Genomic DNA, 56,080 nt, shown 5'->3' on the forward strand with positions numbered 1-56,080 from the left:
TCCATTCGCGATGTTGACCCGGACATCTTTGCCGGGAATTGCCACAAATGGATGATGGCGGCAAATGGCGCGGGTTTCTTGTATGTTCGGCGGGATTTGCAGGATGCTATTGAACCCACAGTTCTCAGCAATGGCTGGCTGGATGTGACCACGGACCGCTCCAATCAGGGACCGTTCGGAAACAGCCGATATGTGGACCGGATGGGTTTTCCCGGAACACCCGACGTCATCCCGCTGCTGACAGTCCGCGCGGCGTGCGACTTTGTGGAACGCACCGGCTGGTTGTCATTGTGTCGAACCTCTGCGGAAGTTCTGGAGGACTGGGCACAAGAGCTTGTGGCGGAACTGGATCTGCCGCGTTTGGCCCCCAGAAAGATGCGCGCACCGCAGCTGGTTTCCCTGGATCTTAGGGTTGAACGCAAGGACTTGCAGGCCCGGTTGTTCAACACTTATGGGATTGAAATTCCAGTTATCCCCTTCAAAGCCCGCAGTTTTATTCGCGCATCCTTTCAACCGTACAACGATCAGAGCGATCTGGATCGTCTAACCAAAGCTCTGCGCGCCGAGCTTTAGCCCCGGACCGGCAAGTTCAAGCGAGGCGCCCGTTTTGGTGTTTCACACGTCGGATGGGGATCGAGCTTTCGATAGATGCAACGCCGGGTATCCGAGTGAGTTTCCCTGTCAGAAAGCTCTCGAACTCGCGCAGATCGGCGACAACGACTCGTAAAAGATAATCGAAACTCCCGGTCATCAACCAACAATCGACGATCTCGGAACAGGTGCTGACATGGCGTTCAAAATCGTCGAGCAAGCTGTCGATCTGCCTGTCCAGACGGACTGAGACAAACACCGTAAATCCAAACCCCAGCTTTTCGTCATCCAACTGAATTGAATAGCCTTGGATGATCCCTTCTGCCTCAAGCTTGCGGATTCTTCGCGCACACGGGGAAGGGGACAAACCGACCCGATCACCCAAGTCGTTCAATGAGATTCGGGCATCTTCCTGAAGCTCTCGTAGTATCCTGATGTCCAAGTCATCCATTGGGTATCTGCTTTGGCTGTTTCTGCTAAGTAATGGCTGTTTCTTAGTCGAATACCGCCAAATTCCTTCGATTACACGAAAAATTGGCACATTTTTCGAGTCAGGCTTTGATAATTTGCGCGTGAGGAGACGGGCATGCCAACAAAGATCGAACATCTCAAAACTATCGAACAAAGACTTTTATGGTTGTCGCATTGGATGATCCATCACGCCAACAATGTGCGGCCCAAAGTCGACACGATCAAAACCGGCGGGCATCAGGCATCGTCGGCGTCGATGGTCTCGATCATGACAGCGCTGTATTTTTCAGCGCTACGGCCCGAGGATCGGGTTGCGGTCAAACCTCACGCGTCCCCAATCTTTCATGCGATGCAGTACCTTATGGGCAACCAGACCCGCGACCGTATGGAGAATTTTCGCGGATATGGCGGGGTGCAATCTTATCCCAGCAGAACAAAAGATGTGGATGACGTGGATTTTTCAACCGGCTCTGTCGGTCTGGGCGTGGCCATCACTTCGTTTGCCTCGCTGGTTCAGGATTACATCGCGGCCAAAAGCTGGGGCAAAGATGTGCCAATGGGTCGAATGGTGGCTTTGGTCGGCGATGCCGAACTTGATGAGGGCAACATCTATGAAGCCCTGCAAGAGGGGTGGAAGAACAATCTTCGCAATACCTGGTGGATCATTGATTACAACCGTCAGTCTCTGGACGGAATCGTGCGCGAGGGATTGTTCGAACGTGTCGAAAAAATCTTTGATGCATTTGGGTGGGACGTAGTGCGCATTAAGCATGGCGTGCTTCAACGCGCGGCCTTCGAAGAGCCGGGTGGCCAAAAGCTACGTGAATGGATCGATTCCTGCCCCAATCAGGACTATTCGGCCCTGACCTTTATGGGGGGCGCAGTCTGGCGCAAGCGTTTGCTGGACGATCTGGGGGATCAAGGGGACGTATCCGCCCTGATCGAACGGCTCAGCGACGACGAGCTTTCTGCTTTGATGGAGAACCTCGGCGGCAATTGCGTTGAGACCATGGCCGCCGCGTTTGATGCGATAGATCATGACCGCCCGACCTGTTTTCTAGCCTATACAATCAAAGGGTGGGGCACCCCGATCGCAGGCCATAAGGACAATCACGGCGGTCTGATGAATATCGCCCAGTTTGCGAAATGGCAGCGCTATATGGGCGTCGCAGAAGGTGAAGAATGGGAACCGCATGCGACCGTCAAGAACCCCTCGGCACTGCGTGCTTTCCTATCTGATGTCCCGTTCTTTTCGAAAGGAGCGCGTAGGCATTCCGATGCCCACATAGATGTCCCGAACATAAAGGCGGACACTGGCCGCGAAACCTCGACACAGATCGCGTTTGGCAAAATACTGGACGACCTCAGCAAACGTGACAACCCGCTTGCGGAACGCATTTTGACGACGTCACCTGATGTGACTGGCACCACCAGCCTGGGCCCCTGGGTCAATCGGCGCAAGTTGTTTGCCCGATCCGAGCAGGCGGATGCTTTCATTGAACATCGCATCCCATCTACGGCGAAATGGGAATTTACCCCAGACGGTCAGCATATCGAACTTGGTATCGCCGAGATGAACCTAATGCTGCTATTGGCTGCTGCAGGTCTGTCGCATTCCCTGTTCGGCAAGCGCCTGATCCCGATTGGAACGGTCTACGATCCTTTTGTTCATCGTGGTTTGGACGCTTTGAATTACGCTTGCTATCAGGATGCCCGCTTTCTTCTTGTCGGGACACCGTCGGGCGCGACGCTTGCCCCCGAAGGTGGCGCGCATCAGTCGATCGGAACACCGCTGACTGGAATGGCTCAGGACGGTTTGGCAAGTTTTGAGCCTGCCTTTGTCGACGAGCTTGCAGTGATCATGGAATGGGCCTTTGACTATATCCAACGCGATGGTGATGCGATTTTTGATGAACGCACGTGGCTGCGTGACGCAACAGGCGGATCAGTTTATCTGCGCCTCACGACGAAGCAGTTGGAACAGCCGGGCAAACGCGTGGACCAAGCGTTCCGACAAGGTGCGATTGACGGGGCCTATTGGCTGCGAAAACCGGGTCCGAATTGTGAGGTTGTAGTTGCCTATCAAGGTGCTGTGGCGGACGAGGCGATCGCGGCGGCGGGACTTATCGCAGAAAGCCGTCGCGACATTGGGGTGCTTGCGGTCACCTCTGCCGACCGGTTGAACGCTGGCTGGACAGCCGCGCAGCGGGAACGCGCGCTTGGCAATTCAGCGGCGCAGAGCCATATCGAGCAGCTTCTGGCACCACTGCCACCTTACTGTAAATTGGTAACAGTTTTGGATGGACATCCTGCAACACTGAACTGGCTGGGCTCTGTGATGGGGCATCAGACGATTTCACACGGGGTCGAACATTTCGGTCAGACAGGATCAATCGCGGAATTGTATCGACATTTCCGAATTGACCGCACCGCACTCGTGCAGTCAGTAAATGCGCTGACATCGGGTCGTCCTCTACTACAGTCGGATATGTCGAGAGCTTTGAGGGTGAGTTGACTGGCGTGCTTAAGTTTGCGTCCAGAGCCCTGGAATAGCCTTTCGTAAAGGCTTTGGCATGACCCTATCAATGGGTTGGGCCCGGCCTAGAACATGGCGTTCAGACAGAATAAGTTGTTAGCTACCGTTTTGGCCTGCTTCCTCCATGACCCAATCCCGAAAGGCCTTTAGATGTGCGTGCTCCATGGTGTCAGATGGGTAGACCAGGTGATAGGATCGCGAGGGTTTGAATTCTTCGATAAAGGGTTGGATCAATTGCCCTGAGTTCAACTCGTCTCGGATTAGGCTTAGAAGTCCGAGAGATACTCCCTGCCCAGACAACACTGCCCTCAGTAGAACGCTGGAATCATCAATAACGACGCCGGGTAAAGAGCCACCTGTCTCGACACCCATAGCATCAAACCATTCCAGCCAGTCGTGTTGATCCTTCCAATGCAACAGTGGCAACTTCAACAAGTCTCGGGGATGGCTTGGAAGAGTTTCGCCAGCCAAAAGCGTCTGACTGAGAACCGGAGAGGTCTTAAATTGTAGCAGCGCTTCAGAGGTCAAACCCGGCCAGCGTCCGTTGCCCCAAGCGAGCATCAGATCCGTTTCGCCGTCAGAAAACTCGACCCCGCCCGGCGAATACTGCAGATGCAGGCCAGTTTCAGGAAAGCGTTGCCAAAAGCTGAACAAGCGTCTGGACAACCATTGCGACCCGATCAGGGCGCCGACGCCGACTGTGATGGAAGATCGGCTGGCGGTCTGACGAGTCTCTTGTACCGCGCGCTCCAGCCGCGCAAAGATTGCCTCGCAAGCTTCGGCAAAACCCTGTCCGGCCTCGTTCAGCACAACGGATTGAGCGTAGCGATCAAACAAGGAGCAGCCCAAGTAGGTTTCAAGGGACTTGATCTGGGCGCTGACGGCTGTCGGCGTCACACCAAGCTCGACCGCAGCGCGTTTAAAGTTTCCGTAATGGGCCGCGACGGCAAACACGCGTATCGCTGCGAGTGGAGGAAAGTCAGATGATGTCAGCATTATTAGGGCAATTTCAAGTTACTCTAGGTGCAGAAATTATTAATCTTTGAATTGCAGATAGAGCAAGGCAATCTGATGCTCGACATTGTGCCCGCCAAACAGCGGGACATGAGTGTGCTTGTCAGGAGCGAACCCCAAATGCCACGAGATACCCCCTTACAGGCCCAATATTATACGCAGCCAGAATGGTTTGAGATCGACAAGGAGAAGATCTTTTTTCGAACATGGCAATGTGTCTGCCACGTCTCCGAGATAGCTGAGCCGGGTGATTTCAAGACTTTCACCATCGTCGATGAGGATGTCTTTGTCATCCGAGCACAGGACGGCGCGGTTAACGCCTACTATAACATCTGCCGTCACCGCGGTCATCCGCTGGTCGAAAGTTCTGGCAAGGGTAAACGGGTTCTGGTTTGCCCCTATCACGCTTGGACCTATGAGGTGAACGGCAAGCTGCGCCGCGCGCCGGGATCAGTGGCCAGCGATGGGCTTAGCTGTGACCAGATCAATCTGCGCAAGATCCAGGTTGAGGAGTTTTGCGGTTTCATCTTCGTTAATCTGGACGAGGACGCAGCACCCATGGGACCAGAGCTGGAAGAGTACAGGCAGAACCTGCTTAGCTTTCACCCCGACCCCTCGCAGCTCAAGTTCGTCTGTGAGACCGAGATTGCCCATGACAGCAATTGGAAGCTCTCGGTCGAGAACTACAATGAATGCTATCATTGCCCTACCGTTCACGCGAGCTCGCTGACGCATGGTGTACTTGAAATGGAAGGGTACACGACCATACCCAAAGGCAAGACCATCTGGCATGATGGCAAGGCGCAGACCAAGAATGAAAAGCAGTATGACTACGATCTGACAGCCAGCCCGCGTGCGGATGATTACGGGGCGTACTGGATTTTCCCTAACGTTTCGATGTGCTGCTATCCCGGCGGGTACTTTACGATCCGGCAATTTTTGCCAGTAGCCTGGAACAGGACAATCTATCGCTATCGCTGGTTTTCCAGTGGCGACATCGCGGATGAAGATGTGATCACGTTGATGAACAAGCACAAGGCCACCACCGGTGCCGAAGACGAAGTGGTCGTATCCAAGATCCAGAAGGGCATGCAAAGTCGCGCGTTCGAACCGGGGCCCTACGTTATCGGCGATGGCTGTGGCGCGATGAGCGAGGTGGGATTGCGCCATTTCCACAACCTCTATCGCGACGCGTTGGGAGAGCTGTTATGAGCGACGCAATTCGCCAGGACCTGGCCGCCCTCTATCGTCTTGCGCATCACTATGGATGGACCGATCTGACCTCAACCCATATCTCGGCTCGGCTGCCCAATGATCCCGGTCACTACTTACTGAATTCGCACGATTTGATGTTTGACGAGATCACAGCGTCGAACCTGACGCGCATGTCTTTTGACGGGCATGCGGTAGATGACGCGCCGCGCTCTGGTCGGATCGTCAATTTGGCCGGACATATCATCCATTCCGGTGTTTTGGAGGCGCGACCAGATGTGAACTACGTTATCCACAGCCACACCCGAGCCGGAGTTGCCGTATCAGCCATGCCCGAGGGTTTGATGCCACTGTCGCAGCATGCCGGTTTCGTCTTGGGCACATTATCCAGCCACCCGTATCAGGATTCGACCGTCGTAGAGGATGAGGGCGCATTGCTGGCGCAGGATCTGGGCGACAACTTTGCTATGCTACTGCAAAATCACGGGCTGTTGGTGGTTGGACGTACGGCTGCAGAGGCGTTCATTTATCACTACTACCTCGAGATGGCCTGCAAGATTCAGGTTGATATTCTGGCAGCGACGGATAAGCCGATCGAAATACTTGAGGATGCGATGGCGGCGCTGCATGACTGGGGTTCGCCGAAAAACGGCCCCCATGGCGACGTGCAATGGCCCGCCTTGATCCGTATGCTGGACCGCACCGTGCCGGAGTATCGGGCATGAGTGACGCTCTGATCCTCTGCCAGCAACAGGGTGCTTGTCTGAAGGTGACTCTCAACCGACCTTCAAAGGCGAATGCCCTGACAGGAGCGATGCTGATCAATTTACGCGACATCTTTCGGGCAGCGGCCAGCGACGATGCGCTGCGCTCTGTCATCCTGACTGGCGCAGGAGACCGCGTGTTTTGTGCGGGCGCAGATCTGAATGAGCTTTCAGATGAACAGGGCGGGCCGGATCCTTGGCATGAGATGGCTGAAGCGCTGCACGCGATCCCGGTGCTGACCATCGCTGCGATCAACGGTCCCTGCATGGGGGGTGGTCTGACGCTGGCCCTGGGTTGTGACATTCGAATTTGCGTCCCTGAAGCACGGTTCGCTTATCCGGTGCTCAGAAACACAGTGCTGCCGGGGCAATATGATGTGGATCGATTGAAAGCGCTGGTCGGGCTGGGTCGGGCCTCCGCAATTCTGCTGGGCGATTCCACTGTCAGCGCGACCCAGGCTGACGCATGGGGCCTTGTCGACCGTGTGACCGCGCGCGAGGCGCTGGGGGAATCCTGTCACGAAGTCTGCTCAACAGCCTCGGCAGCCGACGGTACGCATCTGAAAACACTTAAATCCATGCTCGGGAGGGCGAGGCCATGAAAGGTATCCGCGTTGTTGACATGACCTCGGTACTCTCTGGGCCATTTTGTACTTGGCTGCTGGCCAGCATGGGCGCGGATGTAATCAAAGTTGAGAACCCTGCCGGTGACCTGGCCCGCAGCACCCCGCCATTCGAGGACGACATCAGCCTCTACTTCGCCTCGCTCAACCGTAACAAACGATCTGTGGTGCTGGACCTCAAGACCAAAGGTGGCAAGGCGGCGCTGCACAAGCTGCTGACGACCGCCGATGTTTTTGTCGAGAATATGCGACCCGGGGTACGTGACCGGCTGGGCTGCAGCGATGCTGATTTGAAACAGATCAACTCGCGCCTGATATCGGCTTCGATCAGTGGATTTGGCCAAACCGGCAGCCTATCACATCGCCCAGCCTACGATATCGTGGTTCAGGCGATGAGCGGCATGATGAGCATCAACGGTGAGCTGGACGGAGACCCGACCCGTGTGGGCTTTTCGGTTGGTGATATCTCGGCCGCGCTATTCACCACCATCGGAATTCTACAGAGGCTTTACGAACGTGACGCTCAAGGCGCGGCCGAGACCGGGCATCTCGACGTCTCAATGCTGGCGTGCCAATGGGTCTGCCTTGAAAACGCGTTTGCCCGTTATCTGAATGCCGGAATCGTCGCCGGTCCGATTGGTTCGCGCCATCCATCCATGACGCCGTTCGAACCCTATCCAACAGCCGATCGCGATATTGTCATTGGTTTAGGCGGCGATAAAGACTGGCCAAGGTTTTGCGAGGCGATCGACTATGTCGCACTGCTGGATGATCCCCGCTTTCAGGGTGACGAAGCACGGCTTGCAAACCGTGATGCATTGGATGAGGTTCTGGGCGCGCACCTGAAACAGCATCCCGCTGCCCATTGGTTGCAGATCCTGATCGACAACGGCATCCCCTGTTCGATGGTAGAGAATGTGCAGACCATCGCTGACAGCCCCCTTGCAGAAGAATATGCAGCCTTTTCAACAGTGAACGCAAACGGACGGGACATGCGCTTTGCCCGAAACCCGCTTGCCGACCGCGCCTTGCGGGAAACCCCCGCACCCGATCTGGGTCAGCACACTGGCGAGGTTTTGGCCGAGCTTGGGTATGATGCCAACGCTATCGCCGCACTGTCCCGTTGACTCCACCTATTCGACACATACAGGAACTAGCGCATGCCCCAGTTTCGGACTGTTGACGACGTCACTTTGTACTATGAAGACAGTGGTGCGGGTGCTCCGATTGTCTTTGTCCACGAGTTTGGCGGCGATTACCGCAGCTGGCATCGTCAGGTCTCGGTTCTGTCCCACAGCTATCGCTGCATCACCTACAGTGCGCGAGGATTTCTGCCATCGTCGATCCCCGCTGAACGCAGCCAATATGGTCAGCAACAGTCAACCGGCGATCTTCTGGCGCTGCTGGATCACCTGAATCTGGAAGCGGCGCATCTTGTGGGCACCTCCATGGGCAGCTTCACCAGCCTGGACTTTGCGCTCAACCACTCGGACCGGGTTATCACCGTTACGCTCGTGGGCAACAGCTCAGGCCCGCGTAACGCGGAGGAGCGTGAGACCTATCGCCAAACATGGATTGGGCATGAGGCGCAGCTACGAGAGGAACATGGCGGAGATGGTGCGGTGGCGGTGCTGGGGGATGACCCGGCCTATCAGAGCTTTTGCTTGAACGATTCCGAGGGTTGGGCGATCTACAGCGACAACTTGCGCAGCCAGTCATCCGAAGGTGCCGTCCATGTTCTATCTACGGTACACTGGAACAGACGATCGCTATTTGACGCTCAGACACAGCTTGCAGCGTTCGAAAAGCCCGTTTTGTTGGTGACAGGCGACGATGACTACTACCTCGTAGCAGAGACGAATGCGTTTCTCGAGGAAGAGTTACCTGACGCCAGGTGGCGTCGCTTTCCAGCGACAGGCCATCTGGTCAACATCGAAAGGGCCGAAGCATTCAACCAACTGCTTGCTGAGTTTGTGAGTGAGCAGCGATAGCGAAAGCTAATCGCTGTCGCAAGACCACTTCAAACACGGGCCGCCGGCCGATCCAAAAGTTTACTCAACGGGCTTGCGGTAGGCCCCTAAGTGCAAACGTCACGCCGGTCGCCCGATATCGTCGCCCGGCTGTTGTATTTCATCGACGCTCAGTTCCGCTGTTGGGCGTCAATTTGGTTCATCACCCCTGAACAGCCCCGCGATCAGCATTCAATTTCTGTCCGGTGATGTTTGCAGCCAAGGGTGAGGCCAGATAAAGATAACTCAGGGCAACGTCATCGGCTTTCTGGAAGCCAGGCAGAGATTGGCCGGCGCTGATTTCATCCTCAATCTTCTCTTCTGAAACACCCCGATCCTGGGCCATTTCGCGCAGCGTGTTCAGGGCTGGCCCAGTCAGAACCCAGCCGGGGCAAACCGCATTGACGCGGATACCGCGGGGGCCCAGCTCTTTTGCAATAACACGCATAAAGCCGATATTCGCGTGTTTTGAAGATATATACGCGCTAAGATCTGGTTCTGCCGTCGTGCCCCAGATCGAAGCGGTGATGATAATCCGACCGCCGGGACCCATCAACGGCACTGCAGCGCGGGTGGTAAGGTAAGTCCCGCTGACGTTGATATCGATGACGCGACGAAAGCGGGTCTCGGCCTCATCGCTCTGGTCGCTGATCGGAGTGACGTCCTCTAGCCCCGCATTGGCGACGAAGACATCCAAGCTGGGGATTTGTGCAAACACCCTTTTTACCCGGGCACTGTTGGTGATGTCGCAGGTCCATCCGGTCACGCTATGACCGGTTTCTTGTGCCAGATCATGTGCGACCCGATGGATCTCATCTCCTTGAGAAAGGATATGCACATCAGCACCATGTTGAGAAAAGGCGCGCGCAACTCCATAGCCTATGCCACGGCTTGCGCCGGTTACCATTATCGTCTGGCCGGTGAAATCGAGGCCGGAGATCAAAGCCATATCAGCTCTCCTATAGCAGAGGGCCAAGCAGGGCCCAGAGTGGATAGACGCACACAATCAAAGGTCAGGTACGCAGCACCTGACCGACTTTTTCAGAAGTATGACGGGTTCACTTTTCAGTGCCGTCGACACCCGCGATGGCCAGGTGCGGAAGCGGCATAACGCCAATCTGGAAGAACAGGCCCAACGTGTCTTCGTGATACAAATAATCGGTGACCTTGCCGTTTTCGTCGAACTTGAACCATTCCGCGCCATAGATGTCGATCTTACGGCCGGTGCCAGGCACGCCGTAAAAATCGCCCTCATGCGTACCACGCAGGCGAAAGCGCGACATTACGGTGTTTCCGTCGGCGACCAGATCAATTGCGTCTTCGTGGATATCCGGAAACGCGTCGCGCCAGAAATTCACTAGCGTTTTGAACCCATCGCGACCACTAGGCCAACCTTCCAGAAACTGAGCATGGCTGACATCTTCATTGAAGATTTCATCAATTCGGTTCATGTCGCCTTTGTTCCAGCAGGTGTTGTAGATATCTGCCACGGTCGCCTTGTTGCGCTCTTGTTCGGTCATGTTTTTCTCCGGTCGATAAGTGTTCTGCCGGGAAAGTGACAATTTGACCTTACTAATGTCACCCGATGAAACCTCAGGTCTTGGCTGAAGAGAATTCAGGCGCGGAACCCACATTGTTGCGCCTATGAAAAACGCCAACGCCACTCAACCTGACTGATTCCAGTGCGCTGAGAGGTGACTGTCCAGTCGCACGATGTGGCTGAACGTTCATTCGGCGGAGGTGCCGTGGAAAGCTTGAACAATACTTGCTTCCACTCCTCCTGCCGCCGCAACCAGTTCCAATTGGGAGGGACAAAATGGCAAAGACTTTTCTACAATCGACCCTTGGTGCGATTGCCCTTGGGATAAGCGCGACCATAACCTTGGCCGACACCATTTCCCTGGGCGCGCCGATCCCGCTGACCGGATATTTCGCGGCTGACGGTGAGACGATGGAGCAGGCGATCAACCTCGCCGTCAATGAGATTAACGCCGAAGGCGGCTTGTTGGGCAGCTCGATCGAAGTTGTGACATTCGATATCGGTGACCTGACACCCGACAAACTGGCTGCAGCGGCTGCAAACCTGATCGAACGCGAAGGCGTTAGCGCGCTGATTAACGGTTACGGCGGTATGGGGCCGGATATTCCGGCCTTCTGCCCTTACGGTATCCCTTACATCCACAACGACGCGGTCGCCGGAGTGATTGATCTGGCCGAGCGGATGCGCTGCAACGCGATCTTCAACGCGTCCGATATCGATCTGAACTATGGCAAAGCCCAGTTCGACATGATGATGGTCACCGGGCATGACTTCGACACCAAGCGTCTGGCGATTGTGCATGGTGATTTCGAATGGGACATCAACAATGCAATATCAATGGCGGACGCTGCCGAGGCCGCAGGTTGGGAGGTCGTCTATGTGCAGGAGGTGCCCTATGACACGGTGGAATGGACTGGAATCCAAAGTCAAATCCGCGAAGCGCAGCCTTCGCTGATCCATCTCGAGGCGCTGGAACCAGCGGTCGCGACGACGTTCCTGTCGCAATACAAGGAAAACCCTGCGGGCGATGCGCTGCTGAATGTAGGTTATATCGGGGCTACCACCGGCCTGGATGACGTGATTGCGCAAGGCCAGGCAGAGGGTTTGTTGTCATTCACTCTGAACGCACATCAGGACAACGATGCTGGCAATGCTTTTGTCGAGCGGTGGGAAGCAGCTTATGGGTTTGAACCTTCTGTCAGCCTTGCCGCCGCCGTATACGACATGGTCTATATGTGGGCCGCGGCGGTCGAACAGGTTGGTGACGCATCGGATTACAACGCCGTCGCAGATGCGATCCGCTCGATGAAGTATCAAGGCCTGGTTGGCACTTTTGCCTTCAACGAACGTAACTTCATCAACAACGGTTCGAACACTCAGCCAGCACAACTGTTTCAGGTGCAAAACGGCGAACGCGTGCGTCTGGTTGTAGGTGATCAGAAGGTTGGCGAGATCGCTCAGCCTGCTTGGATCAACTGATATTCCTCAACTGACCGCGCTTCGCATAGTGCCGGGGCGCGGTACTTTCTTTCAAAATTCGGATCAGTACAGGAAATCGCTCCATGACGCAAATGTCGTTGGAAAATGTCACGATGCAGTTCGGGCCCTTCCGAGCACTTACCGACATGTCATTTCAGATCGAACGGGGCGAGATTCTGGGTGTGGCCGGGCCCAATGGAGCTGGTAAATCGACGCTGATGAATGTCTGCACTGGCGGGCTGAGGGCGAGCGCCGGGCAAGTGCTTTTTAATGGGCAGGACATTACTCGGTTCAAACGGCACCAGCGCTGTGGGCTGGGCATTGCTCAGACCTTTCAGATCCCTACGCTGCTGGCCTCGGTCTCGGTCGGAGAGAACCTTTTAGCTGGGCACATATTTGGTCGCGAGGCACGCGGCGATGAGACGGGCATCGCGATTGACGAAATCTTGTACCTGACCCAGCTGGAAGATCACTTAAACCTGCCTGCGGCACAGGCAGACCTTCTGACGCGCAAACGGATCATGCTGGGCGCGGCACTGGCCACGGGCCCCGAGATCATCTTTATGGACGAGCCTTTGGGCGGGTTGAACGCAGAAGAAATTATCGAGTTTCTGCAAGTCATCCGTCATGTGCGCGAAGAGCTGGGCATCACCATCGTCATGGTCGAACACAAGACCCGTGCGCTGGCCGAAATTGCCGACCGTGTGCTGATCATCAACTTCGGCGAGTTCGTCATGCTCGATACTCCGCAGGTGGTGTTGAACGACGACCACGTAGTCGAGATCTATCTTGGAAAGAAACACGATGCTTGACGTCATTGGTATCAATGCCTTTTACGGCGATTTCCACGTGCTACACGACGCCTCATTGCGCGTAGGCAAGGGTGAAATGGTCGCCGTTGTGGGGGCCAACGGACATGGCAAAAGCACGCTTCTCAAGGCGATTTGCGGTCTGACCCCTATCAAATCGGGCATGATCCGGTTCGAAGATAGCGACGTTGCAGGTCGTAAGGCCCCGCTTTTGGTTGGGCAGGGGCTGGTCTACGTGGCCGAGGATCGACGCCTGTTCCCAGACATGACCGTTCTGGAGAACCTGCAACTCGGTGCCTATCTGGCCGGCGCGCGCGCGCATGAGAAACACAATCTGGATCGTGTGTTCACGCTCTATCCCCGTCTGGCCGAGCGCCGCAAACAGCTGTGCCGTTCGTTGTCGGGGGGCGAGGCGCAAATGGTCGCTTTGGGCCGGGGGCTGATGTCGAACCCAACGCTGCTGGCGATTGATGAACCTTCGCTGGGTTTAGCCCCGAACCTGACGGAAATGATGTTGAACACGGTGTCGCAGCTCAATCAGGACGGTTTGACCGTGCTGATCGTGGAGCAAAGCCTCGCTTTGCTTAAGGGCATGATCGATCGGGTCTATTCGATCGAAGAGGGCATCGTGCGCGAAACCAATGCCGAAAACATGCAGGAAGTGCTATGACGCAGATACTTGAAATCCTGATCAGCGGCATCACTCAAGGGGCCGTCTATTGTGTAGTCGCGGTGGGTCTTTCGCTGGTTTATGGCGCTTCGCGCATTCTGAACTTTGCTCATGGTTCTCTCTATTCACTCGGTGGTTTTTTAGCCTGGTATCTGGTTGCCGGTGGACCCGGCCTTTCGTTGTGGCTGGCCTTTCTCCTGATCCTACCGATGCTGGCTTTGACCGGTGTGGCCATTGAACGGGCCATCATCCGGCCTTTGCGCGGCTCGGACAATTGGAAGATCAATACCATAATGGTGACGCTGGGCCTGGCCTTCATAATTGAAAACGGCCTGCAACTGGTTTTTGGCCCCGGCACGCGCACCATCCCGCCCTTCATCGAAGGATCGCTGAGCATCGGCGGCATCACCATCACCTGGTACAAATTGTCGATCTTCGTGATCTCGCTCGCATTGGTCGGCGCGTTAGAGCTGTTCCTGTCCGCAACCCGGTACGGTCAAGCCGTGCGCGCCGTCAGTCAGGACATGCAAGGGGCCAATCAGGTTGGCATCAATGTCAATCAGGTGTTTTCCACCACTTTTGCCCTGTCCGTGGTGTTGACCGGCGTGGCCGGTATCCTGCTGGCCCCGGTTTTCCTAGTCTCGCCCTTGGGCGGATGGGCACCGTTCCTGAAGGCCTTTGTAATCGTCGTGCTGGGTGGTCTAGGCAGCACCAAGGGGGCGTTTGTTGCCGCCTTTATCCTCGCTGTGCTCGAAGCCTTTGTCATTTTCTATGTCGGCCCAAGTTGGGCCATGCCAGCCTGGCTCTTGATGCTGATCGTCGTGTTGATGGTTCGCCCCAAAGGTCTGTTCGGCGTGTGGGAGAACTGAGATGTCCGCAAAATCAAACACGGCGCTTACCAAAATTCCGTCGGTGTTTACCGGCACCGGACTAAAGCGCGACTCGATGGTCTATTGGGCTATTGTGGCCGGGTTGGCCTTGCTGGGCGGGTTGATCGGAGACAGCTATATCCACCACATCCTGATCTTGGTGTTCATCTGGTGCATCGTGATCGCCAGCTGGGATCTGATCCTGGGTTATGCTGGTATCTTCAACTATGCGCAGTTGGTTTTCTTTGCTTTTGGCGCTTATGGCTCGGCAATGTTGTCCATATATGCAGGGCTAACTCCGTTGCTGGCCATCGCCGCCGCAGGTGGGGTCGGGGCTCTGATCGGTTTGATCGTGGCAGTACCCAGCCTGCGCCTAAAGGGCGAATACGTGGCACTTTTTACATTTGCGGTACATTTGGCGCTGCCGCCTTTGATCCAACAAGGTAAGGCCATCGGGATGGGGGGCAACACCGGCCTGCTGGGTATCCCATGGCTGAACCTGTTTGGATATCAGGTGTCCTCTATTGATAAGCTGACTTGGTACTGGGTGGCCTTGGCCTTCGGGGCAGTCTGCGTCTACCTGATCTATTTCGTGGCATTGCGTGGTCGCGTGGGGCTGGCATTCATTGCAATGCGCGATGCCGATACGTTTGCTCTGGCCATCGGGGTGAATGAATACAAATACAAAATGTTGGCCTTTGTTGTGTCGGCTGTTTTCACCGCCGTGGCAGGGGGTCTCTATGCCCATTACACATCCGTCGTAACGCCCAAGGTCCTGGGGACCGAGTTCTTCCTGATGGCGATGGTCATGCTGGCAATCGGAGGCATCGGCCGCTTCCCCGGAGCGGTGCTGGGTGTGTTCATCGTCGTGATCGGCAATGAGTTGCTACGCAGTTTCGACGATTACCGTCTGCTGCTATTGGGTGTGGCCGTTGTACTGACCGTAATTTTCCTGCCAAACGGAGTCGCGGGCCTGTTTCAAAAACGCAGATAAGGCAGGCCTGATTTTCAGTTGGGCCAGCGCTAAAGTGCACGCCCAACAATTTGAGGTACTCTTGGGCGTGGTTTCATTTGGTATGCGATTGAACCCATTTCCCAGAGCATGTCCGAAAAGTGCCCAAACCAGTCAACTCAAAATCAAGGTAGTGGAATTGGACTATCGCTAAGGGTTCTGATGTAGGCAATGATGTCTACTCTGTCCTGCTCGTCAGCAATTCCGTCAATGTCCATTCTGTTACCGGGAATCGAAACTCTGGGGCTCGCGATAAATGAATTCAACGTGTCAAAATCCCAATGTCCGCCCCGGTTGGCCAGAGTCGGAGTGTACTCAAAGTCCTCAGATGAGCCTACTTCCCTGCCCAAAACGTCCCAGAGAGGGGGACCGTCCTTTTGATCTTGCGTAGGCTGTGCTTCCATGTGGTGGCACTGGCGACAAGCGCCTGTCAGAAGGCGACCACGTTCAATATCGGCCGATACAAGCAAGTGTGAAACGCTTGGAAAGGACCTTCCATCGGGGACACCTGATGCGATTAGCATGTCCTCAATTTCCGTGTGCCCCCGAACGCGGGCTAAGTGCAAGGCCGTACCGATCCAAGGGTCAACGAATGACGCATCAACACCAGCATCAAGCAAGATACGAACGATGTCTGCATGGCCGTTACTGGAGGCCACGTGAAGTGGGTAGGAGTAATTGAATTCCGTTTCCGCGTCAGGAACTGTGTAACTGGGATCAGCGCCATGTTCCAAGAGAGCTAACACTACGTTTGTCCGACCGAAGCGTGCAGCGACCACCAATGGTGACGAGCCCTTGATGCGGGCGCCAGTGGTGCTTGGCAGATCAACGGGAATTCCTTTGTCAATTTCCGTCTGTACTTTAGCAACGTCTCCTTTGCGCGCCATAAGATGAATCATTTCGGCAGATACTGCCGTACCCAAGACTAAAAACGCGCAGGCTGCTGCAAAACGGAGTGATCTTAGTTGCATGCTGAACTCCCCGGCTCGCTGGGGAGATTATCGAATAATGGCCTTCACATCCAGCTTCCGTCGTTTGTCGGCTTTGTCCGCTTATGCAACTCCGTCTTAATCGCCGACTCTCATGCTCTGACGCACTTCAGCACTGAACAAGATAAAACACATAGATTCTGAAATTACTGAATTCTCCGCGCTCCTCCCGAAGCACACCAAAGTTGGTTTCGACCTACCAGTTCACGCCCCCGGGCGGCGGTGCGGGAAACCAGCTTTCTGGTTCCGGATAGTCCCAGTCTTCAGAGAAATGATAGGTTTCGAAAGTGGTTTCAGCGGCCTCTTCAGTTTCGAAGAATGCGAAGGCATTCTTGCCTTTCCACTTGCCCGATTGCACAACCCGAAAGCCGCGCCGTTCCAGTTCGGCCAGACGTTCTTCCCATGGGGCGTCGTTGCAATCATAGGCGACGTGGTGGAAGGCCGTACCATTCTTGTCCAGAAAATCCCTAAAGATCGATGGCCCCCAAAGCGGTTCCATCAGTTCCCAGATCATGTTGCCGGATTTGGCAAAACACACTTTCAGCGCAAACTCGCATGGCTTTCACTTATAGGTCTGGTCGGTCACGTTTTCGGGCGAGAAAGTAAAGATCGCCCATGGCCCGATCCCCAGACGGCAAAGCCCTTCCATGGTTTTTACGTAGTCGTCGGTGACAATCGCAAGTTCGACAACATTGCCCAAATAGGTGTTGGACAAGGTCTGATCACCGGTGACATCCGGCAGGGTCGACAAAAGGTCTTTGGGCAGGTCTGTCATCGGCATTCCCATAAATGGAGGCAGCCACTGAGCTGCAACTTGGGCCAGTATTGTAGCGATCAACAAGCCTGTCACTCGACGATATGTTATGCTGGGGATGAGTAAATTTCAGCAGCACCTAGCCTTCGGTAGTGCGCGGTGCCCTGAGGCTTCAAGGGCGAACACTGCGAATTTCCTTCATTCTGACCTGAGAATTCCTCAGTTTCCGTGTCCGCCCAAATAGCGTGTTTTGGTGCGTATCACATTGACGAACGAGGATTGCGCGATGACGGCCCCAGCATTTGATCCCGGCCAGCCCGACGGCATCAACCAAAGTATGGACCTGGGTCTGCCCAACGGCGGAACGCCCGAGTTGGGAGAAACCTATCAGATCCCGGCGCGTTGTGGTCGTGCGTTGCGTGTCAAGAAGGGCCAAGTGCTGACCGTGACCAATGCTGTGGGCTATCAGGTCTGCGATTTTTTGGATATTCAACGCCGATGACATCGAAGAATACAGCTCGATGGAGCACCTGCAAACGTCGCTGCTGTCGATCTTTCCTAAGGTGGGTGATGGGGTAACATCCAACCTGCGCAGACCTCTCATGACGATTACCGAAGATACATCGCCCGGTATCAGCAGTTGGGTCTTACGGAATTTCACGAAAACTGTGCTGATAATCTGCGTCAATCTATGTTGGCAATTGGGCTTCGGGCACCGGCGATCCCGGCACCATTCAATCTTTGGATGAATGTGCCGGTACAACCGGATGGCAGCCTCAGCTTTGAGCCGCCTGTATCCAAACCCGGCGATTACATGTCGTTCCGTGCCGAATTGGATGTGATTGCGGTCAGGTCGGCGTGCCCGCAGGATGTAACACCCGTGAATGGCAAATGCACCTCACCTGCTAGGTTGGAACTTAGGGTCGAGAGTTAAGGCAGCCAGAGATGTCAGCCATGCTTCTCTGGGGTCGTTGGGTTGTTGTATCAGCTGATGACGTGCGCACCGATACCGCGGTAGTGCTGCGCAACGGTTGTGTTCTTGAGATCGGTCCAGCCCAAGAGATGCGGCAGCGTCACGCAGGTATCCCTGAACATGGCGGGCCCGACTGTGCCATTCTTCCCGGGCTGATCAACGCACACCATCATTGCTATGGCGTCGAACTTGCCAACCAGAATGTAAAAGACGATTTCCTTGAGCCCTGGATGTTCTGCGGGCCTGCCCTTGCGGGGTTGTCTCCCTATGTTTCGTCTGCGCACGCGGCGCTGAGGTTGCTGAAAACGGGCGTGACTGTGGTTGTGGACATGTGCTCTGCGGGGCCGTCTCGAGACGTCGGGGAAATGCGACTGCTGCAAAAGGCAGAAGCCTACCGTGATGCGGGATTGCGTGCCGCTATTGCGCCGGGCGCACGTTGGAAAAACCGTATAGTCCATGCTGCAGGAGAGGAGGCGGGCTTCCTCGCCACGCTGCCAAAAGAATTGCGTGACGACTTGGTGCGCAGCGAAGCCCGACGTCAACGCCTGTCGCCTGAGGCCTATTTTGAGCTTATGGATACGTTGATCCGCCAGAGTGACGGCTTGCGCGACTTTTGGTTCGGTCCAACTGGTCCACAATGGACGCCGGATACGGTTCTTGCGCAAATCGCCAAAGAGGCCGAGCGGTTAGATACACGCATACAGACACATGTCTTGGAGAGCTTTTACGAAGGAATCGAAAGCCCTCGGGTCCGGGGCAAGCGTTTGATGCAGCATTTCGCCGATCAAGGCATCCTGACTGAACGGCTGTCACTAGCGCATGCGGTATTGGCAGGGCCTGAAGATATCGAGGATCTGGTCAATAATGGCGTTCAGATCAGCCACAATCCCGGCTCGAACCTGCGCCTGCGTTCGGGCATCGCACCTATTGCTGAAATGATTGATTCTGGCGTGAACGTCGCGCTCGGCATGGATGGTACCACCCTGGGTGGGGCCGAGGACATGTTTGCTGAAATGCGCTTGGCTTTGGCGCTGAACACCCCATCACATCACTCGGCCAAGACGTTGATGGCGCGTGACGTATTCGCGTTGGCAACACAGGGAGGGGCCGCGTTGATGGGCCGGGGTCAGGAATTGGGCCAGTTACATCCGGGTTTTTGCGCGGATGCGGTTGTGCTGGACCTAAACCGCATGCTGTCACCCTGGTGTGCTCCAGGCGTTGACCCCATCGAATTGATCGTAAGTCGCGCCAACGCGCAGGATGTGCGCGACGTCATCGTGAATGGGGAACTGGTGATAGATCAAGGGACCCTGACAGGCCTGAATGAAGATCGCCTTATGAGCGATCTGCGCGCCGAACTCGACCAAAGTCCGCCCGATGATATGGCCCTGACCATGGCGAGCAAGCTGCGCCCGTTCTTACTGGACTGGTACGCCCAATGGGAGCGCGCCGACACAGCGCTATGGTGCACCAGCGGTAAAACAAGGAGAGATTTGATGATCCGAAACCCGATCAAATGGCCCAACGGCGCCCGCTGCGCCTGCGCAATCAGTTTCGATATTGATGCCGACAGCCTGATCCATATCTCGCGCCCAAGAGACGGACATGACCGGCTATATCCGATTTCGATGGGCCGCTACGGCCCCACCGTGGCGATCCCGCGCATTCTAGAGACCTACCGGAAATTTGGCCTCAAACAATCCTTCTTCGTCCCGGGGTGGGTGGTCGAGCAATACCCGGATACGATGGAAATGATCCTCGAGGATGGTCATGAGATTGGACATCACGGGTATCTTCACGAAGACCCTACTGCGCATGGTCCGTCCGAGCAACGCGAATGGTTTGAGCGTTCTCTCGACAGCCACAAGCGGATCATTGGAAACACACCCAAAGGGTACCGCGCCCCGGTCTATAATGTGAATCAGACGGTCATCGATTTAATGATCGAACATGGGTTTGAATATGAAAGCTCGTTGATGGCCGACGACATCCCTTACCTGATGAAGACGGATAAGGGGTCGCTCGTGGAACTTCCGGTGCATTGGGGAACAGATGACTGGCCGCCTTTCGCGCATTATGACGAGATTGGCTATATGTTGCCGGTCGCTTGACCTAGTCAGGGTCTTGAAGGGTTCTGGGAAGAGTTCGAGGCACAATATGAATATGGTGGCTTCTGGCTGGCTATCTGGCACCCATTCCTGACCGGTCGTTTGGCGCGCTGGCGTCAGGTCGAGCGATGGCTCGAAGCTATTCTCGAGCGTGGGGACGTTTGGATTGCGACTATGTCCGAGATTGTAGCCCATGTCCGGGCTGAAGCCGAAAAAGATCCAGCCGCCGTCCGTGTTGAAGAACTGTCTTACTATACCAAACCCGTCCTGTTTTGATGACTGCGCAAAGCAACCTTGCCCACGCTTTAGGGCGTACAGACCAGCCGTCTGCGGCCAATGTGTTTCTGACACGTGGTGCCGAGAGTGCACTGGAGATTGCTCGCCTTATTGACGCCACACCCGCGGCGGATCTGGTGCTGGCTGGGCAGGTTGTGATCATCAAGGGCAATATCGATATCGAAGGCCTAAGCACCACTGCTGGAACCCGTACGTTTTACGCGAAGACCGCAACCGGCTCAGCCCCGTTGGTGCAGCAAATTGCTTCGGCGGGTGGCGTGCCACTAGGCCATGCCAATATGTCGGAATACGCCTTTAGCGGGCTGGGTCTGAACCCACATTTTGGCACACCCGCAAATGGGCTGGATGCCAGCTTAGTTCGAGGGGGTCATCCAGCGGCTGCGCTTCTGCGGTTGCGATGGGCATCGCGGATTTGGCGATTGGATCGGACACCTCAGGCTCGACGCGCGTACCAGCGGCGTATCAGGGTATCTATGGGTTCCGCCCGACAATGGGCCGCTATTGTGGTGCAGGTATTCTGCCACTGGCACCTTCGCTTGATACGCCGGGTCCCTTGGCCCGCGATATGGCAGGCATTCGTGCGTTGGATGCTGAGATTTGCAATCAAACCCCGCTCGTTGAAAATCTCGGCCTACCGCGCATCGTGATCCCCGACGAAGACAGCCTTGGCACGTTGGCGCCCGAGATTGCCGCGCTGTTGCCCATTGCGCAGCGCGCATTGCAAACGGCGGGATATTCAGTCGCGTCCCTTGCCATCCCGGTATTCTCGCAGATACGAAACAGTTTTGAGCGCGAAGGTACCCTGGTCGCGGCCGAAGCGCCGGATGTTTTGGCAAGGTTCGCTCCGCTGAACCATCCGGATATGGATCCCAACGTGCGCAGGCGGATCGCGCAGGGGCCGTCGATAGATCCCGGCAAGCTGGCGCGCCTCAGGGCGCTGCGCCTAGGGGCCCAACGGGCGGTGACAAACCTGTTGGGCGACGCGTTTCTGCTTATACCCACTGTACCGAAATTGCCGCCCACACTTGCATCGGTGCAAGACGATGCTGAACAGTTCGCCTTTGAAAACGCGAAGGCGCTCAGCCTGACCATGCTCAGCGCGTTTCTGGACCTGCCTTCGTTGGCCATGCCTGTAGCAGGGCGTTTTCCCGGTCAATCCCTGATGCTGTGCACCGCCACGGGTTGTGACGATGCAATGTTGAACGCGGCAGTTGATATCGCCCAACTCCTTCTCTCCCTAGAAATCAGAGTATTCGCATGACCGAACAGACCCAAATTGCTGCGGACCGGGTCGAGATTGCCCGATTGATCAAACGCCAGTTTCGCGCCCTGTGTTGGGATGAAGCGAACCCGCCCGATCTGGACGCACTGAACGCGGCATATGTCGAGGGCGCGCAGCTCTTTGCTTCAGCCCGACCCGCCAAGGCCCAATCAGCGCAAGCATTTGGAGAACGGATGCAAGATCTGCGCGATACCGGAAAGATCCCTGTCTTCGAAGAAAAAGGCGTTGGGATGCATATCTGGATCGCGGGCAACGTAGCCGTGGCCATGGCAGGTTGCGAAATGCATGAAAACCGCAGCGATATTACCGAGGACATAAGCGCCTTTTTGTTGATCAAGAACTCCGACGGTTGGGCCATTGCCTCACAAGCATGGGACATCCTGCCCTCGATTGCTGACGCGTTTGCGGCAACCGGTCTGACTGCAGACCGGTTCGACGTCCGATCCCCCTGACATAACTGGAGACCATTGATATGTCGAAGAAACTACTGGTCGTGCATTCCAGCGCGTGAGAGCCGTTCGCTGACGCGCGAGTTGGCACAGATTTTTGAGGATAGCTGGACCGCCTCGGGTGGCGGAGCGGTTACGCATCGCGACGTGGGCGTGAACCCGCCCAAGTTCATCTCGGAAGCCTGGATTGATGCCTGTTTTACAGCCCCGGAAAAGCGTAGCAATGCGCAGAACGCTGAACTGGCCGAGTCCGATGAACTCGTCGCTGAAATCATTGAGGCCGATGTCATCGTCCTTTGCGCTCCAATGTACAATTATTCGATGCCTGCCTCGCTGAAAGCTTGGTTCGACCTGATCGCACGGATTGGGGTAACTTTCAGCTTTGATCTCTCACGCGGAGATGTGCCAATTGAACCGATCCTGAGGGGCAAGAAGCTGATCGTTCTGTCCTCGCGCGGCGAGTTCGGATTTGCCGAAGGAGAAACGCGCGCGCACTTGAACGGCTGGATCCAGCTATCCGTGCCAGTGCGCACCATTTGGGTGCTGACGCCCGGGAAATGGAAACTATCGCCATCGAATACCAGGAATTCGGGGATGCGCGTTTTGATGCCTCTGTGGCTGATGCACAGGCGCAGACCAAAGCGGTTGCAGCGCAGCTCGCCGCGTAAACAGCGGCTAACAAAAATACGGTATGCACATCTGTGCATGCCGCAATGAACGCAACCTTTTGTCGGTTCAATCTGGTTGAGAGGTTTAGCTGGCACCCTAAGGAGGGTTGCCAGCTGTTTTCGTCACAATGTTAACCGGCCAAAGCACCGCTCACTTCGCTGAGCGGCAGTTTCACCACTGGCAGGGACCGGAACGTCGCTGAGGCCAAAGCGGTTGATCTCTTCTGGGGACATCCAATGCACGTCATCAGGCCCTGCAACCTCAAGCGTGAACCAATAGAAATCGCGACTGATGCCGATACTGTCATAGAACTGCAAGTACAGTTGATGCTGGGGCGCGTCGCGCGGCAACTCTGCGCCGGTATCCAGGGTGAAACCAAAGACACCAGCCGCCCAACTGTGCACGCCGACACAAGCGCCGGGCTGGATCACGTGGCGTCTTCCCATCAGGGCCATGTCAGTCCCGCCCGAGGCCACAATCCCGTCTGATGGCACAACTGTTGAAATATTCTTTGAGCGAATATAGCGGGTTAACGCCGCCAGCGAGGCTTCGTCATTCGCCGACCCCGGCACGTTCTGCAGCGAAATCGTCGATATGCCGGGGTTTTCTCGGCGGGCTTCTTGAACCGTTTTCAAAGTGTCTTCGTCGATGATTCCGGTCAGAATGAACTGATCGCCGCGCGTCACAATCTCGGTCTGGGGATAACCACACGCGGTCAACAGAGTAAGCAGGGTGGCAGCAAAAGAAATCTTAAGGGACATGATCAGACGCAACCTTTTGATTGCTGAACATCAGCCAGGATCCGCAGACGTTCCTCAAGATCTTCCACTTCATATTCTGCAATATCACTATCCAGCAAAATATCATCATCACCCGTCACAATGCCCGCAATCGTGCTTACGGCAAAGTCCGTATTGGCCTCGTCCAGACGGTATTGCAAAACGGCTTGTTCCTGCTGCAACGCCGAACAACTGCTCGCCACATATCCGGCAGCAATTTCCTCAGGGGTTTCGCAGGCGACAAGGCCTAAGAAGCACAAGCTGGCACCAATTTTTTTCATGTTCATTCCGTTAAGCTTTTCTTGATTTTACGAGCAACGTCAGCCTTAGATCGAAAACGAAAGAATTCCACGCAACAACGCATCAAGATGGCGTGAGGTGGTGCTTCAGCTAATCTGCACGTAGCTTTTGCTTGCCTCCAACCCGGGCTCGGCTTGGGTCCATCTGGACGAAAGCAATTCGATATGCACGTCGATCGATGACCATTTGCCTTAGGCTGTGCCTCAATAAGTCCCTCATAAAAATCGACTTTTATCTATCAAGTTGCGCGCTCACGCATTGGCTGAGCTTTTCTCAGTTGCTGGAATCTGAGGCAGAGCAATTCTGTTTGCATAACTTGCACCCAGCAAAAAACAGGGTGCGTCACGCATAACAGGGAATACGCATCGTGACAGATCTTGCCAAACTCAGCGCCACCGAAACCGCGCTTGCGATACGCGAAAGACGGGTCTCAGCGACCGACGTGATGGCTGCCGCTATCAATCGAATAGAAGCAGCAAACCCCAAGTTGAATGCCTTTGTCTTCACAGCGTTTGACGAGGCGATGAACGTCGCCAAAGAGGCCGACGCGGCTGTCGCGCGAGGTGACGAACTGGGTGTTCTGCACGGCGTACCGACAGCGATGAAAGACCTTTTCGACTTCAAGCCCGGCTGGCCCAGCACTTTGGGCGGGATTCCTCAGCTGAAAGAAAACATTGCCGACATGAAATGCGGCTTTGTCGAAAGCATGGAAAACGCGGGTGCGATCTTTGTCGGCAAAACTAATAGTCCCGCGATGGGCTATCGCGGTACTACTGACAACGTGGCCTTTGGTCCGACTTCGAACCCGTTTGATACCAGTCGCAACGCTGGTGGATCTTCGGGTGGATCCGCAGCGGCCGTGGCGGCGGGGATGTTGCCTTTGGCGGAAGGCACAGATGGTGGCGGCTCGATCCGTATTCCGGCGGCTTGGACCAACACGGTGGGCTATCGCGCAACTGCCGGCCGCACGCCTCTGTTGGTGCGACCGAACGGATTTGCGAATACGCTGCCTTATATCTTTGAAGGCACCATCACGCGCAATGTTGAAGACGCCATTGTTAGCCTGGGTATACTTCAGGGAATGCACCCGGCAGATCCGAACAGCCATAACATGGTCAATGATTTTGCTGATGCTGGTTTGCGCGGCATCAAAGGTTTGAAAATCGGCTTCAGCCCAAACTTGGATGTGTTCCCGGTTGAAGGCGAAGTGTCAGAGGTGATCGCAGATGCGGTCAAGGTCTTTGAACAAGCAGGTGCCGAGGTCGAAGAGATCAAGATCGGTCTGACCCGTGATCAGCGCGAATACAGCGACATCTGGTGCCGCCTCTTCGTGCCCATCATGCGCCACAGCTTTGATGCCATCAAGGCCAGCGGTCTGGATCTTTTGTCGGACGAGCACCGCCACGGCCTTGCCCCGGACCTGCTGGATTGGGTCGAGCGCGTGGGCCCGGGTTACACGGCAGATGACCTTTATCGTGATCTGTCTGTTCGCTCCGAAGTCTTCGATGCCTATCAGGCCACATTCGCGAAATACGACCTGATCGTTTCACCCACCGTGACAGCGATGCCGGTGAAGAACACAGATGACGGCAATACCAAAGGCCCAAGTCAGATCAACGGCGTCGATATCGATCCGCTGATCGGGTGGTGCCCCACCTTCCTGACCAATTTCACGGGCCATCCGTCGGTGTCTGTTCCAGCAGGCCTCGGTTCATCGGGTCTGCCCGTCGGCCTGCATATCGCAGGCCGTCGCCAAGCGGATTGCGACGTACTGGCTGCAGCCGCCGCGTTCGAGCGTCTGCGCCCCTGGAACCAGCACTACGCCCGGATCTCACTTTAATCCGTAAGAACCTCCCCGGCCGACGTCTTGTCTGCCCTGCGCTTCAGGGCGTCGGTCCCCTTATGTCCAAATCCAACAGGAGACAAACTATGAAAACCACTTTGAAAGCACTTGCTCTTTCGGCCGCAATGGTTGTTGGCGCTGCTACGACCGTGATGGCGGAAAACCGTCCTATTACTGACGCTGTGATCGTCGAATATCTGGAATTCAACCTGGTCGATGGCGCGAACCCTGATGAGTTCCTGCGCGAGACCCTTGCGATGGATGAGGTCCTGGAGGGCTACGACGGCTTTGTGGCCCGTCACCTGGCCCGCAACACCGATGGCTCATGGGTCGAGGTCGTCTATTGGACCTCGCTGGAAACGGCCGAAGCCGCCTTGCCGCGCTTTGTTGAAGACCCGCGCACCAAGGGTTTTCTTGCGCTGGTCAATAGCGACTCGCTGTCGGTGAAATACTCCAACGTCTTCGAATTCTAGAACCGACAGGTGCGGCGCAGAATCTGGGCCGCACCCAACAATTATTCTCCGCGGAAAAACGCGCCTCTTCCCCAACAAAACAACAGGGATACCTATGAAAAATCTAGCCAAGAAAATCGCTGTCAGCTTCGCGCTGATATCCGCTGCTGGCACGGCCAGCGCTGAAGACATCAAATCGATCACCACCGAGCAAGTTCGTTCCGCGGCCGCCGATGCCTGTGCCGACGGCAAGGAGTACAAGGTGGCCTATAGCCATTCGGTCTCTGAGGTGATCATCGTCAAGCAGGTGCGCCGCTTTGCCACGGAACGTGCGGCTGATCTGGGCTGTGTCACCGTCCTGCACGACAACACGCAGTCGAATAATCTGGAACAGCAGATCAATGCGATCCAGGGCTGGATCACATTGGGCGTGGACGCCATCGTGGTGCTGCCAATCGAACCCACCGCATTGCAGCCGTTACAACGTCAGGCCCAGGCACAAGGCATCAAATGGCTGACTTATCTGGGCCAGATGGAAGGATCGGACGGGTTTGTGGGCTTCGACCACGCGCAATCCGGTCAGATCGTGGCCGATGCTGCTGTCGATTGGGTCAAAACCAATAACATCGAAGATGCGAAGGCACTTGTTACAACCCTAACACCTCTTCCTTCGCTCAGCCCGCGCTGGACCGAAGTCAAGCGGATCTTTGAAGAGAACGGGATCGAAGTTGTGGCTGAACAGGATGCCGCTGATCAAACCAACGGCCTGCGTGTGACGGAAACAGTTCTTCAGCAACATCCTGATCTGGATATCGTGATTGGCATGGCCGATGACGCAGCTGTTGGCGCGCTGCGTGCGATCAAGCTGGCTGGTGCAAACCCCGATGCCATGTTCGTGGCCGGTCAGGATGGCTCGGTCGAGGCGCTGACCGCGATCAAGGATGGAGGCGCTTATCGGGCGTCGGCGGCAATTCTTTTGAACGAGTTGGGTGCCAACATCGTCGATCAGGCGCTTAACGCGGTGCGCGGCAATGGTCCGGCCTTTGCCTATACGCCGACAGTGCTGGCCACCCATGACGATCAGGCGCTTCTGGATCAGTTGCTGGCCAATTTCGATAACTGAAGCCCGACCAACGAGGAGTAATTCGATGACTTTGCCAGAGCGACTTGAGGTGAAAGACCTCCGCAAGTCCTACGGATCGGTTGTCGTCCTCAAAGGGGTGGACCTTGTGGTGGAGGCCGGCCAAGTGCTGGCCTTCCTCGGCGCCAACGGGGCCGGAAAATCCACCCTTCTGAATTGCGTAAGCGGAGCACAGGATGCGGATACGGGGGATATCCTGGTCGAGAACGCATCGCTGCGGGGGCTGAACCCCCGGCAGGTTCAGGATCAGGGCGTTGCGATCATTTATCAGCATTTTCAGGTGTTCGAAGGACTGAGCGTGGCCGAGAATATCTTTCTCGGTCATGAGATCCGGCGCGGTGGCCGCGTGGACCGCCACGCTCAGAACCGGCAGGCCCGAGAGCTTTTGGAACGGTTGGGGGTCGATGGAATTGACCCGCGCACCGACTTGGGTTCGCTGGGGGTCGGCGAACGCAAAGTCGTCGAGATCGCCCGCGCGTTGCGTTTGAAACCCAAGTTTCTGATCCTGGACGAACCCACGGCCTCGTTGTCAGACAAAGAGGCCAAAGCCCTGCACGAGGTGATCCGCCAAGCAGTTGCGCGTGACGGGATCGGGGTAATCTACGTCACCCATTTCCTGGACGAAATCCACAAGATTGCGGATCAGGTCACAATCCTGCGCGATGGCCGCATCCTTTGGACCCGTCCGGTGGCTGAAGTGTCCATCGCTGATATGACGGATGCGATTTCACCTGATGCCTTGATGACCGGTCTGGATAAGACACCGTTTCAGGCCGACGGTCCGGAAGTTGTTCGGATGGACGAGCTGACGACTGATTTCGTGGGTCCAATCAACGTTGCGCTGCACCCCGGAGAAGTTCTGGGCATTTACGGTTTGATGGGGGCGGGGCGTACCGAATTGCTGGAATGCCTGTCAGGTGCGGCGCCGCAATCCGGGGGCCAATTGATGATCGAGGGAGACGCCTGCCATTTCCGCTCACCACGAGCGGCGCAGGAAAAAGGTGTGGCTCTGGTTGCAAGTGATCGAAAAGAGCAAAGTCTGTTCTCCAGTTTCTCGGCAGTTGAAAACCTGTTGGTGCCGCATCTGGGCCGTTCTCCGATGCCGAGGATGCTGCGTAATTTCAACCGTGAGGGGCTTGCCTTTGAGCGCGCTGCGCGGAGGCTGAACATCCAGCCTCCGAACCCGCGTATGCAAGGCCAGCGCTTTAGCGGTGGGAATGCACAAAAGATCATGGTCAGTCGCTGGTTGATTGATGGGGCAGGGGTCAAGCTTCTGCTGCTGGATGAGCCAACCCAAGGTGTCGATATCGGTGCCCGGCATGAGCTGTATGAGGCGCTGGCTGAAGTCAAGCGCAAGGGCACAACCATCATCGTCGCCAGTTCGGACGCGACCGAGATCTGTTTGCTGGCGGACAAGGTCCTGGTTCTGGGGCGGGGGCAACAGGTGGCTCTGATTGAAAATCCACATGACGAAGAACTGCTGATCGAGCTGGCTCACAGGGCCGAACATGGAAACCAACAGGATGTCCCGGCAGGTGAGACAGAGATGGGAGTGATGCAATGACTGATACGGGACTGACACGCAGCGCAACAGGTGCTCCGCTTGAATCCAAAGCCGAAAAAGACTGGTTTGAACTGGCTGTGGCCGCCGCCCTGCCCATGGCAATCGCCTTGTTGGCGCTGTTTTTCTATATCAAGGCGCCGGTCTTTATGACGGTGAACAACTGGATCGCAATCTCGGTGCAGGTTTCGGCATTGATGACGATCTCGATCCCTTTTTCGCTTTTGTTGATGGCGGGCAAGATCGATCTTTCTGTTGGCTCAACACTTGCGCTGTGCGGAGTCGTCGCTGGTTTAAGCTTTGAGCCACTGGGGATCACTGGCGCTGTGTTGCTGACATTGGTTGTCGGGACGGTGGTTGGCACGATCAACGGCGTGTTTGTGTCATCGTTGGGCATGTCACCGATCATCGTCACGCTGGGAACGCTGACATTGATCCGGGGGCTGGCACAATGGTTGGCCCCAAACCCGATCTTTGGATTTCCCGAAGAGTTTCTGATCATCGGCTACGAGCGTGTCCTGGGCCTTCCGATCCTGACGTGGATCATGCTTGCCGTGATCGCGTTGGGTGTCGGGGTCATGGCATTGCTGCCAATTGGGCCGCAGATTGTTGCGCTGGGCGTAAACAAGCGCGCCGCGTTCCTTGTAGGCCTGCGTGTCAAAGCGATTGGGATCGGCCTTTATGCGGCAACCGGGTTCTTCGTGGCCGTGGCCGCGTTGATGAGCATCTCACGTATCAATTCGGCCCCAGCTGGAACGTTGGGCATTGGGGTCGAACTCAGTGTTCTGACCGCCGTCCTGCTGGGTGGCATTCCATTTACGGGCGGCAAGGGCTCGGTCCTGCGGGTGGTTTTGGGGGTCTGGTTGCTGGGCATGTTGTCAAACGGGTTGATTCTGATGAATGTGCCAACTGAGTTGAGTCTGATGACAACAGGTATCGTTCTGATTGTGGCCGCCGGGCTCGACGTCTTGCGCGCGCGACGAAGTTGATCGCAGACTGAGACGATACGGCCTCTCCGCCCGCGGGGAGGCCGGACCTTATTGGGAGGAGGTCCGACAGTGAAAAGATTGCCACCTCTGACGAGCCTTCAAGCGTTCGAGGCCGTGTCGCGCCACATGAGCATCAAGCTGGCGGCCGAAGAATTGCTGCTGACACCTACCGCGATCAGCCACCGACTTAAGACGCTGGAAACCCAGCTTGACGTACAGCTTTTTCATCGACTGACCCGATCCCTGAAACTGACCACCGAAGGCGAGCTGCTGCGCCCATTTGTGAAAGACGCGTTCTGCAATCTGAAGCAGGGTATCGAACAATTGGGCACCGATGAAGTCGAGGGTGAGCTGATCGTGACCACCACACGGTCTTTCGCCTGGAGCTGGCTCAGCCCGCGTCTGCCTAGCTTTAGCCGCCTGTATCCCGAGCTTGAGGTGAAAGTCATCGCCTCGGACACGGTGTTGGATTTCGCCCGCTTCAGCGTGGATGTGTCCATAAGATACACGGATTCTCCTGACCCTTCGGAACATGCAGCCTGGGTGCTAGATGATTATGTGACGCCAATTTGCTCGCGTCAGATGGAGAAGAAGATCCGCAAGCCCGAAGATCTTCTAAGCCGTGATCTGGTGGAATATGAATGGCTGGGATTTGAAGAGGGTGATCCGAACTGGTGTGTCTGGTTCAAGTCGGTTGGTATCGATGCCAAAGGCATTCGACCAATTGCCCATTTCAGCGATGAGATCATGTGTATCGAAGCGGCGATGGACAATCGCGCCGCAGCACTTGTCAGCGTGATTGCTGCGTCGCGCGAGATCGAGAGGGGCCGGATAGCGGCTCCGATCCCATTGGCTTTGCGCGACCGAAGCTATTTTCTGGTGTGCCCACAGGAGCGCGCACAGTCCGCAAAGATCCGCGCCTTTCAGGACTGGTTGCTGCAAGAAGCGGATGTGTTTCGCGACAGCCCATATGGGTTGCGGTTCATTCCGCAGGATCAGAATTGATTCGCATATTCATATCTAAAAAGATCTGAACGCAGTCAGCTGAGTTAAAACCGCTTAATCAGCTTTGTTGAGCGCCCCTTTCAAGGCTGAGAAAAACTTTGCGATGGCTGAAATCTGCTCGATTGTTGGGAAGGGTCAGGTTCCGAATACTCCTTTCATCCAACAAGGGAGGAGCCGAAAATGGCCCGAACCACACTCACGAGACGCGCTTTGCTGAAGTCCGGCGCAGTCGCTGCGGGCGCACTTGCGATCCCGTCGATTGTCCGCGCTCAGTCTAAAACAGAGATGACTATGCTGGCCTGGTATGGCCAAGCCGAGCCTGATGCAGTTGCCGCCTTTGAGGAGCTGAACAACGTCAAGATCACCCCGAAATACTATGTCGGTGGCGAACAGATGCTGGCGCTGTTGGCGCAGTCACCTCCGGGCACTTATGACCTGATCCATGCGGACGCGGAATATGTTCAGCAGTTGGTTCTGGCAAACTTTGTAGAAAAGCTGGATCCGTCAGATTATCACTTTGACGACTTCTATCCTGAGTTCCACAAGTTCCCCGGTCACTGGCATAATGATGAGCTTTATGCTGTCATCAGCCGCTTTGGATTCCTGGGTATTTCACACAACCTGGATGCGGTATCGGTCAAAGAGGCGTCGTCTTATGACATGCTGTGGGACGAAAAGAACCAGGACAAGGTTGGCCATTTCGACTGGCATCTGCCGAACCTTGGCGTTCTCAGCCTGCGCGACGGCAACGCTGCACCATATGACATCGGTGGTGACGCCTGGGCCAAGCTACAGGACACGACGCTGAGCCTGAAACCACAAGTGCGCGGGTTCTATGACTACGGTGGTGTTCTGTCCTCGCTGAAGTCAGGCGAAGTGACCGTGATGCCGGGAATTGGCGAGTGGATCACTGGCGTGCTGCGTCGCGATGGGGCAAATGTCGCCACCACGATCCCGGAGCAGGGCGGCATTCAGTTCACTGAAAGCTTCTCAATCGGACGCGGATCGCGCAATGCCGACTTGGCACGCAAGTTCATCCAGTACACATCCAGCCCCGAAGGGCAGTTCACACTGGCGAACCTGAACGTCTTCCCGGCGATCATCCCGTCCAAAGCTGGATGGGAACGCATGATCAACGAAAAGCCCGAGGACGCCCGTCATCTTGGGATGTTCAAAGGTGATGGCAATTCGATCGATCTGATCCGTAAGGGTCGTATCCATGTTCGACAGCTGCCTGTGCAGCAGGACTTGGCTGACTGGAACGATTTCTGGTCAGCCTACAAGAGCACCTAACCCCTTACCTACTGGGTGCTTACTGTTCCCCGCCATCATTCGTTCTCCCCGATGGCGGGGACGCCTCGCATCACATGCTGACTTTTGGAAGGCTCTGCCCAAGGGGCCAAACGAGTAAAACATGACCTGTTCACTTTCCATCCGGCGACTGTCGCGCCTTGCCTACGGAGGTATCTGGAGCCTTCCGCTGCCGCTGTGGCTGGCCGGGTTCTTTTTAGGGCCGATGATCCTGCTGATCTGGTTGAGTTTCTGGGACGTGAAGAACTTCCTGCTGACGCCCGATTTCCAGTTTGAAAACTGGCAAAAGATGCTGACTGCACCGTATTTCTGGGCGGCCTATCTGCGAACCTTCGTTATCGCGATCAGTGCAGCCGCGCTTGTCAGCCTGATTGCCTTGCCTTGCTCACTTGCGATCAGCTTTTTTCTTGGCGTGCGCGCCCGAATGGTGGTGCTGGGGCTGTTTGTGGTCCCGTTTTTTACCTCCTACCTCGTGCGGGTCTATTCCTGGCAGATCTATCTGACCGAAAATGGCATCGTCATGAAGTTGCTGGCGGCTATCGGGATCAACACAGGTAGCCTGCTGAACACGCCGCTGGCGCTGATGATCGGGCTAGTCACGCTGACGCTGCCGCTGGTGATCGTGATCCAGTCAATCTCGATGCTGTCGCTGGATCGCACTTTGATCGACGCTGCTTATAACCTTGGATGCGGGCCGCGCCGGGTGTTGTTTGCCACCGTTTTGCCAGCGGTCCGTCCGGGGATCGTTCTTGGTGCGCTGTTCGCCTTTATCTTCAGCTTTGGGGATTTCGTGACCGCAACCTATCTGGGCGGCGGCAAGTTCACCACCTTGTCGATCCTCATCGCCGACACCGTGAAATCCGGTCAGCAATGGCCCCGCGCAGCGGTGGTTGCGCTAATGATGATAGCTACCCTTCTGATCACCGCGCTTGCGTCCATCGCATACGCTTACCGGAGGAGCTGAGCCATGCGTGTTTCCCCTTTGACCCGACGTCTGGCCGTTATCTTCATGGGTTTGGCGTTGGTGTTTCTCTACGCCCCAATCCTGACAAATTTTGTGTTCTCGATGAATTCGGATCGGTTCCCGACAATCCCGCTGGGTGGGTTTACGCTGGAATGGTATCGCCTGATCCTGGTGGATGCGTTGGTGATCGACGCCTTCAAGAACACCATCAAGATTGCCCTGATCGTGGCGCCCATTGCCACCATCATGGGGTTTGCTGCGGCCTATGCCGATTACCGCTTCAACTTTATCGGCAAGAAACTGGTGCTGATCTTTGCGCTGATGCCACCGCTGATCCCCCTTGTGGTCATCGGGCTGGCTATGCTGGCCTATCTGTCGCGTATCGGTCTGTCCGGCACGCTGCCTGCCATCATCGTAAGCCACATCGTCCTGACCTCGCCCTTTGCCATGGCCATCATCCGCCTGCGGTTCTCGCAGATCGACGGAGATCTGGAGTTTGCCGCGCAAAACCTGGGGGCCAGCAACTGGCGCGCCTTTTGGGAGGTGATCATCCCGTCAACCAAAACCTCGATCCTGGCGGCATTCCTGCTGTGCATGGCCGTCAGCTTCGATGAATACGCGGTCACCTGGTTTGTGGGCGGTTTGGAAGAGACAAGCTCGGTCCGCATCCTCAGCTTTCTGCAATCGGCGGTAAGCCCTCGCATCAACGCCATTGGGTCGATCACCTTCATCACCTCGATCACCTTGATCCTTGGAGCACAAATTCTGGTGCTGCGTCGCCTGACACGGGGAAATTCATGAACAGTTTGACCGAAATAAATCCCGCGCACGCCGCCGTGCCCGCAGTATTGGAGCGCCCCATGTCGCACGCGAATATCTCGCTGAAGAACATCCGTAAGACCTATGGCGATGCGGTAGCGGTCGAGAACCTGAACCTCGATATCGAAGAAGGCAAGTTCGTCGCCATCATGGGCCCTTCGGGCTGCGGCAAGTCCACCATGCTGCGGATGCTGGCAGGGTTAGAAGACGTCACCGGCGGCGACATCCTGCGTGAAGGACAACACATCAATGAGCTGTCGATCTGGGAACGCGACATGCCCATGGTCTGGCAATCACTGGCCCTGTTCCCATTCCTGACGGTGCGTGAAAATGTCGAGTTTGGACTGCGCATGAAAGGCGTTGGCAGGGCTGAACGCAGAACCCGTGCGCTGGACTGGCTGCAAAAATTGGGGCTCGAGGGCTACGCCGATCGTGGCATTGATCAGTTGTCTGGCGGTCAGCGGCAGCGCGTTGCATTGGCGCGGTGTCTGGTGACAGAACCCTCCGTGCTACTGCTGGATGAACCGCTTTCGGCACTGGATGCGCATTTGTCGGTGCAGATGCAGGGTGAATTGAAACGTCTTCAGCGAGAGTTGGGGATCACCTTTGTCTACGTCACCCACAGCCATTCCGAGGCGTTCTCGATGGCCGACACCGTAGTCATCATGAACCAGGGCCGGATCGAACAGGCTGGTAGCCCCGAAGATATCTATCTACGCCCTGCAACGCCATTTGTTGCGCGCTTTCTGGGGGGGTCATCCATCTTCGAATGCAAGGCGCGCCGCCTGAAAAGCGGCGAACTGGTTCTGGAAGGCCCCGATGGATGTTTCAAATGTACCGGGCCTGAACTGGCAGATTTGGATGAGGGTCAGCAGATCAGCCTGATCGTGCGCGCCGACCAGATCTCGGTCACGGCCAAGGCCGGCTGGGCCGAAAATGAGGTCGCTGCGCGTGTCGTTGGCGAAGAGTTCATTGGTGCCCTGGTCAATCTGCGGCTGGAAACGGCGGCGGGTACGGCCATCACCGTTCAACTGCAACAGCGCGACATGCAAGCGCTGGATATCGAGGTCGGGGCGACGGTCACCGCCAGTTGGCACCCCGAAGACGGCCACATCATCAACGGATAACGACAGATTAAAGGAGCCAATTATGGCCAAGAAGAAGATCCTTGTTTACGGCGACAGCAACACCTGGGGATGGATCGGTGTTGAAGAGGCGTTTCCCTCGACCCGCTATGGCGACGACGAACGCTGGGCCGGTGTGATGGCCGCCGAACTGGGCGACGACTACGACGTTGCGGTCGACGGCTTGACCGTACGCGCCACCAATCTGGACGATGCGATGGACTGGAATGCCATCAAGGCGGATATGTTCAACGGGGCCAAAACCCTGCCGGCCGCGATTGCCCGGGAAATGCCGGTTGATCTGCTGATCATCGCGTTGGGGACCAACGATCTGAAGGCCGAAACCAACCGCTCGGCGGAAGACATCGCCGATGCCATCCTTGATGTCGCCAAAGTGGCCCAAGGCTGCGGCGGCGGCGTGGCCTATCACTATGACGCACCGAAGGTACTGGTTGTTTCACCTGCACCGGTCAACGACATGCCACATCCCGATTTCGCGGGCATGTTTGAGGGCGGCAAAGCCAAATCCGAAGCGTTGGGAGCAGCGCTAAAATCCGCAGCTGACGCGGCAGGTATCGCCAGTTTCGACGCAGGCGCTGTTACCGGCAACGTGCAAGGTGTCGATGGCTTGCACCTGAGTAAAGACCAACACGCAAAGCTGGGCCGCGCCATCGCGGAACGCGTCATATCACTCTGATTTTCAACACCACCACCACTCACATCTACACCCATCATGCAACAGGAGGAGTTAATCATGATGAAACGAGCAACAGGCTTGAAAGCCGCCGCATTGGCGACCACATTGGCCATCGGAAGCATGGGCGCAGCAATGGCCGCTGATCTAAGCAAAGCCGGAACAATCGAATATGTGACGTTCCAGGCGAAAGACGGCGTGAGCGTCGAAGCCATGTCCGAAGCAGCGGCTGGCGGCACCGTGAACGCCAACCTGCACGAAAACTATGATGGCTTTGTTGATCGCTACGTCGCACTGCAGGATGATGGCGTCTGGATCGAAGTCGTCTATTGGGAAAGCGAAGAAGCCGGTCGCGCTGCGCTCGAAAAATTTGTCGCAGATCCGGTGAACAAAGCATTCCTTGATCTGGTCAACGTAGACTCGGTTACCATCACCTATTCCGACATCCACTAATCAATCAAACAGACCGCCCACTCATTGGGCGGTCTGATCTTCTTCGTTTGTGTCTCTTTCATACGGTTTTTTCAGCTTTGTGTGTGCGGACTGTCCATGTCATGAAGGGACAAGATGAAACGACGTTTACCACCCTTGAATGCGATACGTGCCTTTGAGGCCGCAGCCCGGCTGGAAAGTATTTCCGATGCCGCGGACGAGCTGTCGGTGACGCCAACAGCAATCAGCCATCAGATCAGACATCTTGAGAACTTGCTGGATATCAAACTGTTCGAACGCTCGGGCCGCAATATCTCGCTAACGGATCATGGCGCGCGAATGCTGCCGGAAATCACCCGGGGCATGGACAGCCTGGCAGCCGCGTTTGCCGAGACATATGGCAATCTTGATACGAACACAGTCACCATTTCGACCACGCGGGAATTTGCACGCTATTGGTTGCAACCCCGGCTGGGTGATTTCTACGATGCTTTCCCGCAACTCACGCTAAATGTCTTTGCCAGCGAAAACGCGGTAGACATGAGCGGCAGCGAAATCGATGTCGCCGTTCGCTATGGTGCGAAACCGGCAGAGCACAGCGACGAGATCGCGTTATATCAGGAATACTATGTTGCCGCAGTTAGCCGTGCATTGCTGACACCTGACAGAGCCGCACGGATCGAGTTTCTGACCAAACCTCGGCTGATAGATGTGCGTTGGGAGAATTCGTCGCTTACGGCGCCGTCATGGAAAGTCTGGTTTGAAGTTGCTGGTGCAGCCAATTTCGACAGTTACCGCAGAATGAGTTTTGACGCCTATAATTTGGCATTTGATGCCCTGAAACGGGGTCATGGCGCAGCGCTGCTAAGCCGAACGATTGTCAGCTCGGTCGAATTCGACGATAGCTTTGTAGAACTCGAAGGTCCCCAGCTGCCAGGCTACTTTTATCGGGTTCTGCGATCTCCACAGGCAATGCGGAAACGGGCGGTTAAGCAATTCGTTGAATGGTTGGAAGAAACGGCCCGACATCACTGATATGTGAGCGGAATTGGGGCGGTTACCAAAAGGTGCCTGGTTCGAAACGCACTGCGAAGATGATAGTTTTGGCTTGATACGACCCCTGACCAGAGAATCCAAAGATGATCCGAATTTTTGCACTTATAGTCGCCTTGAGTTGGGTTGCGCCTTCATCGGTTTGGGCGGATTTTCGGATACTGGCTTTGGGTGACAGCAACACCTGGGGGTCAAACGCTTCTGGCCCTCGTCATGGGGCTGATGCGCGATGGGGATCGGTGCTGGATACGGCAGTTCCAAACGCCGTAGTATTTGAGGAAGGTCGCATCGGTCGCCGCACTGATCTGGGCGCGGGTCGACCCCTGAAGAATATCGACAGCCCCGTGAAAGCTCCGCTGCCCGAACTGGTGGCGCAACACCTGCCGCTTGATCTGGCAGTGGTAATGCTGGGCACGAACGACTTGCAAACAGGGCAGGGACGTAGCGCACAGCAGATCGCACTTTCGGCCTTTTCACTGGCGCGGATCTTGCTGGAGGGCGGGGTCGAGCAAGTGCTGGTCGTGACCCCTCCACCCCTGACAAATCCAGAGCGGGGTCGTCTGTCGGGTATCTTTGGTAATTCGCAAGCCCTATCGGAACAGCTGTCTCGGGCCTATGCGAAACTCTCCAAGGACACCGGAATTCCGGTCTTTGATGCCGGAGCTCTGATCCGGGCAGATGGCGCGGATGGAGTGCATTTGACGGCTAAATCGCAGCGCGCTTTGGGGCAGTCGCTGGCACCGGTTGTGCAAGATTTGCTGCCTGCTGAGGGAGCGGGCAATTGAACTTCGAAAACAGGAGACCGACCAAGATGAACAGACGCATTTTCTGCACCACATCTCTGGCCGCAATGGCGCTGGCCTCGTCGCCGCTGGCCGCTGCAGATGATCAAATCACTTTCCATTTTTACGGGGCGCTGGACTGCCCGCCCTGCATGGCGTTCAAACGCAATCACTTGGCTGACGTCCAGGCTGAGGGGGCATCGCTGGGCTTTGTCGTCGAAGAAAACATCATCGACAAAACACGAGATGTGCCGAACACCGGTGTCTATGACGACCGCGATCCGATCCTGCGTCTGGCCGCGCCGCAACTGGAATACGTCTACCCACCTATCTTTTTCGTAAGCAGGTCTGGTGAGATTGTCTCGGTGCATGGCCACGAATGGCAAGCAGCCCTGGAAGAGGTGCGCCGTTTGGCAGGTCAAACCTAACGATGCTGGCAAAGCTGTTAAGCGCCGGTGCCAGCCTGTGTATTGCGGGCGTCGCATTTGCGCAGGATCTGCAGGGGCGCGATACCGCCAGCAATTGGCGTAGTACGCATCACTCGTCCCATGGGATATGGAATACGATTTGTGATGAACGCGAAGAATACGGAGTTCTGAAGCAGCGCTGTTACATCAGGTGGGTTGATGTTTATGCCGATCATCCAAAATTCGGGGCGTTGTTCACTTTCATTACGCCCCGGGACGGCGGATCTGGCGATCAGCACGATGTCATGTTCGGGCCAGAGCTTGGTACTGTTTTTCTACCAAGTGGTTTTACCATCACAAAGGATGGTGATGAGATTTGGCGGATGAAGAACGCAAAGTGCCTTTTGCTCGCGAATTGCACGCTGACCCCTGAGGAGTCTGACGCGGTGCTTGAGGCCATGTTTTTAGGAACTTCACTTGAGTTCTCGTTTGTTGACCCGCATCTCCGGCGCATTGATCTTGAATGGTCGTTGGAGGGTTTCTCAGAGGCTTTTGATGTTTATGCAGAGCAATGGGCTTTGCGCAGCAATTCTCAATCGAATTAGGCGGGCAGTTACCGCCATTAGTCTACTTGGTCCAACAGATCAGCGATCGTAAATGCACGCCGTGCTCATAATGTTGCACAGATCAGCTGGGTTTATCTTCCTGGATGTCAGCATTTCCGCTTATGCTGTCGTAGTTGTCGATCACCCAGTTATCCAATGCGCTAATCACCGTTGCCAATGAATGGCCCAAGGGTGTCAACCGATAGTCCACCCGCGGCGGGACTTCACCGTAATCATGGCGGTCAACGAGGTTATAGTGTTCCAGCCGTTTCAGCGTCTGCGTTAGCATTTTTTGCGATATCCCCTCGATCCGGCGCAAAAGCTCGGCGTTGCGTTGTGGGCCTTCCAACAGCAGCGGCACAACCAGCAACGACCATTTGTCACCAATCACTGCGATAATCTCGCGTGAGGGGCACAAGGCGGCATATGGATCCGGTTTGACATCAAACATTTGTTATATCCCCATAGGAACCAAAAGGTGCGTACTTTCCCAAGCGTACCCAGAACAATAATTAGCTTACAGGCTGGCGCAACCAAATTCGCTCAGGACATGTGCAAGCCAGATAACAACCTGCTGAGCACGAAACACCTACGCAAATGGCCGTCACAAGATCGATTGGCCGGATGGAGAAGAACATGGATCAAATCACGAGAAGACAAGTTCTGGGTTCCGCCGCAGCTGCCGCATCCGCAGCTGTGCTGCCTGCGGCGGCTTCGGCCAAAGCACCCTTGGCGACTGGTCAGGCCCCTGGCTACTATCGCCGCAAGGTAGGCGACGCGCAAATCACTGCATTGCTGGATGGATACATCGATGTTGCGCACGGCTTCTGGGTCGGCATCGAAACCGCCACAGTGGAAGATCTGGTGGCCAAGGCCGGTCTGCCTGCAAATGACGCGATCCGCATCGGCATAACATCTTATCTCATCAACCAGGGTGATCGCCTGATATTGGTTGATACCGGTTCGGCCGATTTCTTTGGTCCGACCGCAGGTAAGTTTCTGTCGGCTCTGGCTGCGGCCGGTTATACCCCTGATCAGGTGGATGACATCCTGATCACGCACATGCACCCTGATCACACCGGTGCACTGGTCGAAAGTGGCGTAACAGTATTCCCCAACGCGCAAATTCACATTTCTGGAACCGAGTTCGACTATTGGACCTCGACCACGGAACAGTCGAACGCCCCGGATTTTGCGAAACCATGGTTTGATGCCGCGATTGGCGTCAAGAAGGCCTATGGCGATCAGATCAATGTGTTCACGGGCACTGCCGACGTGATCCCGGGTTTCACTCCGGTTCCGCTTTATGGCCACACACCCGGACACACCGGATACCGCTTGTCGTCGGGCGGCGAAGATCTGTTGATCTGGGGCGACGCCTGCGGTGTGGCGTCGGTTCAGTTCGAACACCCCGAAGCGGGCCTTGCCTTTGACGTGGATGGCGCAACCGGCAAAGTCACCCGCGCCAAATTGCTGGACATGGCCGCAGGCGAGGGTGTTCTGGTCGCATCCGCTCACCTGCCGTTTCCGACCTTTGGCCGTGTTCTCCGCGCAGGCGATGCCTATGACTGGCAGCCTGATGAGTACCGCTTCGAGGTCTGAAAGGGCGTCCCTGATCGAATGCCAAAATCTAACGGTTGGAGCGGGCCTTTGGCTTGCTCCAATTTTTTTCATCGAGGAACAGAAATTGAGCAGCATTTCAAAACACAGCCTGTATCAGGGTCAATGACAGTTAGACCTGAGCGTCCTTCCTAATCGCAAAACTGATAAGGGAATGCTCGCAAGAGAAGAGCGTCTTGGTATTCAATGATATTTCAAAGCGCGGCCGGCGCCGATGGTACAGCATAGAGATCTGCGGCAATCGGAGCGCAGCTGCCACATCTCGATTAGCATCACACGATCAGACAGGGATTAGCTGAGAAACTGTTCAATCACCGCTGTCTGTTGTTTTTTGCCGTCTGGGTCCAGTTCAGTTTTCAGGCGCGTGAACTCTTCGCTCCAATTGGACGTGCGGGTGCGAATGGGCGGGTCCTGAGCATCGACAACATTTATCACGATGGCTGCTACTTGCTCTGACGTCTGGTAGATGTCGCTGCCCCCCATCCGGCTTTGCGCACCGCCCACATATTTCTGCAGAATTGGTAGGTATTCATCATCCAGCATCCCGCCCGTGGCCTCGACATGCTTCATCACGTTGGCTGCAAATTCTGATTGGATGCCGCCGGGCTCGACCGTAGTGAAGTTGATACCAAAATAAGGCGTTACATAGCTGGCCAGCGCCTCGGTATATCCTTCAACAGCGAATTTCGCAGCGCAGTAGATTTCATTGAACGGCTGGCCAACCAGACCGCCAACCGACGAAATAGAGATAACATGGCCCAAACGGGCCTTGCGCATATGGGGCAGAACCGCCTTGGTGCAGCGAACGACACCCATGAAATTCACATCCATCACCCAGGAAATGTCTGATTCGCTGGCCTGTTCTGTTGTGCGGACAAAGCCAGCGCCAGCATTGTTGATAAGGGTATCGATCCGGCCTTCGATTTCAATGATTTGGTCAACGGCAGCAGCTATGCTTGCCGCGTCCTGAACATCCAATGCCAACACGTTTAGTTTCGCACCAGCCGCTTTCGCCGCATCCTCCAGAGCACCCCGTTTTGACAGATCGCGCATGGTTGCATAGACACGATGACCTTTCTGTGAGGCTTGTACTGCGATCTGGATACCAAGTCCGGTTGACGTGCCGGTAATCAGAATGACTTTGGACATTAGAGCCCTCCGGAGCGGTGACGTATGCGCCCCGACGATCAACCGGGTTGCGTCTTAGGTCAACAGCGGGATTTCAAAACATCAACGGCTTCGTCGAAGGTTTTGATGTCTTCTTCGGCGCGGGCGGTTAGATGTGCGCCTTCCAGCAGTGCAAGGGCTGCACGAGCCTCGGATTCGGGATTGGTCACGCCCGAGATGGTTCTGTCCTGCTGGCCAAGCTTAAAAATCGCCTCGATACGATTAACCATCATGGCGCGGAAAGCTCTGATCTTTTGGACCACCTCATCTGACAGGCTTTCGCGGCTGCTGATCAGCGAGACGCAAAGACATAGTGTCTTACCATTGTTGAGCGCATCTCGATATAGCTGGATCAGAGCCCGCAGGCGTTCAGAACCTTTTGCATACTTGGCCTCAATCTTCTGGCATTCACCTTCAAGCACTTTGTGATAACGATCCATCAGTGCAGCGGACAGATTGGCTTTGGTCGGAAAATGATAGTGGATCGAAGCCTTGCGAATGCCCACTGCCTCGGCCAGGTCAGCGTAGCTGAACCCGTCAAATCCGCGCGCACGCGCCGCGTGTTCTGCGACATCCAGCAAAGCAGTTTTGGTATCAGATGTCATACTATCAAACCTTTTCCTTCGCGATCAGGGCAAATGCATCTTCCGCTGCCTCCAAGGCGCCCTCAAGATAGCCCCCGAACTGCGATGCCACTTCGGTTCCGGCAAAAATCAGGCGGTTATCCCAAATCTGCGCCATAGCTTGCGGCAACCCGTATATCGGATGAGCATATAGCGGTTGCTGATCCTCTTCGATAGAGGTGAAGCGATCAAAGGCCCAGTCCTTGATCAGCAGAGTATCGGGTTCAGTGGCGTCAGGGCCAAAAAGGCGCGTTAGCTGGTCTTGCACAGCATGGCGCAAGCGGGATTGATCCTGACGGGCCTGCGGAGGCACACCGATAAATCCAAACAGTGCATATGGTCCGCCTTCGGCAGGTGAGGCATCATGGATTTCGACCATCGGACCGCGACGGCTCATCGCGTCTCCGGACAAGCCATCGTCGCGCCAGAATGGTCGGTTGTATGTGGCGACAGCCTTGGCCTGGCCTGCCATCCAAGTGGGAATGCCGGTCATTGCGCGCAATGTTTCCGGCGGCAGGGCAGGGGCAAAGGCAATCTGGCTGGCGACGCGCGGGGGCAGGGCCAGTACGACCTGCTCCGAAAGCAGTTCCTGCCCGGCTTGTGTTGTCGCCTTTATCCCGTGGCCTGGCTGCGCCAGCGAGACGATGGGATTGGAAAGCAGCAAACGGGATTTGGGTAACCTGATCGCCAGCGCATCCGACAATGAACCAAGCCCACCTTCAAGACGATAAGAGCCTTCCATCGAGGCAAAGCCACGACCGCGTTCGACCCGGCCGTTTTCATCTTCAAAGCTAAGGGCGCCCAGCGAATGCTGATCAAACCGTTTCAAGCCCAGCCGTTCGATCAGCGCGGCAACTCGTGGTTGGCCAGGCCAGAACCAGGCAGGGCCCAGATCGAAGTAACCATTGCCCACACGTTGGGTCAGAATCCGCCCACCGGGCCGATCCCGGGCTTCGACCAACAGAAAGTCGTGGCCTTGGTCCGCCAGCTGCGAGGCGAGCGATAGGCCGGACAGACCAGCGCCGATGATCAAAGTCTCGGTTTTCATGTATCAGAACCCTTCCGAGGCGGGGCGCAGATCCAGCTCATTTGTCCAGGTCGATTGCGGTTGCTGCGCAAGCTGCCAATAGGCATCAGCAATTTCATCGGGTCTCATCATCTTCGCGGGGTCGAGGCTGTGAAGTTCCCGCGATTTTGGGGTGTCAATGATACCGTCAAGAATAACATGCGCGACATGGATACCTGCCGATTGATACTCTCGCGCCAGAGACTGTGTCAGCCCACGCAATGCAAACTTTGCCGAGGCAAAGGCCGAGAATCGCGGACCTCCCCGCAATGATGCGGTGGCTCCGGATACGATCAGTGTACCTCCACCACCGCGAACCATGGGTTGCAACACGCTTTGCCCCAACACGAACAGAGACTGCACCATCGACTTCCAGGTGCGCTTGTAATCGTCCAAAGTGGTTTCTGGGAAAGGTGCGATGACCAGCTCGGCAGTATTGTGAACAACGATTTTCGGGGGGCCATATCGCGCGATAAGCTCGGCGATTACAGGTACAGTGGCATTTGGATCCGCAATATCGATTTGACGGAAGGTGCCGACAGTTTCCGAAGGTTGGGTGCGTCCAAGACCAACGGCTGTCATGCCGCCGGTCTGAAAACGCGCAAGAAGGGACTGGCCAAGGCCAGCCCCTGCTCCGGCGACCAGCGCCAATGGTTTTTCAGCGGCCATGGATTAAACCGCTGGTGGCTGCGCAAATGGCAGATGCCCGGTCTTCATCCAGACCTTTGCACCGTCAGGGCCCGCTGTGGCAGAAAGCTCGGCGCCTTCCGGCAGACGCAACCAGTCGTTTTTACCCAGATCGTCGCCACCGGATGTCATCGAGCCGTCGATCATAAGAATTTCGATGCCCCCCGGTGCATCCGAGGTCAACTTGGCACCGGGATCAAGATGGCTGTAGGTTACGACTTCACGGTCATCTTCATGCAGAGTCGCTGTCGCGACACCATTCACCGGCGTCGCCAACTCATCCGCCATGTTCTTGCGGAATTGATTGCGATCTTCCATGTCGAACTGCCAGAGTTTGACAAAGATGGTGCAACCAGGCTCGGAACCGGGCGTATGTTCGGTTGTCGGCGGGTTGCGCACGTAAGTGCCTGCTGGAAAATCACCGTGTTCATCCTGAAAAACGCCATCCAACACGATGAACTCTTCACCGCCCGTATGAGTGTGGGCCGAAAACTTGCTGCCCGGTGCATAGCGCACAATGGTGGTGGCACGGGCGACTTCGCCACCAATCCGGTCAAGCATGCGCCGGTCCACACCCTTCATGGGCGAGGCCTGCCACTCAAGTTGATCAGAGTGAACAACGACGCGGGATGAGAAGTCCGAGTTGAGTTCCATTTGGAGATGTCCTTTCGACTTAAATGGCAGGTCTTACTTAGGCGGCAATAGATGGACGAGCGGCCATCTTAGCACGCCAAGCTTGCAGGTTGGTCAGGGTTTCGGGGATTTCGACCTTGGCAAAATCGGCAAACGCCAATCCTGCAAAGGCGGTGATGTCAGCCACCGAGAATGAGTCTCCGGCTAAGTATTCATTTTCGGCCAGAACGGAATCCAGATAGGTCATAGTGTTCTTGGCGACCTCTTTTTGCTTATTGCCCCATTCGGCACATTGATAAGTTTCAAGTTCCGGGCCTAGGCCGGGCGTCGCATGATGAAAATAGGTGCCAACCGCGTTTAACAAGCCGTTCTCCGCGCGCAGATTCATCATCGAGATGCGGGCGCGTTCTTTTGCGGTTACGCCGGTTAGCGAGGGGCCATCGAACGTCGCGTCGATATATTCGGTGATCGCGTTGCATTGGGCAATGTGCGAACCGTCTTCCAGTTCCAGACAAGGCACCACGGCATCTGGGTTTTTGGTTTTGAACTCAGGCGTTCGATGCTCACCGCCCATGACATCCACGGGAATGAATTCCACTTTGTCCGATGCGCCTTTTTCAGCCAGCGCGATGCGAATACGTGCGGGGTTAGGGAATCCTTCTGTGTCATAGATCTTCATCTCAGTACCTCCGTCGGGGTTTGCGTTTCGTACAAACTACCTATCAATAGGTAGATAACTATGCAACTATTTTATTGTCCTCATCAGTAGCGCCGAAAGAGGCAGGTAATTCAAACAGTTCTGCTTGGCTTACTAAAAAAATTTGGCGCTGGTGAGTCGTTTGATTGCAAACCCTGCCAGAGCAGATTCGGTATCAGCAAATTAACCGATTCATCTTTCCGAATGGTTTTCGCCCTCTTAAAGGCGGCCACGCGGATACCTCTACTCAACATTTACGCTCTGCTACGAAAGCGACCAGCAGGATTCACTGGTCAGAAAGTTATCAGACTATGTTCGAAGACTACGCCCGCAAGTCATTTCAAAATGGTGCATCAATTCAAGGCGCAGACGATCGGTTGATTGTTTCGGGTGGCAATGAAGATCAGCGCGATATGAGAGCTGGAACGCGTGAAATTGCAATGGATTCCAGTTATAGAGAGCCTTGCTAGCTTCAGTCTTAAAACCTCAGCCGATTTCTCACGTCAGGACATACGATGATCGAACCAAAACTCAGAACTACTTCAGGCAATGGCCGTATCTATAGCAGTGTACTTGACACGATTGGGGACACACCCACGATCCGTATCAACAATCTTGGGCCGAAAGGTGTCGACCTGTTTGTGAAATTCGAGGCATTCAACCCTGCGGGATCGGTCAAGGATCGCCTTGCGGTCAATATCATCGAAGCCGCCGAGCGCAGCGGTGCCCTGAAACCCGGACAGACTGTGGTTGAGGCGACCAGCGGGAATACCGGGATCGGTCTGGCGATGGTCTGCGCTCAAAAAGGGTATCCTCTGGTGGTAACGATGGCTGAGAGCTTTTCGACCGAGCGGCGTCAGCTAATGCGCATGCTTGGTGCCAAAGTGGTTCTGACACCAAAGGCTGAAAAAGGCTTTGGTATGTACCGAAAAGCAGCGGAACTCGCCAAAGAGCATGGCTGGTTTCTGGCGCGTCAATTCGAAACACAAGCCAATGCCGAGATTCACGCAGCCACAACAGCCCGAGAGATCCTGAACGATTTTGGCGAAGCGCGGCTGGACTACTTTGTTACCGGCTATGGTACTGGGGGTACCGTGACAGGTGTTGCGCGTGTCATGCGCGATAAAAGCCCCGACACAAAGATCATTCTCTCCGAACCGGCGAACGCGCAACTGGTGGGTAGCGGCATCGCGACCGAGCGCGGCAACGATGGCGACCCCTTGGCCAGCCACCCAGCGTTTGAACCACATGTCATTCAGGGTTGGACGCCGGATTTCATACCTGCGGTTCTGCAGGAATCCATCGACAACGCATATGTTGATCAAGTGATCCCTGTGGCTGGACCAACCGGTGTGGAATGGGCTCAGAAACTTGCCAGCCAAGAGGGCATACTGACTGGTATCTCAGGGGGCGCAGCTTTTGCGATTGCAGTTCAGATTGCCGAACAAGCTGAACCCGGCGCGTCGGTGCTATGCATGTTACCGGATACGGGTGAGCGTTACCTGAGCACGCCCTTGTTTGCGGATGTCCCTGTCGAAATGTCTGACGAAGAGATTCGAATTTCGCGCTCAACGCCCGGATACCACATAAGCGAATGAATCAGGGAGCACCAATTTAGCATCGGGTCCCATAGATCTCTGCCTGGAGGGGCGAGGCGACCGCCGCTCAGGTCCCGTCCGAGACGACTTATAATCAAATGAATGAAAAGGGTATCTTCGCCTGCGTGAGAACCGATCTGGCGACCGAACACGGTGAAAAGAAGCCGCTATGATCGACGCAATTTATTTTGAACGCATCGCACTGTGATCAGTTTGGACGTCGAGTAAAGAGGATCAATCCCCCGACAAACGGGGTCGTGGGCGCCTGATAGATCGTACCAAAGGCGGTGTGAACTCAAAGGTGCACGCGATTTGTGACAGCCGAGGATGCTCAACAAACCTGTTCATTGAGGCCGATCAAATCAGTGATTACATCGGCGCAATGGCATTGGTGAACGATCTGCCAAAGGTGGATTGGCTAATCAGTGATCGCAGCTTCGAAGCAGTTTGGTTCGCTTAAACGCCATAAGTTATGGCGGCACGTGACTGCACCCCGCGAAGAAAGCGATAGAAGACCACCGCACAATGCGACAGGGGCTGCTGATCGACTAGCGATCCAATAGTGAATATTGCCGGATGCTATTTTTGGCTGAGTAGCCAGCGACAGATCTCGTCAATTATGTTTTGGCGGACATCGTGCTTGCGGCGGACAAGATAGTAGGCACGCATTTCACTGCGGACAGGATCGAACAACTGGACGAGCGTTCCGTTGCCCAGTTCGCCATCAATCAAGGGCCGCCAGCCCATCACCACGCCTTGGCCTGAGATCGCAGCCTGAAGCACCACATTTGTGTCTTCGATCATTGGACCGGACATGACGTCTTTTGGCGACACGCCGTGATGTGCAAACCAGGCTTTCCAACTGACCGTATCGCGCTGGTGGATCAGCGGAAAATCCAGTAGATCGACCGGTGTTGCCGGATGCCCCAATCGGCTTAGAAGACTTGGGCTGGCCACTGGTGCCGCCATAACTCCTACGAGGCGATCTGCGATCATATCCGGCCAATATCCGTCGCCCCATGTTACGAAAATGTCTGCATCCACATTTTGCGGTGATACAAGTAGTGGGGTCTGCACAAGTTCAAGATCAATCTCGGGGAAATGCGCGTTGAACTCGGTTAGGCGCGGCAACATCCAACGAGTTGCAAAACTTGGCCCCATCGCGATGCGGATCTTTGTGTGATCGGTCTGAGCCGATACGTCCAGAATGGCGCGTTCGAGAATGCGAAAAGCCTTGGTTACCTCCTCGGCAAGGCGCATTCCTTCGTCTGTTAATACGACCCGCCGACCGGATCGAGTAAACAGGGTCAGTTTCAACTGGGCCTCAAGACCTCGTATGTGATGACTGATCGCGGTGGGAGACACGTGAAGTTCTTCCGACGCGGCGCGGAAACTGCCTAATCGCGCGGCAGCATCAAAAGCGCGCAAAGCGGGAAGGGAGGGAAAGGCGGTCATACCTTCAATTAGTGAGCTTTACTCATCTAATGCAAGAGAATCTTGTTTTTGTCGCTTCTGTTGCAAACGCTTAAGCATGCAGGGCAATGAACCAGCGTTAGGATAGCAAATGTCCGCCAGAACCCGCCGTCGCGGTCGCGCCTCAAGGGCCGACCAAACTGGATCGGAAGAAGACGCCTCACCTCCGGTGTGGCCAGGACTGTCCGGTGGTGCATTCCGACCGCTCAATGATCAGGCGTTGGCCGATGTGAATGAGGCGGTGCTGCACCTACTAGAGACGTTGGGATTGAGCCAGGCTTCGTCGTCGATGATCGAAAAGGTCTGCGCGAATGGCGGGACTCTTACCGGGGATCAGCGGCTGTTGTTCCCCCGAGATCTTGTATTGCGAACGATTTCAGAGGCGCGGCGAAATATTATCCTCTGTGGTCAGGATCCCAAACACGATTTGGATATATCGGGCGCGCGGGTGCACATGAGTTCGGGCGGAGCCGCGCCTGGGGTATTTGACATCGAAGACAGGCGCTATCGCAATGGTACCGCCAAGGATCTCTACGATGCCGCGCGGATTGTAGATGCGATGGAGAACATTCATCACTTCAGCCGCTCGATCGTGGCCACCGATATTGAAGACGTGGCCGATATGGACCTTAATACAGCATATGCCTGCCTGATGGGCACCTCCAAGCATGTATCTGTCTCGGTATCAGAACCACAGAATGTCGCGCAGCTGGCCGAGCTTTGCTATTTACTCGCCGGAGGCGAAGACGCGTTTCGGGCTCGCCCTTTTTTGACTGTGATGGTGTGCCATGTGGTGCCACCCATGCGCTTTGCTGAAGAAGCGCTGGAAACCTTAGAGGCGGCTATTTTAGCTGGCTTCCCCGTGCAGCTGATCAGCGCTGGGCAGGCGGGGGCCACGAGCCCGGCAACCATTGCCGGGTCTCTGGTGCAGGCCGTTGCTGAAACCCTTGCCGGTCTTGTCTTTGCTCGGCTGGTCGACCCGAATGTTGCGGCGATCTTTGGCCCAAAACCGCTTGTGGCTGATTTGCGCACTGGCTCGATGTGTGCAGGGGGTGGTGAACAGGCGATCCTGATGGCCTCGGCCGCGCAGATGGGGCGTTACTATAACCTGCCGACCACATCGATTGCCGGAATAACCGACTCCAAGACACTGGATGCACAGTATGGCAGCGAGAAAAATCTAGCAGTGGCCTCGGCAGCACACGCCGGATCGAACCTGATCACACAGTCTTGCGGGATGCAGGCCAGCTTGTTGGGCGTCGCGCTTGAGGCCTATGTGACTGACAATGATATGTTGGGCAACATCCTGCGAACGGTTCGCGGGGTTGAAGTGTCGCCTGAAAATATCGGCGCTGATGTGATTGCAGAAGTGTGCCGAGGCGAAGGACACTATCTGGGCCATCGCCATACATTTGGGCGGATGAAATCGGATTATTTCTACCCCCATCTGGGAGACCGCCGTACCCCGCGTGAGTGGGAAGAGGACGGTTCGCGCCAGATCGGCGACGTTGCGCGAGACAAAACGCGCACGCTGCTGGCTGAATATTACCCGGCACATATTCCCGACGCGATCGACCGCGCCATTCGCGAACGCTTCAATATTAAGATTGGCCGGGATCAGATCGGACGGGACCTATGAGAACCAACGCTTCTCTTTCCGCGCGTGCCCGACAAATAATGCCCGGAGGAGTCAGTCACGAACTGCGCTATTTATCTCCGTATCCGATTTATATCGACCGGGCCAAAGGGGCTGAAAAATGGGATGTCGAGGGCAAACGCTATATCGACTTTAAGCTGGGTGCGGCCAGTCAGCTTTTAGGCAATTCCTGCCCAGAGGTGATGGAGGCAGTTGCACAGCAATTGACAAAAACGCCTTACACCGGCGACTGCCATCCGCTTGAGATCGAATGGGCGGATTGGATTCATCGTCTGGTGCCATCTGCTGAAAAAGTGCGCTTTACCGGTTCTGGTACAGAATCTACCATGCTGGCGCTGCGGGTTGCGCGCGCATATTCCCATAAGGACAAGGTGCTGCGGATAGACGGGCATTTTCACGGCTGGCATGATTTGCTGTTGAAAGGTTCGAAGCCCGGGGTCAATACGCCACCTTCGATGGGTGTGCCCGAGGCGATCACCGATCTGACAGTGATCGCACCCCCTGTGCTGGAAGCTATTCGGGCCACGCTTGAAGCGGAGACTGATATCGGCACAATCTTTGTTGAGGCGTCTGGGGCAAATTACGGCTCGGTCCCGCTGCCCGATGGGTTCTTGCCTGGCATCCGAGCGCTCGCGGATGAAATGGGCAAAGTGCTGATATTTGATGAGGTGATCACAGGGTTTCGCTGGAGCCCCGGCGGGCGTCAGGCGCGCGATAACGTGGTGCCGGACCTAACTACTATGGCCAAGGTTGTCACCGGTGGCTTACCAGGCGGCGCTATCGCTGGGCGCGCGCACATCATGGATCTGCTTGACCCCGGCAAAACACTTGAAGGTCTTGCACCAGCGGTCAGCCACAAAGGTACATTTAACGCGGCACCCATGGTGGCTGCAGGCGCAATCGCGGCAATGAAGTTGCTCGCAACCGGAGAGGTGCAAGCGCAAGCAGATGCTATGGCCGCGCGTTTGCGCGACGGATTCAACACCGTCTTTGCGCGCCGCGGAATCGAAGCGTTGGCTTATGGCGAGAGCTCGACTTGTCACCTGTACTTTGGTGGAACATCAATCGATGGATTAAGCGCAGCCCAGATCCGTAGCGCCCCACCGGCGTTGGTTCAGGGCCTGCGCGGCGGTTTGCAGGACCGTGGCGTAGATTTCATGTCCTTCACCTCATGTGTGACGTCGAACACCCATACGCCTGACCTCATCGACGAAGCGGTCGGAGTTTTCGACGCCGTTCTGGGCGATCTAATAGATACCGGAGTGATTGCAGCATGAATGCTCTTCCATCCAATGCCCGCACCGTTGTTATCGGCGGCGGTGTAATCGGCTGTTCCATTGCCTATCATCTGGCCCGTGAGGGACGGCAGAATATTGTTGTGCTGGAACGCTCGAAGCTGACCAGCGGGACAACGTGGCATGCAGCAGGTCTGGTGCGCCGCCTACGACCTTCAGCGACGTTAACTAAGTTAATAAACTATTCGATTGATTTGTATGGAGAGTTGGAGCGCGAAACCGGCCAAGCAACCGGTTGGACCCAAACCGGTTCGCTAACACTGGCAACAAATTCGGACCGGTTAACCAATATCAAAAGACAGGTCAGTCTTGGTCGTGCCTTTGGGCTTGAGGCTGAGGTGGTCGATGCGGCGCGCGCCAAAGAGCTTTGGCCATTGATCGAAACCGATGATGTCATCGGAGCGGTCTGGTCCCCTGCGGATGGGCGGGTGAACCCGTCAGATGTGGCGCTGGCCTTGTCAAAAGGGGCTCGCGCACGCGGTGTTCAGATCTTTGAGGATACCACCGTAACAGGCTTGCGAAAGAATGCCGGGCGCATTTCGGGTGTCGAGATTGGGGACCATGTGATCGAAGCCGACGAAGTGGTGATCGCCTGTGGTCTTTGGTCCCGAGAAGTGGCGGCGATGGCTGGCGCGCATATGCCGCTTTATGCTTGCGAACACTTCTACATCCTGACCAAACCACTCGCCGAAGTACAGGCGCTGGGAAAAGGGGCGCATTTGCCTACGCTCAACGATCAGGACGCGTTCCTGTATGCCCGCGACGATGTAGAGGGGCTGCTGGTAGGCTGTTTCGAGCCGCATGCCAAGGGATTGCCTTTGGATCGTTTGCCCAAAGATTTCAGCTTTGATCTGCTGGATGAGGATTGGGACCATTTCATGCCGATGATGGAAAACGCCCTGCGCCGAATTCCGGTACTGGAACAGGCCGAAGTGCGGATGCTGTTGAATGGTCCTGAGAGTTTCACTCTCGACAGCCAATTCATGCTGGGTGAAAGCCCCGAGGTGCCAGGCCTGTTCTTGATGGGCGGGATGAATTCAACCGGCATTGCGTTGGCTGGCGGTGCAGGAAAGGCAATGGCGGAATGGATCATTGCGGGCGAACCCACGATGGAACTGAATGAGGCTGACATTCGCCGCTTTAGCCCTGAAATGAATGTGTTGGGCGCGTTAGAAGCGCGCATCCCCGAGGTTCTGGGCCGCCACTACGACAACCCTTATCCGGGGCGAGCGATGGACACTGCCCGTGGTCAGCGCCGCTCACCCATTCATGCCGGACTTGTCGCGGCAGGCGCGCAATTCGAAGCGCGTGGCGGCTGGGAGAGGGCAGTGCATTTTGGCGGCAAGGATGCGCATCTGCCTCTTACCTTCGGTGCGCCTGCGTGGCGTGAACAAGTGGGGGCTGAGGTAGAAGCCTGCCGCAGCGGAGCAGCCATTCTTGATCAATCCGCTTTTGGCAAGATCATGGTGCAGGGGCCGGACGCACGCGCCTTTCTCAATCGCCTTTGCGCGGCGCAAATGAACATAGCCGAGGGGCGTATCGCATACACACAGATCCTGAACGCTCGCGGCGGGGTAGAAAGTGATCTGACGGTGCAACGTCATGGACCTGAAACCTATCTGTTGATCGTTGGCGCAGGTGAAGTGGTCCGCGACCTTAAACGCATGCGCGAAACACGAGGAGATTGTCGCGTGGAGTTCACCGATGTGACGAGCGGTTACGCCATTCTGGGCTTGGCCGGGGCTAAGGCGCGTGCTGTACTGCAGGCGACCTCGAATACCCCGGTACCCGAACTCAAGCGTTTTCATTTCGCCCCGGTTGAGATCGGCCTTGCGCGCGGCTGGGCCGGACGCCTAAGCTTTACCGGGGAAGAAGGGTTTGAGCTTTATATTCAAGCCGATATGGCGATGGCCTCTTATGAAGCGCTGCTGCAAGCGGGGGCCAGCCATGCGGGCCTCTACGCAAGTGGCAGTCTGCGCATCGAAAGTGGGTTCCGTGCATTCGGACACGAACTGACCCCCGGCACTACACCACATGAAGCCGGATTGGGCGCTTTCTGCGCAATGGGCTCCGGGTTTGTGGGCGAAGATGCCTTGCAGGATCACACGCCCTCGCGCCGGATCGTCTCATTGTTGTTTGATGACCCAAATGCGATCCCGATCCATGACGAACCTGTCTATTTTCAAGGTCAGGTTGTCGGGCAAGTCACTTCCGCCGCGTGGAGTTACCGCTACGGCCGATCTGTAGCGCTTGCTATGATCTCGGGCCCGTCAAGTTTCTTTGACGAAAAATCTTCCACCTCAGACGGAACATGGGCGGTGGATGTGGAAATTGCCTGCACCCGCTTTACCGCTCATGCATCGCTGAAACCCGCCAAAGAGGCGTTCCAATGACCGACACCAATCGTACTACACAAGTCGCAATCATCGGTGGCGGGATTATGGGCGTTGCTGCCCAGTTCCAACTGGCGGAAAACGGCTGGACCGATACAATCCTTTTTGAAAAGTCAGAACTGACGTCCGGATCTACATGGCACGCGGCAGGTCAAATCGCCCACGCGGTAGGAAGTCGGATCGCAGGCTGGATCAACAAGACATCCATCGAGACCTATAAGCGTGTCGAAGCAGAAACCGGTCAGAGTATCGGCTGGCACGAAGTTGGTGGCTTTCGGATCGCTACCACGGAGGATGAGGTCGACTGGATGAAGTCGATCATGGGTGTCGGCAAGCTGCTGGACTTGCCGATGGAGCTGGTCGGTCCAGAGGAAGTTTCAAAGGTCAATCCGTTTTATCGAACATCTGACATCAAGGCCGCTGTCCGAACATTTGAGGACGGTCATATTGACCCGTCTGGTGTCACAATGGCACTGGCTGCAGCCTCACGCGCGCGCGGGGCCAAGATCGAGCGACACAATCGTGTCATTGGCGCCTCGCGGAAAGGCGACATGTGGCTTCTGCACACCGAAAAAGGCGACGTGCTGGCCGAACATGTTGTCATCGCCGCGGGATCATACGCCAATCAGGTCGGTGAATGGTTCGGGCTGAAAATTCCTTCGGTCTCGTGTCTGCATCATTATCTGGTCACGGATACCGTGCCCGAGTTTCTGGATCGTCCTGAACTGCCCGTGATGCGCGATAATGCTTTCGGTGGCTATATCCGGCAGGAACAGAAATCGGGCCTGATCGGGATATATGAGGGTCATGTCTGCCCCACGGTCTGGGAAATGCCGCAAGGCGCGCCCTGGGCAGCAGAAAATGAGTTGTTTGAGGCAGACTACGACTCGATTGGCGATTTTCTGATGGTGGCATTCGATAAGATGCCTATCCTCGCCGATCTTGGTATCAAGCGCGTTGTGCGCGGGGCGATCACTCATACGCCGGATGGGGGCATGCTGGTCGGCCCGTCGGGTCCTCCAAATGTCTGGTTGTCTTGTGGGTCGTCCATCGGGCTGGCGTGGGGCGGCGGGGCCGGCAAGGTGCTGGCCGATTGGATGGTGCATGGAGAAACCCAGATCAACACACGCAGTATGGACCCGCGTCGCTATGGGGATTTCAGCACGGATCAGTTCATTGTTGAGCGTACCAAAGATGAGTTCATGCGTCGCCACGACACACCGTGCCCGGGCAAGCAATTCGAAAGCCTTCGCCCCTTGAACCGCCACCCTCTGTATGATCGGCTGGCTGCAAAAGGTGCGGTGTTTGGCGAAGTCGCGGGCTGGGAGCGCCCACGCTATTTCGGTAATGTCGGCGAAGTTGAGCGGATCGGATGGGGCCATCAGCCTTGGCACGAGAACGCCCTCACCGAGGCGAAAGCCACACGTGCGGCTGCTGGTGTAATTGATCTTTGTGCTTTTGCACAGTTCGAGATAACGGGCAAAGATGCAGCAGCTTTGCTTGATCGGCTGTCTGCCAACTCAGTTCCGGTGCGCGATGGACGGATGAGTCTTAACCACCTGTTGACTAATAAAGGTCGCTTCGAGACAGAAATCACCATCTGGCGTATCGCAGAGAACAGGTTTTTTACCGGTTCGGCCATTGCACGGGCCAACCCGGATTTCGACTGGATCAAGTCCCACATACGGCCGGGCGAAGAGGTGCAGATGGTCAATCGGAGTGCCGATTGGGGGATGCTTGCACTATCCGGTCCTGCATCGCGCCGCATTATGGCCGAGTTGACGGACGCC

Annotated in this window: 56 protein-coding genes and 4 pseudogenes (2 of these 60 only partly in view); 43 read left to right on the forward strand and 17 right to left on the reverse strand. The window is 55.8% G+C overall.

Annotated elements, in window-relative coordinates; genetic code table 11:
• Positions 1-573, forward strand: the 3' end of a protein-coding gene (locus ACR0B3_RS21580; RefSeq protein WP_480810857.1) for an aminotransferase class V-fold PLP-dependent enzyme. The gene continues 612 nt to the left of window position 1, outside the view; 573 of the gene's 1,185 nt are visible here — the last part of the coding sequence; the start codon falls outside the window, past its left edge; it ends in the stop codon at positions 571-573.
• Between the two features lie 16 nt (positions 574-589).
• Here the strand turns inward: ACR0B3_RS21580 and ACR0B3_RS21585 are convergent, their stop codons facing one another.
• Positions 590-1,042 carry an Lrp/AsnC family transcriptional regulator gene (locus ACR0B3_RS21585; RefSeq protein ID WP_480810858.1) on the reverse strand — a complete coding sequence of 151 codons (453 nt, stop codon included), beginning with the start codon at positions 1,040-1,042 and terminating at the stop codon, positions 590-592.
• Positions 1,043-1,177: 135 nt separating this feature from the next.
• Here ACR0B3_RS21585 and ACR0B3_RS21590 point away from each other — a divergent pair, with 135 nt between their 5' ends.
• Entirely contained in the window at positions 1,178-3,577 is a 2,400-nt protein-coding gene (locus ACR0B3_RS21590; protein WP_480810859.1) for a 1-deoxy-D-xylulose-5-phosphate synthase N-terminal domain-containing protein, read from the forward strand.
• Between the two features lie 117 nt (positions 3,578-3,694).
• On the opposite strand, the gene ACR0B3_RS21595 is transcribed toward ACR0B3_RS21590, so the two are convergent.
• Complete coding sequence (locus tag ACR0B3_RS21595) at positions 3,695-4,594, reverse strand: LysR substrate-binding domain-containing protein (RefSeq protein WP_480810860.1); 900 nt, start codon at positions 4,592-4,594, stop codon at positions 3,695-3,697.
• 138 nt (positions 4,595-4,732) lie between these two features.
• On the opposite strand from ACR0B3_RS21595, the gene ACR0B3_RS21600 reads away from it, so the two are divergent.
• From ACR0B3_RS21600 to ACR0B3_RS21620, 5 genes are read left to right on the forward strand one after another with little or no spacing between them, the layout of a single operon-like run.
• Positions 4,733-5,824, forward strand: coding sequence for an aromatic ring-hydroxylating oxygenase subunit alpha (locus ACR0B3_RS21600; protein ID WP_480810861.1), 1,092 nt, complete (start codon positions 4,733-4,735; stop codon positions 5,822-5,824).
• Positions 5,821-6,549, forward strand: a complete 729-nt coding sequence (locus tag ACR0B3_RS21605; protein WP_480810862.1) for a class II aldolase/adducin family protein — start codon at positions 5,821-5,823, stop codon at positions 6,547-6,549. Before ACR0B3_RS21600 ends, ACR0B3_RS21605 begins: the two co-directional genes overlap by 4 nt.
• Entirely contained in the window at positions 6,546-7,190 is a 645-nt protein-coding gene (locus ACR0B3_RS21610; RefSeq protein ID WP_480810863.1) for an enoyl-CoA hydratase/isomerase family protein, read from the forward strand. Before ACR0B3_RS21605 ends, ACR0B3_RS21610 begins: the two co-directional genes overlap by 4 nt.
• The gene (locus tag ACR0B3_RS21615) at positions 7,187-8,338 is read left to right on the forward strand and encodes a CaiB/BaiF CoA transferase family protein (RefSeq protein WP_480810864.1); all 1,152 of its coding nucleotides are present in this window, start codon (positions 7,187-7,189) and stop codon (positions 8,336-8,338) included. The genes ACR0B3_RS21610 and ACR0B3_RS21615 overlap by 4 nt, the downstream gene beginning before the upstream one ends.
• A gap of 33 nt (positions 8,339-8,371) precedes the next feature.
• A complete protein-coding gene (locus ACR0B3_RS21620) occupies positions 8,372-9,202 on the forward strand; it encodes an alpha/beta fold hydrolase (RefSeq protein ID WP_480810865.1) in 831 nt (276 codons plus the stop codon).
• A gap of 181 nt (positions 9,203-9,383) precedes the next feature.
• Here the strand turns inward: ACR0B3_RS21620 and ACR0B3_RS21625 are convergent, their stop codons facing one another.
• Together ACR0B3_RS21625 and ACR0B3_RS21630 are read right to left on the reverse strand one after the other, a co-directional pair.
• Positions 9,384-10,169, reverse strand: a complete 786-nt coding sequence (locus ACR0B3_RS21625) for an SDR family NAD(P)-dependent oxidoreductase (protein ID WP_480810866.1) — start codon at positions 10,167-10,169, stop codon at positions 9,384-9,386.
• Between the two features lie 109 nt (positions 10,170-10,278).
• Complete coding sequence (locus tag ACR0B3_RS21630; RefSeq protein ID WP_170687114.1) at positions 10,279-10,740, reverse strand: ester cyclase; 462 nt, start codon at positions 10,738-10,740, stop codon at positions 10,279-10,281.
• A gap of 296 nt (positions 10,741-11,036) precedes the next feature.
• Between ACR0B3_RS21630 and ACR0B3_RS21635 the strand changes: the two genes are divergently transcribed.
• From ACR0B3_RS21635 to ACR0B3_RS21655, 5 genes are all read left to right on the forward strand, one after another.
• Entirely contained in the window at positions 11,037-12,239 is a 1,203-nt protein-coding gene (locus tag ACR0B3_RS21635; protein ID WP_480810867.1) for an ABC transporter substrate-binding protein, read from the forward strand.
• Positions 12,240-12,322: 83 nt separating this feature from the next.
• On the forward strand, positions 12,323-13,051 hold the full coding sequence (locus ACR0B3_RS21640) for an ABC transporter ATP-binding protein (protein WP_480810868.1): 729 nt from the start codon (positions 12,323-12,325) through the stop codon (positions 13,049-13,051).
• On the forward strand, positions 13,044-13,718 hold the full coding sequence (locus tag ACR0B3_RS21645) for an ABC transporter ATP-binding protein (protein ID WP_480810869.1): 675 nt from the start codon (positions 13,044-13,046) through the stop codon (positions 13,716-13,718). The genes ACR0B3_RS21640 and ACR0B3_RS21645 overlap by 8 nt, the downstream gene beginning before the upstream one ends.
• Entirely contained in the window at positions 13,715-14,587 is an 873-nt protein-coding gene (locus ACR0B3_RS21650) for a branched-chain amino acid ABC transporter permease (RefSeq protein ID WP_480810870.1), read from the forward strand. Before ACR0B3_RS21645 ends, ACR0B3_RS21650 begins: the two co-directional genes overlap by 4 nt.
• Position 14,588: 1 nt before the next feature.
• Positions 14,589-15,581 carry a branched-chain amino acid ABC transporter permease gene (locus tag ACR0B3_RS21655; RefSeq protein ID WP_480810871.1) on the forward strand — a complete coding sequence of 331 codons (993 nt, stop codon included), beginning with the start codon at positions 14,589-14,591 and terminating at the stop codon, positions 15,579-15,581.
• A gap of 143 nt (positions 15,582-15,724) precedes the next feature.
• Here ACR0B3_RS21655 and ACR0B3_RS21660 read toward each other — a convergent pair whose 3' ends face one another.
• The 3 genes from ACR0B3_RS21660 to ACR0B3_RS21670 form a co-directional block, all read right to left on the reverse strand.
• A complete protein-coding gene (locus tag ACR0B3_RS21660) occupies positions 15,725-16,570 on the reverse strand; it encodes an ankyrin repeat domain-containing protein (RefSeq protein ID WP_480810872.1) in 846 nt (281 codons plus the stop codon).
• 214 nt (positions 16,571-16,784) lie between these two features.
• The gene (locus ACR0B3_RS21665; RefSeq protein ID WP_480810873.1) at positions 16,785-17,126 is read right to left on the reverse strand and encodes a VOC family protein; all 342 of its coding nucleotides are present in this window, start codon (positions 17,124-17,126) and stop codon (positions 16,785-16,787) included.
• A 24-nt stretch (positions 17,127-17,150) separates the two neighbouring features.
• Entirely contained in the window at positions 17,151-17,363 is a 213-nt protein-coding gene (locus ACR0B3_RS21670) for a hypothetical protein (RefSeq protein WP_480810874.1), read from the reverse strand.
• 265 nt (positions 17,364-17,628) lie between these two features.
• On the opposite strand from ACR0B3_RS21670, the gene ACR0B3_RS21675 reads away from it, so the two are divergent.
• From ACR0B3_RS21675 to ACR0B3_RS21705, 7 genes and pseudogenes are all read left to right on the forward strand, one after another.
• Positions 17,629-17,844 (forward strand): hypothetical protein, encoded by a 216-nt coding sequence (locus tag ACR0B3_RS21675; protein WP_480810875.1) that lies wholly within the window; start codon positions 17,629-17,631, stop codon positions 17,842-17,844.
• A gap of 19 nt (positions 17,845-17,863) precedes the next feature.
• Positions 17,864-18,276, forward strand: a pseudogene (locus tag ACR0B3_RS21680) (DUF1989 domain-containing protein).
• Between the two features lie 128 nt (positions 18,277-18,404).
• Positions 18,405-19,598: pseudogene (locus tag ACR0B3_RS21685) on the forward strand (amidohydrolase family protein); the annotation flags it as partial.
• A 213-nt stretch (positions 19,599-19,811) separates the two neighbouring features.
• Positions 19,812-20,699, forward strand: a pseudogene (locus ACR0B3_RS21690) (polysaccharide deacetylase family protein).
• Positions 20,699-21,981 (forward strand): annotated as a pseudogene (locus ACR0B3_RS21695) (amidase family protein). Before ACR0B3_RS21690 ends, ACR0B3_RS21695 begins: the two co-directional pseudogenes overlap by 1 nt.
• Positions 21,978-22,454, forward strand: a complete 477-nt coding sequence (locus ACR0B3_RS21700) for a hypothetical protein (RefSeq protein WP_480810876.1) — start codon at positions 21,978-21,980, stop codon at positions 22,452-22,454. Before ACR0B3_RS21695 ends, ACR0B3_RS21700 begins: the two are co-directional and overlap by 4 nt.
• A gap of 81 nt (positions 22,455-22,535) precedes the next feature.
• Positions 22,536-23,168: an FMN-dependent NADH-azoreductase gene (locus ACR0B3_RS21705; RefSeq protein ID WP_480810877.1), complete on the forward strand. Its 633-nt coding sequence runs from the start codon at positions 22,536-22,538 to the stop codon at positions 23,166-23,168.
• Between the two features lie 74 nt (positions 23,169-23,242).
• On the opposite strand, the gene ACR0B3_RS21710 is transcribed toward ACR0B3_RS21705, so the two are convergent.
• Both ACR0B3_RS21710 and ACR0B3_RS21715 read right to left on the reverse strand, forming a co-directional pair.
• Entirely contained in the window at positions 23,243-23,881 is a 639-nt protein-coding gene (locus ACR0B3_RS21710; RefSeq protein ID WP_480810878.1) for an alpha/beta hydrolase, read from the reverse strand.
• A gap of 2 nt (positions 23,882-23,883) precedes the next feature.
• Positions 23,884-24,180 (reverse strand): hypothetical protein, encoded by a 297-nt coding sequence (locus tag ACR0B3_RS21715; protein ID WP_480810879.1) that lies wholly within the window; start codon positions 24,178-24,180, stop codon positions 23,884-23,886.
• 386 nt (positions 24,181-24,566) lie between these two features.
• Between ACR0B3_RS21715 and ACR0B3_RS21720 the strand changes: the two genes are divergently transcribed.
• From ACR0B3_RS21720 to ACR0B3_RS21795, 16 genes are all read left to right on the forward strand, one after another.
• Positions 24,567-26,039: an amidase gene (locus tag ACR0B3_RS21720; protein WP_480810880.1), complete on the forward strand. Its 1,473-nt coding sequence runs from the start codon at positions 24,567-24,569 to the stop codon at positions 26,037-26,039.
• Between the two features lie 89 nt (positions 26,040-26,128).
• Positions 26,129-26,515 (forward strand): hypothetical protein, encoded by a 387-nt coding sequence (locus ACR0B3_RS21725; RefSeq protein WP_480810881.1) that lies wholly within the window; start codon positions 26,129-26,131, stop codon positions 26,513-26,515.
• 94 nt (positions 26,516-26,609) lie between these two features.
• A complete protein-coding gene (locus ACR0B3_RS21730) occupies positions 26,610-27,617 on the forward strand; it encodes a sugar ABC transporter substrate-binding protein (protein ID WP_480810882.1) in 1,008 nt (335 codons plus the stop codon).
• 25 nt (positions 27,618-27,642) lie between these two features.
• Positions 27,643-29,199: a sugar ABC transporter ATP-binding protein gene (locus ACR0B3_RS21735; RefSeq protein WP_480810883.1), complete on the forward strand. Its 1,557-nt coding sequence runs from the start codon at positions 27,643-27,645 to the stop codon at positions 29,197-29,199.
• A complete protein-coding gene (locus ACR0B3_RS21740) occupies positions 29,196-30,185 on the forward strand; it encodes an ABC transporter permease (protein ID WP_480810884.1) in 990 nt (329 codons plus the stop codon). Before ACR0B3_RS21735 ends, ACR0B3_RS21740 begins: the two co-directional genes overlap by 4 nt.
• 69 nt (positions 30,186-30,254) lie before the next feature.
• Positions 30,255-31,190 carry a LysR substrate-binding domain-containing protein gene (locus ACR0B3_RS21745; RefSeq protein ID WP_480810885.1) on the forward strand — a complete coding sequence of 312 codons (936 nt, stop codon included), beginning with the start codon at positions 30,255-30,257 and terminating at the stop codon, positions 31,188-31,190.
• Between the two features lie 180 nt (positions 31,191-31,370).
• Positions 31,371-32,483, forward strand: coding sequence for an ABC transporter substrate-binding protein (locus ACR0B3_RS21750; RefSeq protein ID WP_480810886.1), 1,113 nt, complete (start codon positions 31,371-31,373; stop codon positions 32,481-32,483).
• A gap of 121 nt (positions 32,484-32,604) precedes the next feature.
• Positions 32,605-33,465, forward strand: coding sequence for an ABC transporter permease (locus ACR0B3_RS21755; protein WP_480810887.1), 861 nt, complete (start codon positions 32,605-32,607; stop codon positions 33,463-33,465).
• Positions 33,466-33,468: 3 nt separating this feature from the next.
• The gene (locus ACR0B3_RS21760; RefSeq protein ID WP_480810888.1) at positions 33,469-34,266 is read left to right on the forward strand and encodes an ABC transporter permease; all 798 of its coding nucleotides are present in this window, start codon (positions 33,469-33,471) and stop codon (positions 34,264-34,266) included.
• A gap of 59 nt (positions 34,267-34,325) precedes the next feature.
• Entirely contained in the window at positions 34,326-35,411 is a 1,086-nt protein-coding gene (locus ACR0B3_RS21765) for an ABC transporter ATP-binding protein (RefSeq protein WP_480810928.1), read from the forward strand.
• 22 nt (positions 35,412-35,433) lie between these two features.
• Complete coding sequence (locus ACR0B3_RS21770) at positions 35,434-36,105, forward strand: SGNH/GDSL hydrolase family protein (RefSeq protein WP_480810889.1); 672 nt, start codon at positions 35,434-35,436, stop codon at positions 36,103-36,105.
• A gap of 57 nt (positions 36,106-36,162) precedes the next feature.
• Positions 36,163-36,555, forward strand: coding sequence for a hypothetical protein (locus tag ACR0B3_RS21775; RefSeq protein ID WP_480810890.1), 393 nt, complete (start codon positions 36,163-36,165; stop codon positions 36,553-36,555).
• Between the two features lie 114 nt (positions 36,556-36,669).
• Entirely contained in the window at positions 36,670-37,569 is a 900-nt protein-coding gene (locus ACR0B3_RS21780) for a LysR substrate-binding domain-containing protein (RefSeq protein ID WP_170687085.1), read from the forward strand.
• Between the two features lie 104 nt (positions 37,570-37,673).
• Positions 37,674-38,372 carry a GDSL-type esterase/lipase family protein gene (locus ACR0B3_RS21785; protein WP_480810891.1) on the forward strand — a complete coding sequence of 233 codons (699 nt, stop codon included), beginning with the start codon at positions 37,674-37,676 and terminating at the stop codon, positions 38,370-38,372.
• Positions 38,373-38,398: 26 nt separating this feature from the next.
• A complete protein-coding gene (locus ACR0B3_RS21790; RefSeq protein ID WP_480810892.1) occupies positions 38,399-38,797 on the forward strand; it encodes a hypothetical protein in 399 nt (132 codons plus the stop codon).
• Positions 38,798-38,799: 2 nt separating this feature from the next.
• Positions 38,800-39,381 carry an invasion associated locus B family protein gene (locus tag ACR0B3_RS21795; protein WP_480810893.1) on the forward strand — a complete coding sequence of 194 codons (582 nt, stop codon included), beginning with the start codon at positions 38,800-38,802 and terminating at the stop codon, positions 39,379-39,381.
• Between the two features lie 82 nt (positions 39,382-39,463).
• Here the strand turns inward: ACR0B3_RS21795 and ACR0B3_RS21800 are convergent, their stop codons facing one another.
• Entirely contained in the window at positions 39,464-39,832 is a 369-nt protein-coding gene (locus ACR0B3_RS21800; protein WP_480810894.1) for a winged helix-turn-helix transcriptional regulator, read from the reverse strand.
• A gap of 185 nt (positions 39,833-40,017) precedes the next feature.
• Between ACR0B3_RS21800 and ACR0B3_RS21805 the strand changes: the two genes are divergently transcribed.
• Positions 40,018-40,983 carry an MBL fold metallo-hydrolase gene (locus tag ACR0B3_RS21805; RefSeq protein WP_480810895.1) on the forward strand — a complete coding sequence of 322 codons (966 nt, stop codon included), beginning with the start codon at positions 40,018-40,020 and terminating at the stop codon, positions 40,981-40,983.
• Between the two features lie 164 nt (positions 40,984-41,147).
• Entirely contained in the window at positions 41,148-41,300 is a 153-nt protein-coding gene (locus ACR0B3_RS21810) for a CGNR zinc finger domain-containing protein (protein ID WP_480810929.1), read from the forward strand.
• Here the strand turns inward: ACR0B3_RS21810 and ACR0B3_RS21815 are convergent.
• The 6 genes from ACR0B3_RS21815 to ACR0B3_RS21840 are packed head-to-tail and all read right to left on the reverse strand — an operon-like array spanning position 41,293 to position 45,856.
• Complete coding sequence (locus tag ACR0B3_RS21815) at positions 41,293-42,150, reverse strand: SDR family oxidoreductase (protein WP_480810896.1); 858 nt, start codon at positions 42,148-42,150, stop codon at positions 41,293-41,295. The genes ACR0B3_RS21810 and ACR0B3_RS21815 overlap by 8 nt on opposite strands.
• Positions 42,151-42,209: 59 nt before the next feature.
• Complete coding sequence (locus ACR0B3_RS21820) at positions 42,210-42,773, reverse strand: TetR/AcrR family transcriptional regulator (protein ID WP_480810897.1); 564 nt, start codon at positions 42,771-42,773, stop codon at positions 42,210-42,212.
• Between the two features lie 4 nt (positions 42,774-42,777).
• Positions 42,778-43,839 carry a flavin monoamine oxidase family protein gene (locus tag ACR0B3_RS21825; protein WP_480810898.1) on the reverse strand — a complete coding sequence of 354 codons (1,062 nt, stop codon included), beginning with the start codon at positions 43,837-43,839 and terminating at the stop codon, positions 42,778-42,780.
• A 3-nt stretch (positions 43,840-43,842) separates the two neighbouring features.
• A complete protein-coding gene (locus ACR0B3_RS21830) occupies positions 43,843-44,526 on the reverse strand; it encodes an SDR family NAD(P)-dependent oxidoreductase (RefSeq protein ID WP_480810899.1) in 684 nt (227 codons plus the stop codon).
• Between the two features lie 3 nt (positions 44,527-44,529).
• Positions 44,530-45,198: a cupin domain-containing protein gene (locus ACR0B3_RS21835; RefSeq protein WP_480810900.1), complete on the reverse strand. Its 669-nt coding sequence runs from the start codon at positions 45,196-45,198 to the stop codon at positions 44,530-44,532.
• Positions 45,199-45,235: 37 nt separating this feature from the next.
• Entirely contained in the window at positions 45,236-45,856 is a 621-nt protein-coding gene (locus ACR0B3_RS21840) for a glutathione S-transferase family protein (RefSeq protein ID WP_480810901.1), read from the reverse strand.
• A 164-nt stretch (positions 45,857-46,020) separates the two neighbouring features.
• On the opposite strand from ACR0B3_RS21840, the gene ACR0B3_RS21845 reads away from it, so the two are divergent.
• A complete protein-coding gene (locus ACR0B3_RS21845; protein WP_480810902.1) occupies positions 46,021-46,344 on the forward strand; it encodes a hypothetical protein in 324 nt (107 codons plus the stop codon).
• 45 nt (positions 46,345-46,389) lie between these two features.
• The gene (gene cysK / locus ACR0B3_RS21850) at positions 46,390-47,472 is read left to right on the forward strand and encodes a cysteine synthase A (protein ID WP_480810903.1); all 1,083 of its coding nucleotides are present in this window, start codon (positions 46,390-46,392) and stop codon (positions 47,470-47,472) included.
• Positions 47,473-48,051: 579 nt separating this feature from the next.
• Here cysK and ACR0B3_RS21855 read toward each other — a convergent pair.
• The gene (locus tag ACR0B3_RS21855; protein ID WP_480810904.1) at positions 48,052-48,927 is read right to left on the reverse strand and encodes a LysR substrate-binding domain-containing protein; all 876 of its coding nucleotides are present in this window, start codon (positions 48,925-48,927) and stop codon (positions 48,052-48,054) included.
• Between the two features lie 109 nt (positions 48,928-49,036).
• Here ACR0B3_RS21855 and ACR0B3_RS21860 point away from each other — a divergent pair, with 109 nt between their 5' ends.
• The 4 genes in view from ACR0B3_RS21860 to ACR0B3_RS21875 are tightly spaced (each overlapping or abutting the next) and all read left to right on the forward strand, a layout consistent with a single transcriptional unit that may run on beyond the window.
• Positions 49,037-50,584: a trimethylamine methyltransferase family protein gene (locus ACR0B3_RS21860; RefSeq protein ID WP_480810905.1), complete on the forward strand. Its 1,548-nt coding sequence runs from the start codon at positions 49,037-49,039 to the stop codon at positions 50,582-50,584.
• Positions 50,581-51,879, forward strand: coding sequence for an aspartate aminotransferase family protein (locus tag ACR0B3_RS21865; protein WP_480810906.1), 1,299 nt, complete (start codon positions 50,581-50,583; stop codon positions 51,877-51,879). The genes ACR0B3_RS21860 and ACR0B3_RS21865 overlap by 4 nt, the downstream gene beginning before the upstream one ends.
• Positions 51,876-54,290: a GcvT family protein gene (locus tag ACR0B3_RS21870; protein ID WP_480810907.1), complete on the forward strand. Its 2,415-nt coding sequence runs from the start codon at positions 51,876-51,878 to the stop codon at positions 54,288-54,290. The genes ACR0B3_RS21865 and ACR0B3_RS21870 overlap by 4 nt, the downstream gene beginning before the upstream one ends.
• A protein-coding gene (locus tag ACR0B3_RS21875; protein WP_480810908.1) for a GcvT family protein crosses the window boundary here: on the forward strand, positions 54,287-56,080 show its 5' portion. Its footprint extends 618 nt past the window's final position; the window shows 1,794 of its 2,412 coding nt (coding positions 1-1,794); its start codon is at positions 54,287-54,289; its stop codon lies beyond the right edge, outside the window. The genes ACR0B3_RS21870 and ACR0B3_RS21875 overlap by 4 nt, the downstream gene beginning before the upstream one ends.

It is taken from the genome of Ruegeria sp. CE9 (genome assembly GCF_056537425.1).

What these genes read in the sequence shown, in the direction of transcription:
- ACR0B3_RS21635 (WP_480810867.1), top strand. Translation starts at nt 11,037, where the DNA reads ATGGCAAAGACTTTTCTACAATCGACCCTTGGTGCGATTGCCCTTGGG.
- ACR0B3_RS21860 (WP_480810905.1), top strand. Translation starts at nt 49,037, where the DNA reads ATGTCCGCCAGAACCCGCCGTCGCGGTCGCGCCTCAAGGGCCGACCAA.
- ACR0B3_RS21770 (WP_480810889.1), top strand. Translation starts at nt 35,434, where the DNA reads ATGGCCAAGAAGAAGATCCTTGTTTACGGCGACAGCAACACCTGGGGA.
- ACR0B3_RS21620 (WP_480810865.1), top strand. Translation starts at nt 8,372, where the DNA reads ATGCCCCAGTTTCGGACTGTTGACGACGTCACTTTGTACTATGAAGAC.
- ACR0B3_RS21650 (WP_480810870.1), top strand. Translation starts at nt 13,715, where the DNA reads ATGACGCAGATACTTGAAATCCTGATCAGCGGCATCACTCAAGGGGCC.
- ACR0B3_RS21865 (WP_480810906.1), top strand. Translation starts at nt 50,581, where the DNA reads ATGAGAACCAACGCTTCTCTTTCCGCGCGTGCCCGACAAATAATGCCC.
- ACR0B3_RS21750 (WP_480810886.1), top strand. Translation starts at nt 31,371, where the DNA reads ATGGCCCGAACCACACTCACGAGACGCGCTTTGCTGAAGTCCGGCGCA.
- ACR0B3_RS21730 (WP_480810882.1), top strand. Translation starts at nt 26,610, where the DNA reads ATGAAAAATCTAGCCAAGAAAATCGCTGTCAGCTTCGCGCTGATATCC.
- ACR0B3_RS21590 (WP_480810859.1), top strand. Translation starts at nt 1,178, where the DNA reads ATGCCAACAAAGATCGAACATCTCAAAACTATCGAACAAAGACTTTTA.
- ACR0B3_RS21755 (WP_480810887.1), top strand. Translation starts at nt 32,605, where the DNA reads ATGACCTGTTCACTTTCCATCCGGCGACTGTCGCGCCTTGCCTACGGA.
- ACR0B3_RS21610 (WP_480810863.1), top strand. Translation starts at nt 6,546, where the DNA reads ATGAGTGACGCTCTGATCCTCTGCCAGCAACAGGGTGCTTGTCTGAAG.
- cysK (WP_480810903.1), top strand. Translation starts at nt 46,390, where the DNA reads ATGATCGAACCAAAACTCAGAACTACTTCAGGCAATGGCCGTATCTAT.
- ACR0B3_RS21735 (WP_480810883.1), top strand. Translation starts at nt 27,643, where the DNA reads ATGACTTTGCCAGAGCGACTTGAGGTGAAAGACCTCCGCAAGTCCTAC.
- ACR0B3_RS21740 (WP_480810884.1), top strand. Translation starts at nt 29,196, where the DNA reads ATGACTGATACGGGACTGACACGCAGCGCAACAGGTGCTCCGCTTGAA.
- ACR0B3_RS21640 (WP_480810868.1), top strand. Translation starts at nt 12,323, where the DNA reads ATGACGCAAATGTCGTTGGAAAATGTCACGATGCAGTTCGGGCCCTTC.
- ACR0B3_RS21660 (WP_480810872.1), bottom strand. Translation starts at nt 16,570, where the DNA reads ATGCAACTAAGATCACTCCGTTTTGCAGCAGCCTGCGCGTTTTTAGTC.
- ACR0B3_RS21790 (WP_480810892.1), top strand. Translation starts at nt 38,399, where the DNA reads ATGAACAGACGCATTTTCTGCACCACATCTCTGGCCGCAATGGCGCTG.
- ACR0B3_RS21725 (WP_480810881.1), top strand. Translation starts at nt 26,129, where the DNA reads ATGAAAACCACTTTGAAAGCACTTGCTCTTTCGGCCGCAATGGTTGTT.
- ACR0B3_RS21830 (WP_480810899.1), bottom strand. Translation starts at nt 44,526, where the DNA reads ATGGCCGCTGAAAAACCATTGGCGCTGGTCGCCGGAGCAGGGGCTGGC.
- ACR0B3_RS21645 (WP_480810869.1), top strand. Translation starts at nt 13,044, where the DNA reads ATGCTTGACGTCATTGGTATCAATGCCTTTTACGGCGATTTCCACGTG.
- ACR0B3_RS21585 (WP_480810858.1), bottom strand. Translation starts at nt 1,042, where the DNA reads ATGGATGACTTGGACATCAGGATACTACGAGAGCTTCAGGAAGATGCC.
- ACR0B3_RS21630 (WP_170687114.1), bottom strand. Translation starts at nt 10,740, where the DNA reads ATGACCGAACAAGAGCGCAACAAGGCGACCGTGGCAGATATCTACAAC.
- ACR0B3_RS21595 (WP_480810860.1), bottom strand. Translation starts at nt 4,594, where the DNA reads ATGCTGACATCATCTGACTTTCCTCCACTCGCAGCGATACGCGTGTTT.
- ACR0B3_RS21765 (WP_480810928.1), top strand. Translation starts at nt 34,326, where the DNA reads ATGTCGCACGCGAATATCTCGCTGAAGAACATCCGTAAGACCTATGGC.
- ACR0B3_RS21775 (WP_480810890.1), top strand. Translation starts at nt 36,163, where the DNA reads ATGATGAAACGAGCAACAGGCTTGAAAGCCGCCGCATTGGCGACCACA.
- ACR0B3_RS21820 (WP_480810897.1), bottom strand. Translation starts at nt 42,773, where the DNA reads ATGACATCTGATACCAAAACTGCTTTGCTGGATGTCGCAGAACACGCG.
- ACR0B3_RS21780 (WP_170687085.1), top strand. Translation starts at nt 36,670, where the DNA reads ATGAAACGACGTTTACCACCCTTGAATGCGATACGTGCCTTTGAGGCC.
- ACR0B3_RS21855 (WP_480810904.1), bottom strand. Translation starts at nt 48,927, where the DNA reads ATGACCGCCTTTCCCTCCCTTCCCGCTTTGCGCGCTTTTGATGCTGCC.
- ACR0B3_RS21670 (WP_480810874.1), bottom strand. Translation starts at nt 17,363, where the DNA reads ATGACAGACCTGCCCAAAGACCTTTTGTCGACCCTGCCGGATGTCACC.
- ACR0B3_RS21805 (WP_480810895.1), top strand. Translation starts at nt 40,018, where the DNA reads ATGGATCAAATCACGAGAAGACAAGTTCTGGGTTCCGCCGCAGCTGCC.
- ACR0B3_RS21700 (WP_480810876.1), top strand. Translation starts at nt 21,978, where the DNA reads ATGACCGAACAGACCCAAATTGCTGCGGACCGGGTCGAGATTGCCCGA.
- ACR0B3_RS21710 (WP_480810878.1), bottom strand. Translation starts at nt 23,881, where the DNA reads ATGTCCCTTAAGATTTCTTTTGCTGCCACCCTGCTTACTCTGTTGACC.
- ACR0B3_RS21625 (WP_480810866.1), bottom strand. Translation starts at nt 10,169, where the DNA reads ATGGCTTTGATCTCCGGCCTCGATTTCACCGGCCAGACGATAATGGTA.
- ACR0B3_RS21600 (WP_480810861.1), top strand. Translation starts at nt 4,733, where the DNA reads ATGCCACGAGATACCCCCTTACAGGCCCAATATTATACGCAGCCAGAA.
- ACR0B3_RS21840 (WP_480810901.1), bottom strand. Translation starts at nt 45,856, where the DNA reads ATGAAGATCTATGACACAGAAGGATTCCCTAACCCCGCACGTATTCGC.
- ACR0B3_RS21815 (WP_480810896.1), bottom strand. Translation starts at nt 42,150, where the DNA reads ATGTCCAAAGTCATTCTGATTACCGGCACGTCAACCGGACTTGGTATC.
- ACR0B3_RS21615 (WP_480810864.1), top strand. Translation starts at nt 7,187, where the DNA reads ATGAAAGGTATCCGCGTTGTTGACATGACCTCGGTACTCTCTGGGCCA.
- ACR0B3_RS21870 (WP_480810907.1), top strand. Translation starts at nt 51,876, where the DNA reads ATGAATGCTCTTCCATCCAATGCCCGCACCGTTGTTATCGGCGGCGGT.
- ACR0B3_RS21795 (WP_480810893.1), top strand. Translation starts at nt 38,800, where the DNA reads ATGCTGGCAAAGCTGTTAAGCGCCGGTGCCAGCCTGTGTATTGCGGGC.
- ACR0B3_RS21800 (WP_480810894.1), bottom strand. Translation starts at nt 39,832, where the DNA reads ATGTTTGATGTCAAACCGGATCCATATGCCGCCTTGTGCCCCTCACGC.
- ACR0B3_RS21715 (WP_480810879.1), bottom strand. Translation starts at nt 24,180, where the DNA reads ATGAAAAAAATTGGTGCCAGCTTGTGCTTCTTAGGCCTTGTCGCCTGC.
- ACR0B3_RS21835 (WP_480810900.1), bottom strand. Translation starts at nt 45,198, where the DNA reads ATGGAACTCAACTCGGACTTCTCATCCCGCGTCGTTGTTCACTCTGAT.
- ACR0B3_RS21655 (WP_480810871.1), top strand. Translation starts at nt 14,589, where the DNA reads ATGTCCGCAAAATCAAACACGGCGCTTACCAAAATTCCGTCGGTGTTT.
- ACR0B3_RS21605 (WP_480810862.1), top strand. Translation starts at nt 5,821, where the DNA reads ATGAGCGACGCAATTCGCCAGGACCTGGCCGCCCTCTATCGTCTTGCG.
- ACR0B3_RS21675 (WP_480810875.1), top strand. Translation starts at nt 17,629, where the DNA reads ATGACGGCCCCAGCATTTGATCCCGGCCAGCCCGACGGCATCAACCAA.
- ACR0B3_RS21785 (WP_480810891.1), top strand. Translation starts at nt 37,674, where the DNA reads ATGATCCGAATTTTTGCACTTATAGTCGCCTTGAGTTGGGTTGCGCCT.
- ACR0B3_RS21760 (WP_480810888.1), top strand. Translation starts at nt 33,469, where the DNA reads ATGCGTGTTTCCCCTTTGACCCGACGTCTGGCCGTTATCTTCATGGGT.
- ACR0B3_RS21825 (WP_480810898.1), bottom strand. Translation starts at nt 43,839, where the DNA reads ATGAAAACCGAGACTTTGATCATCGGCGCTGGTCTGTCCGGCCTATCG.